The sequence below is a fragment of the Candidatus Bathyarchaeota archaeon A05DMB-5 genome, assembly GCA_019685655.1.
Classification (GTDB): Archaea; Thermoproteota; Bathyarchaeia; order Bathyarchaeales; family Bathycorpusculaceae; genus DSLH01.
This window is the reverse complement of the sequence record JABFQP010000002.1, coordinates 169,364-225,698: the sequence shown is the minus strand read 5'-3', so window position 1 is coordinate 225,698 and position 56,335 is coordinate 169,364. Positions and strand designations below refer to the sequence as shown.

Genomic DNA, 56,335 nt, shown 5'->3' with positions numbered 1-56,335 from the left:
GCAAATAAAGGAAGAAAGGTTAAGGATTTTGATGTTGGCGACAGAGTTTTTGTTCACCATCATGTTGCTTGCTTATCTTGTCATTACTGCAAACATGGCGATTACACGTTATGCGAACAATTCCACAACACGAACATTAAACCAGGCGGATTAGCAGAATACTTCAAAGTTCCAGCGCCTAACTTGCAGATAGACACATTAAAAATTCCAGAAAAAATGTCGTTTGAAGAAGCAACATTAATCGAACCAGTAGGCTGCTGCATAAGAGCTCTCAAAAAATGTAATCTTCAAAAAGGCGATTCGGTAGCGGTAATAGGCGTCGGAGCAACCGGAATAATTCACACAGCATTAGCGAAAATTTTTGGAGCTAAAAAAACGATTGCAAGCGATTTAATTGATTACCGCTTGAAAATAGCGAAAAAATTTGGAGCAGATGTCGTTGTTAATTCGGAAAAGGAAAATCTGACGGACATAGTTAAGGTTGAAACTGAAGGAAGAGGTGTAGATGTGGCGGTGGTTACTGCACCAAGCTTGGAAGCCTATAAAACTGGTTTAAGCGTCATTCGAAAAGGTGGAAAACTCTGCATTTTTGCTCCCACTGACCCGGGAAAACACTTGCAGATAAGCCCGAAAGAACTGTTTTTCTCCGAAATCCAAATAATTCCATCCTATTCAACTTCGCATTTGGAAACAAGAGAGGCTTTTGGGCTAATAGAATCTAGAAAAATAAAGGTGGAAGAGTTGATAACTCATCGTTTTTCGCTTGGCGATACTGCAAAAGCCTTTGAAACAGCTTTGAAGAATAAAGAGAGCTTAAAGGTTGTTGTATTGAATGGGTGATTCTGAATGAAAGCAGCCATGCTTTATGGAGTAAAAGACCTAAGGATTGAGGAAGTTGAAAAACCGAAGGTTAATACCGGTGAGGTTCTTGTCAAGGTGAAAGCTGCAACAACTTGCGGTACGGATTTGAAGATATTTCAGCGCGGTTACGTTGGAAAGGTAATAAAGCTTCCAACAATTTTTGGGCATGAATGGGCTGGAGAAGTTGTTGAGGTAGGAGAGAATTTGGAATGGCCCACGAAAGGAATGCGTGTTCGTGCTGGTAACAGTGCGCCTTGTTTGCATTGCACAATGTGTCAAAAGGGCAAGTATAATCTTTGCGAGAATATGATTTGGCTTTGGGGCGCTTATGCAGAATACATTAAAGTTCCGGCGCGGATGGTTTTGGTGAACATGCAAGAAATTCCACAGCATGTTTCTTTTGAAGAAGCAGCCGTCACCGAGCCTTTGGCCTGTGTTTTGCATGGCGTTGAAGAAGCGGATGTTAAGTTGGGCGATTCTGTGGCTATAATTGGTGCTGGACCAATTGGGCTTCTGCACATGTTGACGGTTAAGAAAATGGGCGTGGAAAAGGCAATAATGATTGACCTTGTAGAGGAAAGACTGAATTTTGCAGAAAAACTCGGCGCTGACGAAACAGTTAACGCTGGAAAAACAGATGTTATTGAAACCGTTCGCAAACTTACTCGTGATTATGGCGCGGATGTAGTAATAGAAGCAATAGGGTTGCCAGCTACATGGGAGCAAGCCCTCAGACTTGTTAGGAAAGGCGGAACAGTCTTGGAATTTGGTGGCTGTCCTCCGGGAACGGAAGTGAAAGTTAACGCGGAAATGCTGCATTATGGTGAAGTAACAGTTATGGGCGCTTTTCACACGACACCGTTGCATTTCAGAAAGGCCCTCAATTTGATTGCGTCTAGAACAATTGATGTAAGACCCTTGATAACAAAGAAAATGAAATTAACCAATATTACGGAAGCATTTAACATACTGTCCACATCAAAGACCGAAATTAAAATAGCTATAAACCCGTAAAAAAGTAACAATGGAATCTCAGATGGTTGAAGCTGAAGGTTACATTTTAAGAATCGCTACCAAACAGTGGGTAGAGCAAGTCTTTAACATGGCAATATACTATACTAGCGCCCGTAGAAAATGGAAACCGGGGCAAACTATACTTTTCGTGCACAAGACTAGCAAGGGTGATGCTGTTGTAGGTTATGGTGAAATAGGGAACTTATACTCGATTGATGAGCTTTCCGAAGAAGAAAAACTTGAATGTAAAAAACACGGTTGGAAGAAGGCAATAGAATTCACTTATGTCAAAGAATTTGAAAATCCATTGTTGATAAAGGAGACATTTCTTAAAGATTTAAAAATTCGAGGGAAATACTTTCATGGCTTGCCTCTTAAAAGAGAACAAATAACATCAATTATAGAGCAAGCAGAAAACCGTTAAGAGATAAGGTTCACCAGAAACCCGGAATGTATTCTCTTGCTCGAAATTTCACACCTATCTGTTGAGCAATCTTGGCAACTTTTGAAAGGTCAACTTCCGAAATGGTCACTGCTGTAATCTCGACATCAAATTTTCCTTTTGCTTTTTCAATAAACGTTAATACGTTTTCAAATGCGTCTTCAAATTTTGGTTTGCAAACTTGATTATATGTTTCCTTGTCGTGAGCGTTTAGGCTGACGCTTAACTTATTCACACCTTCGGCTTTTAATTCTGTGGTAATGTCTCTGCTCTTGTTGAGCAAAAAACCTTGACCGTTCGTGTCCACACGAATGCTTACTGGCTTTCCATAATGCTTCCTTATCCAACGTGTAACTTCTAAAAGGCAATCCAGTCTTTCCAAAGGCTCACCAAAACCACAGAACACAATTTCACGCCAATTTTTTCGGTTCAGAACTTTTAGAAGGTCGTCTAGAATTTCTTCGGTGGATGGTTCTTTTGAAAGTTTTAGGTTGAAGTTGCCAACTCCACTTTTGAAATTTCTTATGCAGAAATAACAGTTGTTAGAACATTTGTTAGTAATGTTTAGGTAGAGATTACTTCCAAGCCAATAGACTACACTTGGGCTTTTTTTCAAACTGTTCTCTTCCTTAAACAAACTCTAATAAGAGATACTCAAAAATATACCGTTTCAGACATTAGAGGTATATCAAGAGGGGAATCAAACCATTTGAGTAAAAAATTTTGTTCGGTAAAAATCTTAAAATCAAAGCCCATTTACAATAAACATGGTATAACAATCTTAGAAGACAGTGTGAAATTTGCTGATGGAACAACTTATGAATATGTTTACTTCAGAAGCAAGGGAACTGTCGTAATAGCGGCTTTCACAGAAGATAAAAAGATGATTTTGACAAAGCAATACCGTCATCCTCTCAGAAGAATTGTTTACGATGTTCCAGGAGGTGCCATAGAGAATGGTGAAACACCTCTGGAAGCTGCTCTGAGAGAACTTGAGGAAGAAACTGGTTTTACCGCTGAAAAACTTGAGTGGATTGGTAGATTCAGTCGTGGTCCAAGCAGTCAAGCAGTTGTAGAAGTATTCTTTGCAAAGATAAAACGTAAAAATGAACATTTTGATACAACCGAAATAGTTGAAATCGAAATGGTTGATTTTGATTCACTGTTTAAGAGAATTTTAAAAGGTGAATGCTTTGATGCCGCGGTGGTCATAAGTGTTCTGCTTGTTTCGGCAAAAAGGCTTCTGGAATAAATTTAAATGTAGATTCGGGTGTATGCTTTTGTTATTGCAGAGGCAGAATTATGGTTAAGTACATTTTTATTACAGGCGGCGTGCTGAGTTCGGTTGGGAAGGGTATTGTAACTTCTTCTATTGGAAAAATGTTGCAAGCACGAGGCTTAAAGGTAACTGTCATAAAGATTGACCCTTACGTGAATGTTGACGCTGGAACAATGAATCCTTACATGCACGGTGAAGTTTACGTGACTGACGATGGCGGCGAAACAGACTTGGATTTGGGCTGGTATGAACGCTTTCTTGATTTAAACTTGAGGAAAGAAAATAATCTTACCACGGGTTTGGTGTATAGGGCGGTTATTGAAAAAGAGCGACGTGGTGATTTTCTAGGAAGATGTGTTCAAATTGTGCCGCATGTGACAAACGAAATTAAACATCGTATTCGAGCGGTTGCCAAAGCTTCAGATGTGGATGTTGTCTTAACGGAAGTGGGTGGAACGGTGGGCGACATTGAAGGATTACCCTTTTTGGAAGCCATTCGTCAAATGCGTTTGGAAGAGGGCTACGAAAACACTTTGTACGTGCATGTTGCGCTGGTTCCAGTTTTAGATGTTACGAAGGAAATGAAAACAAAGCCTTTGCAGCACAGTGTCAACGAGTTACGGCGTATCGGTATTCAACCAGACACCATAGTTGCAAGAAGTCGGGAAATGATAGACTCTGAATCTTTAAGGAAAATAGCTCTTTTCGGAACAATACCAGAAAATGCGGTTTTCTGCTCTTACAATGTCGAATCAGTTTACCAAGTTCCACTTATTTTGGACGAGCAGGGAATGGGCGAGTTTATCTGTAAACGGCTAGGTTTTTCGGGGCGATTGCAAGATTTTAAGGAATGGAAAAAGTTTGTTGATGCCATATTAAACCCTCAACACGAAGTCAAAATTGCATTAGTGGGCAAGTATGCCGGCTTAACAGATAGTTATGTAAGTATGAACGAGGCATTGCGGCATGGAGGTGCTGCTTGCAAGACAAAGGTCTGCATCAGTTACATAGAAGCCGAAAAATTTGAACAAAATCCAAATGAATTTGAGATTTTGAAGAATTTTGATGGAATATTCGTGCCTTACGGTTTCGGTCCTAGAGGAACTGAAGGAAAAATAATGGCAATCAAATACGCAAGAGAAAACGACATGCCTTTTCTTGGAATATGTTATGGTTTCCAATTAGCTGTGATAGAATTTGCACGCAACGTGTGCGGCTTAAAAGACGCAAACAGCACAGAAATCAACCCGCAATCACCTAACCCAGTAATTGACCTCATGCCAGAACAACGCGGAATAGAAATTAAAGGAGCAACAATGCGGTTGGGCGCTCACAAAATAGTCATAAAACCTAACACGCTAGCTTATAGCCTTTACAAAAATGAGGAAATCTACGAACGCCACAGACATAGATTCGAAGTCAACTTGGGCTATCTGGATAAGCTTGAGAAAAATGGATTAGTTTTTTCTGGAAAAAGCGCAGATGGAAGAAGAATGGAGATTCTGGAGTTGCCAAATCATTTCTTCTTTTTTGCGTCACAATTTCATGGAGAATTCAAAAGTCGCCCAGTGAAGCCAGAACCAGAATATTATGGTTTCGTAAAGGCGTGTTTATGCAAAAAATTGGGGAAAGCCAAACCTGAGTTTTAAAAGTGGGTGGGTTAGAAACGCTATGTTTTATGTTTCAAAACGTCTAAGAACAGTTGCCAAGAAAGTTATAGATAATGCGCTTCCGATAAAAAGGGGTGAGATTGCGGTCTTTTGCGCTGGTGTCGAGAATTTAGACCTTGCTTACGCGTTTGCTGCTGAATGCGAAGCTAGAGGAATTGAAACATTAGTTCAAAGTGAAGGGGATTACATCTCAAACACTAAGCTTCTAGAAGCTCCAACAGATGCTTTTGAAAGAACGCCTAAAATTCCAGAAGCTATTGTTGATGTTGCAGATTGGCTTATTTTGATGAGAGGAAGCAGATTTGATACTTCAATTTATCAAAAGTCAGAGACGCAAAAGCGGCTACTGGAAATCCAGAAAATTTCGAAATGGACTTTTGATAGCATTCTCCAACTATGCCTAAAAAAGAAGACCCATCTTGTGGCGTTTTTGGACCCGAACTTGCAACAAGCGCAGGCTTTGGGGAAAACCTATGAAGAAACGCGTGAAATGTTCCTTGCTTCTTTAGACATAGACTATGATGCTTTAACCGATTTGGGACAGCGACTGATTAATTTTATGAAAAGAGGGGGCGAAATTCACTTGACTTGTCCGAGAGGAACGGATTTGAAATTTCATGCTGAGAATCGCTATTGGATTAATGATGACGGGAAATCTTCTCCGCCGTCAATTCCTATAGTTCAGTATGTTCATAATTTGCCGGTTGGGGAAGTTTTTGTGGCGCCTATTGAAGAAAGTGCTTATGGTGTTTTGTGTCCTAAAGATTTGCCTGGAAGCGTTGCAACTGACATTCGTATAGAGTTTAGAGGAAAGAAAAAGGCTGCTGTTTCTGCTGAGAAGGGATTTGAGTTTTTGAAAGCGCGGCTTGAGAAGGCGACTGGAAATCCGTATTGTATGGCGGAGTTTGCTTTTGGCACGAATCCGTGTGGTGATATGCTTCTTGCAACGGAGAAAGCGTATGGCACGTGTCATGTGGCGATTGGTCAGAATACGTGGTTGGGCGGTAAGAATGAGAGTAGTATTCATTGGGATTTCTTGGTTGAGTGTCCCACTGTGACTGTTGATGGGAGATTGGTTGTGAAAGAAGGGAAATTTGTTCGGGAACTTTTTAGAAGGTAGAAAGAAGGATTATTATTTTTGGTTTAGTATGTGCGGCGGTGTGGTCTGACAAGTTCTTCTAGGATTGAAAGTAGTGTTGGCACTTTGGTTACTATGTCTGTGAAGGTTACGATGCCGACGAGTTTATTGTTGTTTGTGACTGGGAGTCGTTTGATTCTTTTTTTAGCCATGAGTTTTGCGGCTTCTTCTATTGTTGTGTTTTCGTTTATTGTTGTGACTGGGCTTGTCATGATTTGTCTTGCGGTTAGGGTTTCTGGTGCTAGGCATTGTTCTACTAGTCTTCTGAGGATGTCGCGTTCTGTTATGATGCCTACTGGTCTGTCTGCTTGGGTGACTATTATTGAGCCTATGTTGAATTTGTTCATTGTGGCGACGACTTCTTTGACGGTTGTGTCTGGTCGGACGACGCGGACGTCTTTGGACATGACGTCTCTGACGAGTATTATGCTTGCCATTTTGTTTTGCTCCTTTTGGTAACTAATTGTTTTGGGTTGGGGGTTTTATTTGTTTTGGTTAGTGTTTCAAAAATGGGTTAGGGACGTGAATTCTCTATATGCATATAAATAAGATTGTGAGGAATTTTGGAAGTGTTGTGAAGGGTTGTTGGTATGGGTGATGGTGAATCTTCAGTTGTTGACAGGTTTCGGAGTCGTTTGGAGAATGCAAAGAGTTATGGGGAGGTTTGGGATGTTGTTAGGGATTGTGTGGAGTTTTCTCTGCATAAGCGTAGGGGTGGGATGATGCTTTTTCTTGATGATTTGCCTTTGCAGTTGGGTGCTTATCATTCTGTTGGGACAAACAATATTGTTTTGAATAGGGCTTTGGTGGAGATTGTTGAGGCTGCTGTTAAGTCGAAGCGCATTGTGAATGCTTTGGTTTTTAATTTGCTTTTACATGAGTATTTGCATGCGTTGGGCGAGTATTCGGAAGTTGAGGTTAGGCGTTTAGTGTACAAGGTTGCGAGAGAATGTTTTGGTGAGGATTATGTTGCAACTTTTGTTGCGAGGAAAAGCCCTTGGGTTTTGCTTAAGGATATACCTTTAGAAGGTGTTAATGTTCGAAAGCGAGTTATGGAGATTGTTAGGGATTTTGAGAAGGCAGATAAGTATATCGTTTAGGTTATCGGCAAGGTTTTATGCTGGTTTAAGTTGTTATCGTTTTCTTTAAGGCTGGTGTGTTTGGTTGGTTGATGAGAGAGTTGTCAAGTTGGCTAAGCTTTGTGTCCATTATAGTGTTGATGTGAAGCCTAAGGAGAAAGTTCTGATTAATGGGAGTGATTTGGCTTTTCCGTTGATGCATGAAATTTACCGAGAATGTTTGTTAAGTGACGCTTATCCACTGATTATGGCGAATCTGGATACTGTTTACACATTTTTTAAATACGCCAAAGAACATCAGTTGACTTTTGTTTCGCCTTTTGACCGTTTTGCTGCTGAGCATTTTGATGTTATGATCGGAATTTTCTGCGAGCCAAATCCGAAGAAATTGACGGGTATTGATCCTGCTAGGATTAGAATGCGGAGTGTTGCTAGAAGGGAGATTGCGGAGATTTTGTTTAGGCGCGAAGCTGAAGGGAAGTATAGGTGGACTGGTTTGCCGTTTCCTGTTACTACGCAGGCGCAGGAGGCTGAGATGGCTTTGCCGGAGTATGAGGATTTTGTTTATAGTGCTTGTTTGGTGGATAGGGATGACCCGATTGCTGAGTGGAAGAAGATTAAGGTGGAGCAGGAGAAGATTTGCGGTTTTCTAAATGGAAAGAGCGAGATTAGGGTTGTTGGTGAGGATACTGATTTACGGTTTAGCGTGAAAGGACGCAAGTGGATTAATTGTTGTGGTGAGAAGAACATGCCGGATGGGGAGGTTTTCACGGCTCCTGTGGAGGATTCGGTTGAAGGGGAGATTAGGTTTACGTTCCCTGGGATTTTTATGGGGCGTGAGGTTGAAGATGTTAGGCTTGTTTTTGAGAAGGGTAGGGTTGTGAAGGCTTCTGCGGGTAAGGGTGAGGAGTTGTTGCGGCAGTTGTTGAAGATTGAAGGTGCTGAGCGGGTTGGAGAGTTTGCGATTGGGACGAATTATGGAATTAGCCGATTTACAAAGAATATGTTGTTTGATGAGAAGATGGGTGGGACGTTGCATATGGCGTTGGGATTTAATCCTGTTCCTGCCACTGGTGGTTTGAATAAGTCTGCTTTGCATTGGGATATTTTGAAGGATATGCGCAAGAGTGGAGAAATTTACGCGAATGGAAAATTGTTTTACAAGGATGGTAAATTGTTAGAGTTTTAGAAATATTAGGCTTGGAGAAGCTATAGCCCCCCTTATTTATAGGTTGAAACTATAGTTAGGGTCTGGGTTAGATGCGAATTTGGTTTGTGTGTTGTGAGAGCCGTCTGGGTTATACAGCCATGGGTGAAATGTCTCTTTCAAGTTCATACAACAGTTAATGGAAGATTAAGCTCTTTTCCTTGTGCTCACAATGGATATGACGTCTCCATCTTTGAGCGGATAGTCTTCTCCAATTCGTTTTCTTTGCCTAGCTTCAACTGCGTAGAGGAAACCTTCCCCAAGTTCCGTATGTATCAAGTAAGCCATTTGACGCGCTGTAATCCCATAAGGCACAAGGTAAGCGTCAGGCAAAACTCGCCCATTATGGTCCGCTAAATGCTCCAAATCCTCTACAGGATAAACGGTAATCATGTTCAAAAGTTTGAAAAAAGCCATGTTTATCGCGTCTTGAACGCCAGTTGAACCATATTTGAGAAGAATCTTCTCTCTAATCGTCTCCAACGCTTTGGTTTGGCTTTCAGTTAATTTTTCTGGAGTAAGTATCTTAAAGTTGCAGTCTCCAGGTCGGTAATCTATTAACTTTTTTTCAGCTCCTCTTCTTAACGCAAGTTCAGCCTCTGCACAGCAAGGAACAACAAGATAATCCAATTTTTTGAGCCTTTCCAAGTTTTCCTCTGCAGGAGGCACATCTATTTTGTTTGCTGCAATTAACATGGGCTTGGCAACTCGCCTTAGCATGTCCACAAACTTCAGGAAGTCTTCTTCACTCCAAGCCGTTGCCTTTTCTGCATTTAACCCAGTCCTTCTAACTGCCTCAATCACGTGGCTTCGTCGGATTGCCAAACCACTTAACCGTTCCTCAAGCATCGAAAAAAGGTCTCTTGTTTCAGATTCTGCGGTTCTAGCGATTTTGGGCCAATCGCGTTTTAGTATATTTGCCATCCACATGGTTATTTCGCGTTCTAAAAAGCGAACATCCTCCACTGGGTCATGTTCTCCAGCTTTGCATAGTCTTCCTTCGCAGTCTGTTCCGCCGGAAGCATCAACGATGTGAATTAAAGCGTCTGCCTTTCTAATTTCATCCAAAAACTGATTGCCCAGTCCTCTTCCTTTCCAAGCATCTGGAACAAGACCCGCACAGTCAATGAACTCTACGGGAATAAGCCTTACGCCGTCCAAGCATAGAGAGTTAACCGGATTATCTTTAACATTAAATTCCTCATGCACACACGGGGTCCTTACATAACCGACGCCCCTGTTCGGTTTTATCGTCGTGAACGGGTAGTTTGCAATCTCAGCAGGCGCCAAAGTTGCAGCACAAAAGAAAGTGGACTTGCCAGTGTTTGGTTTTCCAACTATGCCAAGCAAGCGTGAATAAGACTTCTGCATAGAGGATTCCTTTACAGAATACTACAATAACTGATTCTATATGGTTTGTGCTTCCATCATCAAATAATATAAAAGTATGAAAAAGTATAACTCACCAAATGCGCTGAGGGAAAAAATGCATGTTAAATCTGCCAAAAGACAAGCTCGCCGAGATGCTTAGAAAAATGTTTGAAATTCGTCTTTTCGAAGAGAAAGTTTTCGAACTTTACGCTCAAAATCTTGTTCCAGGCACAATTCATCTTTATGCTGGAGAGGAAGCGGTGGCAGTTGGCGTTTGCAGTAACCTTCGCAAGGACGACTATATTACAAGCACGCATAGAGGACACGGACATTGCATAGCAAAAGGCGCTGATTTAAAACGGACAATGGCTGAGATTCTAGGCAAAAAAACAGGCTACTGCAAAGGCAAAGGCGGTTCAATGCACATAGCAGATTTCAGAATAGGCATGTTAGGCGCAACCGCAGTCGTCGGAGCAGGAATACCCATTGCAGTCGGCGCAGGCTTATCAATAAAACTTAGACGGACAAACCAAGTCGTGGCATGTTTCTTCGGGGAAGGCGCTTCAAATCAAGGCACATTTCACGAAGGCATAAACATGGCGTCAATATGGAAACTGCCAGTAATCTTCGTCTGCGAAAACAACCTCTATGCTATGGGGACACGCCAATCAATAGTCATGAACATAGAAAACATAGCTGACAGAGCAATAGCTTATTGCATTCCAGGCGTTTTTGTAGACGGCAATGATGTCTTAGCAGTTTACGAAGCCACAGAGAAGGCAGTTGAAAGAGCCAGAAAAGGCGAAGGACCAACACTAATTGAATGCAAAACTTACAGACACAGGGGGCATTCGCGCGTTGACCCGGCAAGGTATAGACCTAAGGAAGAAGTAGCAGAATGGCTGGCAAAAGACCCGATTAAACGTTTCAAAGAAAAACTCATACATACAAAGGCGTTGAGCGAAACTGAAATTCAGCACATTGAAAAGGAAGTTTCGGTTGAAATTGAAGAAGCAGTCAAGTTTGCCATAGAAAGCCCGTTTCCCGAGCCAGAAGAAGCGTTGGAGGATGTTTACGCCTAATTGTGGAGGAGCATAGTATGCGAAAAATAACATATAAAGAAGCTTTAAGAGAAGCCTTGAAAGAGGAGATGCGCCGAGACCCAACAGTTTTTCTGCTTGGAGAAGATATCGGCAGATATTGGGGAGGCGCTTTCAAAGTAACCGAGGGCTTGGCGGAAGAATTCGGAGATGAAAGAGTCCGCGACACACCTATATCCGAAAATGCCATAATCGGCACGGCTGTAGGCGCTGCAATAACGGGCATGCGCCCAGTCGCGGAAATAATGTTTGGAGACTTAACCGCCTTAGCAATGGACCAAATTGCAAATCAAGCAGCAAAAATACGATACATGTTCGGCGGTCAAATAAACTGCCCTCTTGTTATCAGAACACCATTCGGAGCTGGCGTAAACATTGCATCCCATCACTCGCAAAGTTTGGAAGCTTGGTTTATGCACGTTCCAGGTTTGTATGTGGCTGCGCCGTCAACGCCTTATGACGCAAAAGGACTTTTGAAATCAGCCATACGTGGCAACAATCCCGTTTTCTTCTGTGAACACAAACTTTTGTATCCAATCCAAGGAGAAGTTCCAGAAGAAGAATACACTGTTCCTTTTGGAGTGGCAGACGTGAAGAAGGAAGGAGCTGACGTAACTGTAGTGGCTACCTTATACATGGTCCACAAAGCCTTAAAAGCGGCAGAAATGCTTGAGGCAGAAGGCATAAGCGTAGAAGTTGTTGACCCAAGAACACTAACACCACTCGACAAACAAACAATAATAAAATCAATCAAAAAGACGGGAAGAATAATCATAGTAAGCGAAGACTGCAAGACCGCCGGCGTAAGCGCCGAGATTGCGGCAGTAGTAGCCGAAGAAGCCTTGGATTATTTAGATGCTCCAATAAAAAGGGTGGCAGAGCCAGACACGCCAATCCCCTTCAGTCCACCCTTAGAAAAATATGTGATTTCCGATGAAAAAGCAATAATTAAAGCGGTTAAAACAGTCATTTAAATAGCTAAAGAAATAACACACCATGTGACAGTATTTTCCGCATATATTTTTTCTTTCTAGTATCAACCGATATTAACGGTTCTGCTTTAGCGCCGGGGAATAGGTTTACATTTCGATTTAATTTCTCGGCAGATCTAAAATCGTAGAACACAAGTCAAAATAATGCCTATAAGTGTTAGAATAGTAGGAGATTGTGAAGGCAAGGTTTGATGGAAAATGATTCTGAGCAAGGCAGAGAAGGTCTTAAGGGAAATTGAAGGTGTAGCGAGAAGGAGGAGGTTTCTTCCTATTGTGGGACCAAACAGGGGTCAAATACTGGTGAAAGTTGTTCGTGAAATCAAACCTAAACGCGTTTTGGAGATTGGGACTCTAATTGGATACTCGGCAATCCTTATGGGAAAAGAGCTTGGGAGCGACGCCCACTTAATCACTATTGAAATTGATGCCAACAACGCAGAGATAGCGAAAGAGAACATAAGAAAGGCGGAGATACCGCCAACCGTGGAAGTGTTAGTCGGCGATGCAATTGAAATTATACCAACGTTGGAAGGCATGTTTGACTTGGTCTTTATCGACGCGGATAAAGCGCAGTACCTAGACTATCTGCGACTGGTTGAGGAGAAACTCCATAAAGGAAGCGTCATAGTCGCCGACAATGTAGAGCATGCGCCATCCTACTTAGATTACGTAAAGTCTTCAGGAAAATATAGTAGCAGATTCGAATCCATAGGTCCTGCCGCAGTAGGACACCATCGCGAAGATGGACTTGAAATAAGCGTAAAGCTGTAAATACCAACATTGCATGCTCAACTAAAGATTTAAATATGATTCGTGTAATTTGGCGCCGGGAATGGGATTCGAACCCATGCGGACCCAAAGGGTCCACAGGCTCTCAAGGCCTGCGCGTTATCCACTCCGCCATCCCGGCATCAATATATGCTCATTTAATCCTTTTACATCTTAAAATGTTTGCTTGCAGACTGGCCTCCATGTGAACCGAAAACCTATTTTAAAAGAAACCTAATCAAATAGGAATACCGTGGTGGGCCGGTAGTCTAGCTCGGTTAGGACATCCGCTTGACGTGCGGAAGGTCACCGGTTCAAATCCGGTCCGGCCCATTACAACTTTCTTAGACGCGTTGTTAAGCGTAATTTTTCAGAAAATCTTTGATTTCTTTTCTCTCTTCCTTCTTCAGTGGTAACGCTGGCATTCGTGGATAGCCTGCTGGTAATCCTAAAATGTTTAGTGCTTCTTTTATGGATGATAGCTGGTTGTATTTTTTAACGAGTATTTCGTTTATGTGGGATATTTGCCGCTGTAGTTTGCCCGCTTTTTCATAGTTTCCTCTTTTAAAACTTTCATAAAGTTCGTTGCATAGTTTTGGGAACACATTTGCAACGGCTATCACTGCGCCGCTTCCACCCGCGATTAGCGTTGGAAGAGTTACCTCGGCTGTTCCAGCCAAAACCGAGATTTTATTGCCAACCAACCTTATAGTTTCAGTTATAGCGCCGAAGTTTCCACTGCTATCTTTAACTCCGATAACATTTTCGTGTTCTGATGCGAGTTGTTGTATTAAGTTTGGTTCGAGAGTATAGCCCGTGAATTTTGGGACGCTGTAGAGAATGATTGGAAGGTCAACAGCATTCAGCAAAGCTTCATAGTGCTTTAACACTTCTTTGTTTGAAAGTTTGAAATAAAACGGCGTGACCACCAGCGCTGCATCAACTCCAGCATCTTTTGCGTCCTTTGTGAACAGAATAGTCTCCCTAGTGCTTATGCTACCCGTCCCAGCAATAACGATTGTTTTTTCGCTAACTTCGTCCATCACTGTTTTTATGACTTTTTTCCTTTCTTCCCTAGATAGATAAGGTGCCTCTCCATTACTTCCGCATGACACAAGTCCAGAAATTCCACTTTCCAGCCAAAACCTTACGCATGTTCTTAACGCTTTTTCATCAAAACCGCCGTCACGTTTGAAAGGCGTTACATGTGGAACAAAAATTCCCTCAAGCTTTCTTTTTGCCATTCTCCCTCTTCCTTTGTGTTCTTCTTTGTTGGAAATTGCAGATATCATTTGCTCTTAACGTTGAGGGTTATGCTTAACCAAAACAGATAAAAATGCGGCGTCACTCAAGAAGTGTCTAACGTGGGATGATTCATGCCCTCTGAAATCTTTGACGAAGAAAAATTCATCAGCATAAGCGAGCGTGCAGATTACTGTGCAGTGAAAAGGTTGAAGGATGTTGTAAAATTGAAACTGCGCACGCCTAAGAAGCTTTACACTTTAAAAGTCGAACCGGCAAAGGCTGAAGAAATCATAAAGAAACTTCAATGCGAAATTCGTGAAATATAATTAACTTCACTTTACTTCCATTGCGATTTTCGCCAAGCGAATGGAATCTTCCAGAGTTCTCATTACTGTATCGGTAACAGTCACTTTTACGTCTAACTCTTCTATCCGTCTCTTATAGCCTTCATCAACCTTATCTATTATGAAATGGTCAAGAAAGTCTGCATAAAATTTAGCCACGCCATATGCTGAGGCTTCTAATCCCATACTAGCCATAATTTTATCTGCTGGTCCTTTGAGTGCTTTTCCGCCAACAATTGGACTGATGCCAACAATATACGCGTTAGTTTTTTGTAATTCCTTTCTGATTGGCGAAACGGAGAGTATAGGCGATATGCTCAAAACAGGGTTGCTTGGACATATGACAACACGCTCTGCTTCGCTTATTGCCTTGATTATGCCCGGTGTGGGCTTAGCTTTGTCTGCTCCCTCAAACAATACGCCCGTTACTGTATCTTTGGTTTGTCTTTTTACAAAGTATTCTTGAAACTCAAGGCGAAGCATGCCCGACAACACTTTGGTTCTCACAGGGTCATTGCTCATGGGCACGAGTTTGGCTTCGACTCCAAGCATCTTGCAGAGTTCTGTTGTGACCCTTGAAAGTGTCATGCCTTCTTTCAACATTTTCGTTCTTAAAATGTGGACTGCCAAATCTCGGTCGCCAAGCTTAAACCATGTTTCAAGTCCAAGCTTACCCAGCATATCGAGGCAGTTGAATGTGTCACCGGAAACGCCCCATCCTTTCGTTTCATCAATAATCCCAGCTAACGTGTACATGATTATGTCCAAGTCTGGGCTTATGTGGAGCCCATAAAGCTCTGTATCGTCACCGGTGTTGCCAATAATCACTAAATCCTGCGGGGGAATTATCTGAATAAGACCGCGTAACAGTTTGGCTGCGCCCACTCCGCCAGCAAGAGCTGTCACGAATCCCATAAACGTTCACAAGGATAGAGCTTTCATCTAACTTCATAAAGCTGACTATAAACCACGATTTTAAAAACCTCCGATTCAAATAAAGAGCGTGGAAAGAGGAATACGCTTGGATATAACTGAACTGGTAAAGTCGAGAAGAAGTATTAGAAGATTCAAATCCACTAAAGTTTCACGTGAACTCGTAACTGCCATTTTAGATTTAGCACGATGGTCTCCTTCTGCTCACAATGCTCAGCCATGGCGTATAATAGTAATAGACGATGACAAGGTAAAGAAAAAATTAGCCGCTAAAATGGGCAAAGCATGGCTTTTTAACATGCTTAAAGATGGCGTTCCAAAAGAAGAAGCTGAAAAAATTGTGAAAGTTGAGAGTTTGGACAGAATCACAAAAAGCCCAATTGTTATGATTGCCTGTGTAACACTGGCGGACATGCACAAATATCCAGACCCGCGAAGACGAAAGGCTGAATATTTAATGGCAACTCAAAGCGTAGCAGCATACATCCAAACACTGCTCCTATTAGCCCATCACCATGGACTTGGCGCATGTTGGATTTGCGCACCACTTTTCTGTCAAGACACTGTGAAAGAAGTTCTGCGACTGCCTAAAGAATTTGAGCCGCAAGCTATGGTCATCATGGGACATGCGAATGAAAAACCACGGCTTCCTCAACGAAAACCATTGAATGAAATATGTGCTTTCAACGGTTGGGCTAGCTCTTAGGCTGAGTCGTTTCTTCGCTTGCGGTTTTTCGTTTTTTCTCTGAAAGTTTCAAGAGTAAGCTAAGTGCAAACTCGCCTTTTTCTACTGGTCGGGTTTCAATAGTTCCAGCTTTTTCTGCTGCTTCAAAGAGTTCTTCTCCCTCTTTTGTGCGTATTACCATGAAAGTCCAGCCGTCTAGTCCCAGACCGCCAATGGACATGTCTGCCAATTCAGAGCTGAAATCATCGCAGAATCTGCAGCTTTTTCTGACGTATTGTTTAATATCAGCTAAGGGAATGGCTTTTACTTCCGACTCTGTTGTGACGAGCATTTTTCCTTTAATATTCATCTTTTTTATTGAGTTCAAGTTTACGCCTAATGTTTGGTGGATGTATTTTTCCATTAGTCCTTCGTAAGTGAAGCATTCTGAACACATGAGTCCAACCAAAAATTTTAGAGGCGCACTGTATTTCTTTAAGCCTGACATTTGTATTTTTCTTATTGCACGAATCTGGCATGGCGTTCCAACAAATGCTAAGCTTTTCTTTTTCTGTTTGATTCCTTCAGTCAATGCGAGAATGTTGGGCGAATAGGAGTATTTTGTTCCGGCACATTCCAGAATTTCCTTTTGTGTTGTGGCTAACTTTGGAATCGGATAAAACGGTTTTTCGTTACTGATTCCAGAGACCACAGCGCCATCAATAATCCCTTTTTCTAGAGCAAAAAGCAACAGTGCCGTGGCGACGCCGCCATCTTGACAAACCTTCAGTATTTCATTATTCTTCGCTTTAGCTACCGCGAGCCTGCGATAGACGCCAAATTCTTCTTCAGCCTTCCGTTCTCTGCCAAGCACAAAATTTTCCGCTTTCAACCATGACCATTCATATGTTGGACAGGTTTGTGCGCAGATGCCGCAGACTTTGCATTCTTTAACTATTCGAGGCTCGCCTTCAAAGTATTCTAAACAACCAAAAGGACAAACGACAACGCATGTGCCACAGCCAACACAGTTCCCTGTAGCGACAACATTTTTTTCTAAGGATTCTTCGAAGCTTATTTTGTTAAAGCTCATGGTGAATAGCCCACTTTATGAGAGAATAACATGCATGTTTAAGTTTAAAAGTTTTGGAAAAGCCTTTTTCATTAAGGGTATAGAATATTCTGTGTAAAACTAAAAATAAAAAGGTAAAAGGTTTATGGGTTAAACGTTATTTTATTTTCTGAATTTCTGAAGCTTTCCTAGCAGTTCTTTGTCGCCTTCGTGGTCTCCTGCGCATGTCGCGATTACGCCGTCTACGATGCCTTCCAATTTTGCCACATAATCTTCAACGTGGTCTATGCTTGTGGTGCTTGTCCAACCAATCATTTTCATAGTTTCCACGTTGTTGGGTGTTTCCACCAGCAAGTATGTGTATATCGGCTTGTCTAGGCGTTTGCATTCTTTGGCTATTTGCTCCAGTGCTGGGAAGGTTTTATCTTCCAGCCTCATGAAGAAAACAAAGTCCCAAGGTTCTCTCACTCTGGCAATGCTGTCTTCTATGGAACGGCGTGCTGTAAGCAGAGAACCCAGCTTCAGGTTTTTTAAGCGTACCGTTGTGCGGAGGAAATCTCGGGCTTCTTCTGAAGATTTGAGCATTTTTATTGGTTCTCCATATTTTGGAACATCGCCCATTGTGAGCACGAGGCCGTCTAGGCCTACGGCGTCTGCTGCTAAAGCTAAACCTCCCACTTCCACTGGACCTTTATAGTGCAATATGAAGATTGGTATCACTATCTTGTCGGGATACTTAGCCTTGAGTACGCAGCTTACGGCTGTGCCGCTTGGCGCTGGGAGTCCCGCTGCGCTGTCGGTGACGTTCCATCCGTCAACTAAATCTTTTACTTCTTCTGCGATTTTTAGGAATTTGCGTGTTGGAACAAACTCATGTAATATTTTCATTGAAACATCATCTTGACTAAAGAGAAAATGGTGTTGAGATTAAAAATCTTTCGTAGACGTGTTGCAAAATGTGTGAAGATTGTGTTTAAACAATCCAGTTTAGCCAAAAGTGTTGTGGAGCAGTTTTCTGGTTGTGATTGGCGGGGCTCAGCGAAATTGTAAAGAACCCACCTGTCTTATATTAATGCCGATGTGGCGCTGCTATGAGCATAATTCAAATAATTGGAATTAATGGATTGCCAATAATTAAGGAAGGCGACAACTTAGCCAAACTTATTTGTGAAGCAGCGGAAAAGCAAGGAACCCCAATCCGCGACGGAGACATACTCGTGGTTACGCATGTTATTGCTTCGCGTGCTGAAGGCAAAATTGTGAATCTTGATGATGTTGTGCCGTCGGAGTTTGCGAAAAGTATAGCCGCGCAATATGAGAAGGACCCTGCAATGGTTGAAGTTGTCCTTCGAGAATCTAAGAGCATCAAGCGCATGGGCGACGGGAAGCTTATCACAGAAACTAAGCATGGGTTTGTCTGCGCGAATTCTGGTGTTGACAAATCTAACGTGCCTGGCGAAAGAATTGTTGCTTTGTTGCCTGACGACGCGGATGCTTCTGCGGAAAGAATTAGGCAAGAGGTTAAGCGGTTGACTGGTTATGATGTTGCGGTGATTATTTCTGATACGCATGGGCGTCCATTAAGAGAGGGTGAAATAAACGTGGCTATTGGGGTGGCTGGGATAAAACCGATTAGAGATAGACGGGGCGAGAAGGATTTGTTTGGTTATGTTTTGAGGGTGAAGCAAACGGCCGTGGCTGATGAGCTTTGTTCTGCTGCTGAGCTGGTCATAGGGCAAGCAGACGAGGCTGTTCCAGTAGCGATAATCCGCGGCTACAAATATCAAAAATTAGAAAACGCGAAAGCAACAGAACTGATAAGACCACCAGAAAAGGACTTGTTTCTCTAACAGTTGCAAAGCTGCAGCGTAGAAAAGTGTAAATAATTTTGCGAGAGTTAATCAGCAAGAGGCATGTTGAGTGAAGATTGCGGTTTCTGGAAAGGGCGGGGTTGGCAAAACCTTAATCGCTGGAGCTCTCGCCAACTTTTTTGCAAAGAAAGGACTAAAAACGATAGCTATTGATGCTGACCCTTCGCCAAATCTGGCCTTAACCTTAGGCTTGTCGCCTGAAGAGGCTCGAACAATAGTGCCCATATCAGAAAATAAAGAGTTGGTGGAGTCTAAAACTGGCACAGGTTATTCGGGCGTTTTTCGCTTATCCTTCACTGTTGACGATATTGCCCGCGACTATTCGGTTGAAACTCCTTTTGGTGTGAACTTAATTGTTATGGGGACTGTGCGGTCGATGGGTTCTGGCTGCACTTGTCCGGCGAACGCTGTTGTGCGTGCTTTGCTTCGTCATTTGGTTGTGGAGCGAAATGAGGCGGTGGTTTTGGATTTGGAGGCTGGTGTTGAGCATATTGGTCGTGGAACAGCACGACACGTTGACACGATGCTTGTTGTGGTAAATGCGAATGTGAAGTCTCTTGAAACTGCAAAGAGCATTCATGATTTAGCCGCAAAGGCAGGTATGAAGAAGGTTTTTCTTGTTGGAAACAAAATCGAAAACGATACGCAAAAGGAAAACGTCAAAAAATATGCGTTGGAAAACGGTTTGGAAGTTGTGGGTTTCGTTCCTTTCGACCCAACAGTTGTAGAAGCAGAAATGTTGGGGAAAACTCCACTTTTACTTGAGAAATCTGAAGCATTATTTGCCATAAAGCGTTTGTGTGAAAAGTTAATGGTTAACAACATCTAAATACGTTTGAAACAACATCTAGTAGATAATAGGAGAAAAAGAACGTGAAAATACTTGTCACAATAGGACGTGGAGGCACGGGGAAAACAAGTTTTGTGGCTTTGATGGCAAAATATTTCATGGAAATCGGCGAATCGCCTTTGTTGCTTGTCGATGCCGACCCAGACCAAAACTTGGGCGAAATGATAGGCGTAGACCTGAAAGATGCGGGTAAAAAGACAATTTCAGAATTGCTAGTTGAAACTTTTTTGGAGCAAGGCGGAACAACGATTGGTGTTGCGCCTACTGAAAGGATTGAAAACAGGATTTGGTCTTATGGCATGTTCGAGAGTGACTATTTCGATTTTATAGCGCTTGGGACGAAGTGGGTTGAAGGATGCTATTGTCTGCCCAACGCAGCTCTGAAGGGAGCATTAGAATCGCTAACAAAAAACTACAAGTATATTCTGATTGATTCACCAGCGGGTTTAGAACACTTAAACCGAAGAATCACGTCTAAGGTGGATGACATCTTCGACGTTTTGGACCCTTCTAAAAAATCCTTCAACCATGTTGAACGTGCGCATCGCATAGCCAAAGAGGTCAAAATTGACTTCAGAAACTTTTACGTTGTTGGCGGTTTCCGATTTCCAGAAGGCTTAGCGGATAGTGCTGAAAAGATGTTGAAGCATAAATTTTTGGGCAAAATAGCTTTTGATGAAGCTGTGGAGGAGCATGTTCTAGCTGGAAAATCTTTGCTGGCTTTGTCTTCGAATTCTCCTGCGTATGTTTCCGTGAAGAAGATAATGGAAAATGCTGGATACCTAAAATCGTAAGATAGCATCCTAATTTTGCTTTAGGTTTAATGGAAAAAGGTTCTAGAAAAACTTAAAATAACGCAGCGATAAGGATACATCTTCTAAACTCTTTAGGTTGTGTCTTTGAGTGAGTAAAAAAGGCGTTAACATAAAAATTGACGAGTTAAACACTGATGTTGGATTTATAAAGAATCTTCAACTTTCCTTCTGCAAACTTATCGCAGAAACGTGGACTGAACCGATGGGACCAACACCCTTTCCTTCGCTTACTGCACTAAGAGAATGGGACTTGAAGCTTCTCCAACGCTACAAACCCTTCTATCTGCCCTACTGTGACGTTTGCTGCCTCTGCACTTTTGGAAAATGCGACTTAACCGGCGACAAACGCGGAGCATGCGGAATAAACATGTCAGCCCAGCAATCCCGCATCGTGCTTTTGGCATGCTGCATCGGTGCTGCAACACACATTGGTCACGCACGCCACTTACTTGAACATTTAATCGAAAAATTCGGGCACAATTATCCTCTTGACGTAGGTGGCTTAAATATTAAGGTTGAGGCTCCAGTAACCCGTCTCGTGTGTGGAGTAAAACCTGAAACGCTTGGTGATTTAGAAGAAGTTTTGGATTACGTTGAAACTCAAGTTACGCATCTTTTGTCTGTTGCGCACACGGGACAAGAAGGGAGCAATCTTGACTTTGAGTCGAAAGTTTTGCATGCTGGCATGGTTGACCATGTTGGAATGGAAGTTGCAGACATAGCGCAAATAGCTGCTTATGGTTTTCCCAAGGCTGACCCTGAAGCGCTGCTTGTAGACCTGGGATATGGAACAATAAACGTGGAGAAGCCAGTGATTCTCTGCATCGGACACAATGTTGTTCCTTCTATTGGCATAATCGATTATATGAAAGACAATGGGCATGACGGAGAAATCGAAGTTTGCGGATTATGCTGCACAGCCCACGACATAACACGGTATTATAAGCGTGGCAAGATTATTGGCCCAATATCTTGGCAACTGCGTTTCATACGAAGCGGCGTTCCCGACGTTGTTGTGCTGGATGAACAATGCGTTAGAGCAGACTCCTTCTTTGAGGCTCAACGGATTAAGGCACCTGTGATTGTGGCTTCCGAAAAGAATTGTATGGGTTTGCCGAACCGCACCAACGACCCAGCTGACATTATAGTCGAGGACTTGCTAAATGGAAAGGCGCCTGGAGCCTTAATTCTCGACCCCGAGAAAGTTGGAGAAGTCGCCGTAAAATTAGCATTAAAGGTTGCTCCGTTACGCAAAAAGTTTAAGGTAATTCCCGAAGTCGACGAGGTCATCCAACGTGCAAAGGAATGTAGACAATGCAACGACTGTAGAAGGGCGTGTCCGCAAGACTTGCACATTCCAGAGGCAATGAAAGCCGCAGCCACGGGCAACTTAGCAAAGCTTGCTGACCTGTACGAATTATGTGTGGGCTGCGGACGATGCGAACATGCTTGCCCGGTAGGCTTGACGGTTCACAGTTTCATTGTCAAGGCTGGAGAGAAAAAGCTGAAGGAAGAGACTTACAAGGTGAGAGTCGGAAGAGGCGCAATACAGGACGTTGAAATAAGAAACGTTGGCAGCCCAATTGTGCTCGGTGAAATTCCAGGCGTGGTTGCTGTTGTGGGTTGCTCTAACTATCCGAAGGGCGGGCAGGAAGTTGCGGAAATCTGCACGGAATTCGCTAATAGGCGTTTCATAGTTGTGACTTCTGGTTGCTCAGCGATGTCGGCTGCTATGTACAAAAACGAAGAGGGAAAAACACCCTACGAGTACTTCACAGGAGAGTTCACGTCAGGCTGTCTTGTTAACGTGGGTTCTTGCGTTTCAAACTCGCACATCGCTGGAGCTGCAATAAAAATCGCGAACATTTTTGCGAAGAGAAATTTGAGAGCCAACTATGAAGAAATAGCCGATTACATACTGAACCGTGTTGGCGCAGTTGGCGTTGCATGGGGCGCTTACTCTCAAAAGGCAGCGTCAATTGCAAGCGGGTTCTGGCGGCTTGGCGTGCCAGTCATTGTTGGTCCGCATGGCATTAAATACCGGCGTATGCTTCTTGGAAGGGCTGACCGAGAGGAGGACTGGTACGTTTATGACGCACGGACTGGCGAGAAAGTGTATGTTGGACCCACGCCGGAACATCTGTTCTACACTGCAGAAACAAAGGAAGAAGCCATGGTTATGATTGCTAAGCTTTGCATGCGTCCAAACGACACAATGAAAGGACGAGCCATTAAACTTACGCATTACGTTGATTTACACAAGAGATTGTATGGAACGATGCCTGAAGATATTCATTTGTTTGTGCGCACAATTGCTGATGTGCCTGTGACGATGAAGGATGAAATAGTTAAGATTCTTGAGGAGAAGGGGTGGAAGGAAACGGTGATTCCTGACCCGACGCTTCTTCCTAGGATGATTAGGAAGAAAAAGGAGTGAGAAGGCATGGTTGCTGCTGAACCTTGGCAAACTGCTGAAGTTCCCGGACCAAAAAAGGCTCTGGTAGTGACAAAGCCGGAAATTGTTACTGCAATGATTAAGAAGGCTAAGCATCCGATTCTCGTTGTTGGTCATAAGGCGGTTGAAACCGAACTGAATAAGAAAAAACTGATTGACCTTATGATTGAGCTTGCAAAGAAAGCGAAAATTCCAGTCGTTGCCACAGCTCACATTGTCAGCGAGTTTCACAAGCGAAAATACAAGCCGGCTGGTTTCATGCCTGCAGTAGACATTGGCAACCGTCTCGTAGACGCGGAATGGTCTGGAATCGACGGCAAGGGACCGCATGATTTGGCGTTGTTTGTTGGGCTTCCTTACTACATGGAGTGGACAATTCTTTCTGGATTGAAGCATTTCGCCCCAAATCTTAAAACGATAACGTTGGATAACGTTTATCACCCGCATGCAAGTTGGTCTTTCCCAAACACTTCAGTGAAAGACTGGGTGGAAAATCTTAGAGTAATAATTGAAAAGTTTGAGGAAGGAGGCAAATAGCAAATGTCAATGTTTAAGGACATACCAGTAGATGTGGGCGTAATCTACGAAGGCGAAAGAATCCGTAGAAAAGACATGTACGTGGAACTCGGCGGACCAGACATTAAAGAAAAATTTGAACTTGCAAGAGTTAAAAAGCCAGAAGAAGTTGAAGATGGAAAAGTAACAGTCATCGGACCAGACATAAAGGACATGGAAGAAGGCAAAACCTACCCTCTAGGCATCGTCATAGAAGTTGCTGGCGCCAAACTCGAACCCGAACTTGAAGGCGTAATCGAAAGACGCATTCACGCCTACTGCAACTTCATCGAAGGCTTCATGCACCTCAACCAACGCTACGACATTTGGCTGAGACTAAGCAAGAAATCTTTTGAAAAGGGCTTAAACTCCTTTGATTTCGTAGGCAAAGTTTTGCATAGACTCTTCAAAAGCGAACTGCCAATAATCGAGAAAATGCAGGTTACTTTCATAACTGATGCAGAAAAAGTGAAAGAACTTTACGATGAAGCATTGCAAATCTACGATGCAAGAGACGCCAGGGCTCGTGGCTTGAAGGATGAGGAAGTTGACAAGTTTTACGGGTGCATTTTATGTCAGTCTTTTGCTCCAACCCACTGTTGCGTAATCACGCCTCAGCGATATTCAAACTGTGGAGCTATAAGCTGGTTTGACGGCAGAGCCGCCGCAAGCATAGACCCTAAGGGACCAGTGTTCACAATTGAGAGAGGCGAACTGTTAGACCCTGTTAAGGGTGAGTATTCTGGCGTGGACGAAGCGGTGAAGAAGAGGACTCTTGGCGAAATAACGAAAGTGTGGCTTTACACGGCTTTTGGTTATCCGCACACTTCTTGCGGTTGCTTTGAAGGTGTGGCTTTCTACATTCCTGAAGTGGATGGCTTCGGCATAGTTCACAGAGGCTACAAGGATGTGACTGTGAATGGGTTGCCCTTCTCCACTTTAGCGGATTCCACGGCTGGCGGTCGCCAGGTTGACGGTTTCCACGGAATATCCATTGAGTACATGCGTTCGCAGAAGTTTCTGCAAGCAGACGGTGGATGGAAACGTGTGGTTTGGATGCCGAAAGAAGTTAAGGAAAGAGTTAAGGATTTCATTCCTGCTGAGATTGTCGACAAAGTTGCTACGGAAGAGCAAGCTAAAACAATTGATGAATTGAAGGCTTTTCTTAAGGAGCATAATCATCCAGTTGTGGAAAGTTGGAAGAAAGAAACTGTGACTGTTGAAGAAGCGGTGCCAGCTGAAGCGAAAGAAGAAGCGCCGATGTTTCCTGTTGCTACCGCAGCTACTTTGCCGATAACTGCTGGAGGTTTCAAAATCATATTGAAAGACGCCAAAATCTACGCCAAGAAGGTCATAATTCGTTCAATGAAAAGCGAAAAGTCTGAGAAAAGGTGAAGAAAACTTGCCAGAGAAGAAGAAAGAAGAGGAAACATTTGGGCTTAAGCTTAGCCCGCGCTTGCTAGAGCTTCTTGCGAAACTTCAAGAGATTGAGCTTGAAGATTTTGAAATGAACGTAGGCGACTTGGAAATTTGGCTTCAACCGGGCGCTGTTGCTGCTCCCACAATGGCTTTGCCAAAGATTGCAGCTCCAGCAAAAGCTAAACCCGCCACAATAATTGAGACCGATTTTATTCCGCCAATTGAAACTTATCCGGGCAAGGTTGTTGAGGTGAAACTTGGCGCCACAAAAAGCGAAGGGGGAACGCGCGGAAAATCTCTTGTTATCGGAGGCGAAACTACTCCTGCCTTTTACACTTTTGAGCGTCCGACTTTGCATCCTCCTGTTGTGACGTTGGATGTTTTTGACATGGAAGTGCCGCTTGCGAAAGCGGTGAAGATGCATGTGAAGGAGGTTTTAGGCGACCCTGCGGCTTGGGCTAAGCTTGCTGTTGAAAAGTTTGGGGCTGACATGGTGACGATTCATTTGATTACTATTGACCCGTTGGTTAAGGATGTGTCGCCTAAGGATGCGGTTAAAACGGTTGAGGCTGTCGCGCAGGCTGTGGATGTGCCGCTTGTGATTGGCGGTTGCGGTGACCCTGTTAAAGATGCGGATGTTTTTGCGGAGATTACTGAAACTTTTGCTGGTGAACGTTTTCTGATTAGTTCATTAACGCGGGACATGGATGTTGAACGTTGCGCGAAATTTGTTAAGAAGAATGGGCATGTAGCCTTGTCCTTTACTCCTATGGATTTGAATTTAGCCCGAGAGCTTAATCGCAGATTGTATGATTTTCTACCGAAAGAAGACATTGTCATGGATTTGACGACTGCTGCTTTGGGTTACGGTCTTGACTACGCTTTTACCAATATGGAAAGAGCTAGGCTGGCAGCTTTGATGGGCGACCCAGAACTTGCGCATCCAATGTCTTCTGGAACAACAAACGCTTGGGCGGCGAGAGAAGCGTGGTTGAAGATGGCGCCAGAGTGGGAGCCCCGTGAGCTGCGTGGACCTTTGTGGGAAGTGACTACTGCGTTGACTTTGCTGCTTGCTGGTGTGGACTTGTTTATGATGATGCATCCAGCTGCTGTGAAAACTCTCAAGGACGTAACGAAACAGTTGACAAATGCCAGGTCTGGCAATGCGGACAGGCTTGTTGAATGGGTTTCCGCTAAAGTTTAGAAACGGAGCGTGTGTTTATGGATGAGAAGGAAGGAAAGGGAAAAGTTGGCGTAAAAGAACTAAGCCCCATTGATGTTTACAAGCTTCTTCCCAAAACTAACTGTAAGGAATGTGGCGAAGAGAACTGTATGGCTTTTGCGACGAAAGTTGTTAACCGTGAAGTCGCAATTGAGAAGTGTCCTCCCTTATTGACTAAGGAGCATGAGAAAGCTTACAAGCAATTGAAGGAAATGCTGAAGCCAGCCATAAAAGAGATTGTTATTGGCGTTGGCGATAAAGCAGTGAAGATTGGCGGGAAACTCGTAATGTACCGCCACGAGTTCGCATATTTCAACCCCACTGCCATTGCGATTGACGTCACTGACGAAATGTCTGACGAAGAAATAATGAACCGGATAAAGCGGACTGAACAGTTCAATTTCGAATACATTGGACAAACGTTAAAGCTTGACATGATTGCCATTCGCTCCACATCAAATGACCCAGAAAAATTCAAGGTAACAGTTAAGAAAGTTGTTGAAAACACTCGTTTGCCACTGATTCTATGCTCTTTGAACCCGAATGTTCTGGAAGCTGGATTAATGGCAGCGCCAAAGGCGCGTCCGCTTTTGTATGCGGCAACGAAGGAAAACTGGAAGGACATGGCTGAGCTTGCATTAATGTATAATTGTTCGTTGACGGTTTTTGCGCCTAACAATTTGAAGCTACTGCGGTCTTTGGCGAAGACTTTACTCGAGTATGGTGCCGAAGACATAGTATTGGACCCAGGCACTTTCCCAAGCGATGGACTGGCTGACACGCTTAACAATTTTACAATGATTCGCAGAGCTGCTTGCAAGCGGGGCGATGAACTTTTTGGTTTTCCTTTGATAGGCGTACCTATGACTGCTTGGGTTGACCGTGGTGAAGCACCAGAAGAAATTGCGAAGTGGCGAGAAGCGTATTTGGCTGGGTTGCTTATTACTCGCTTTGCTGACGTTGTGATAATGCATAGTGTTGATGGCTGGTCGCTTCTTCCACCAGTCGTGTTGCGGCAGAACATTTACACAGACCCACGCAAGCCAGTTGCTGTTGAACCCGGCTTGAAGATTTTCGGGACTCCAGATGAGAATTCGCCTGTGATGTTTACTACTAACTTTGCTTTGACATATTACACAGTAGCTTCCGACATTGAAAATGCGAAAGTAAACGCGTACCTGCTGGTTGTTGACACTGAGGGCATAGCCGTAGACAGCGCAGTAGCTGGGAGAAAACTTACAGCAGAGAAAGTTGCTGATGCCATTAAGGCGTCTGGAGTAGAAAGCAAAGTTAAACACAGAAAACTCATAATCCCTGGAAAAGCGGCACGTCTCAGCGGCGAAATTGAAGAACTCAGCGGATGGCAAGTTCTAGTCGGACCACGGGATTCATCAGACATACCAAAATTCCTACAAGAAAAATGGCAAACGCAAGCCTAATTTTTTAATGTTTACAATTGAACCAAAAATTCAAAGTATATTCCTTCCTTCCTTAAACCAAAACCCTTAAAAAATGAGCGAGAAAACAGTGGTTTAGGAAGTGATGGGTATGTATGCTTTCGGTAGAAAAGCAAGCTTGAAAAGTCTTATCTTCGGATTAATATTGTTGTTTTTTGATGTTGGAGTAATTATTTTTGTGTATGGTTATATTTCTGGAATTTCTTTGGGTGGAGAACAGTTCATTATAACGTCTGAAGGTTTAAAAGGTTTGATTATCGCTATGCTAGGAATTATGGCTTTTGGTTTTGTTAGTGGATATGAGATTGGAAAATATGTAGAAGAAGTATATGTTAAAAGAAACGAAAAGCAAGCTTGAACAAAAATAATGGTCTTATGAAAAGTTTTTTATGGTTTATAGTTAATTGAATCTAGGTAAAGAGTTAAGAAACAAGTAAGGAATCAAACAAAATAGTTTCTAGTTTATTGGGAAATTCAATGGGAAACACGTGTAATTTTTTTGTTCAATAGTAAATCAAGTTAACTTAGAAGCCTTTGAACGCATTGTAAACTTCTAAATAGTCGTTAATTAACTTGTCAGTCTTTCCAACTTTCAATAGTATTCTAGGCTTGTTCTTTCCATTCTTTCGACTTATCCGTAAGGTTAAATATCCGCTTTGCATTTGGAAAACAGCCCACCTCAAAGCTTCATACTGATTGAACAATATTTTCGTTATTGTCTTCCATGTTAAATAACGATTGAAAACTACATGGTAATTTTTGTGACTTGACTTAATTAACAAGTATCCCTCTAACCTATATTGTTTACAAAGTTTCCGAGCAAGCCATCGAGCCTTCTTAAACTTCATGTTATCCAAATCCAGAATTAAACCTCTGTTAGTCATAAACCCAATAACGTAGCCTTCGGAAACCCATTCATGCTCAGTTCTCTGTTCAGCTTTCAGCTTCAAAATCAATCCACTTCCACTCCCTAACAGCTTCCCTCACCTTCTCTAAAGCTTCCTTTCCCGTTTCATAATCAACAATCAAAGGCTGAAGCTCAGTAAACACTTCTTTACCAATAGGCTTCTTAGGATTCCACCGCTTAACCGAAACAAACCTTCCCTTAGAATCCCTCCGCACTTCCCTATAGCAACCTTTACCCTTAACAACCCAACGTTCACGATGACCTCTACGTCTAGTACCATAAATCTTCAATTTCTTCACCATGAAAAACCACCACTTTCAAACCTTCTTCTTTAGGCAATCCGAACTCGTCAACATCACGTTCGCTTCTGAACAGCCTATCAAATTTCTTAGAAACTTCTTTACCAGCAATTTTACGCAGAACAATATGGATGCTTTCATGATTAAGAAAAACCACAGCTTTCTCAACACTGTCTATTCCATGATTCAAATGCATATGAAGGTCTCTATGACAGAAATAGCCGTAGGGATTAACCCAAAACTTGAAACATGAACAATCATTAACCGTAACTTGAGCGTAAAGATTCCTTCGCCTATACTGTTCTTCATTGTCTAACTCTCTCTGCAACAGAACATTTTCGCCAATAGTTCTGATGCTCATTAAAAACACCTTCTATAACGGATTAAAGTCAAAGTTCATCCATCTTCCAAGATAGAGAACCTTTTCAACATCTTCCTTTGAAACATAGCTTCTATCGTTCAGCAAAGCGTTAGCATAACATAATTTCTGAAGGTTCTTCTGCACTCTTATTCCATAAGAGTCCGAATAACGACTTAGCCTTTCACTTATTGGTCTTAATCTGTGAAAATACTCAATAGCTGGTTGATACTGTCTTTCTCGTTTGAACATTCGAATTTTTGGGATAACAACATTTTTGCCTTCACTGTTTCCAGACATGATATAACTGAAGATTTTGTCAAGCTTGTCTATGGGATACTCGTAGCTGAAAGGAATCATTCTGCTTAGAAATCCGTATCTTTTCAAATCTTCATAGAGACTATATCTTCCTTGACTTGCATATAGTTCTGAACGTGTTATTGCAGTTATTAAACCAGCTTTACATTTAGTTTTAGTGATGTATTCTTTATGCAAGGTTTCAATTCTAGATACTCCCTCGTCTGTTAAGCTTTTGAAGGTTTGAATGAGAGGCTCTCTAGTGTATGTTTGTTTTTTGATTGAGTTCAGAATGTCTGGAATCAGAATGAACCTCATTTCTTTTGACTCTATTCTTTTGAGAATTCTATCAACTAAGATTTTAACGGTTATCTCATCTGTGTAATAGACAAAGGGTAAAGGTTGAAATTTCTCTATGGTTGTGGTTTTTCCAGATTCGGGTTTAGCTATTAAGAGCAAACTTGCTGGTCTGTATCCGTCTATGGTGTCGCTTACGAAAGCGGTTTGTAAGGTTAATGATACAATGTCTATTAGAGGTTAAATGTCAACAAGAGAACTCTCTATATACGAACCTTTAGGTTTAACACTATAGCTGGGGTTTACTATGGTTTTACCTAGAGGTTCGTGTATAGATGTTTTCGGTTTGTTCATGAGGGAAGGGTTGTTCATTTTTGTTCACCATAAAAAAAGGGAAAATGGGTTAGTCTTCAGTTTCTTCTGTTTCTTCTTCAGCGGTTGAAAGCCATGTTTTCTGTTCTTCTGAAGGCTCTAAAACTTCGAATTTTTCAGCAAACTCTTCTAGGCTTGGCGGACTGAAATAGCCTTTATAACCAATCTCAAGTTTTTCTTTGACTTTTTCCCATTGTTCAGGCGTTGAGTCTTTAAGTTTGAAGCCTTTAGCCTTCATTTGCTCTATGAAGCCGTCTTCTCCGTCTATTTCAAATCCTTCATTATCATCCTTAGTGCATTCTTTGATGATTCTGTTAAGTTGTCTATCTGGAATTTTCGGATTCTGCTCTTCGGGTTTCTCCAGCTTTTCCATGTATTGTAGGATTGCTTCACGCACTAGAGAGGCTCTTGATGTTTCACGGTTTAAGGCTATTTCTCCAAGCCTTTTCCATGTAGCTTTGCTCATTAGAAAGATGACTTTTATTTGGGTATCATCAAGTGTGTCTATATCGATTGCGGATTGTTCAGCTTGTGATTCTATTGGTTTAATCATTTTTTATCACTCAAGCTATAATTATAGTTATACTATTTTATAAACTTTTTGGTGAATCTTTTTATTAGAATTTTTAGAGGTCTTCTAAAGTAATCTCTTAACCGTTAACTTATGGAATAAACAGACATCTGAAAACGGTCATCAGTAAACTATTTAAACTACTACCACTACTACTTATTCGGGGAATCTAACCATGAGAGAAGTAAAATGTGAAAAGTGCGGATACAAATGGCGTTACAAAGGAAAGCTGAAGCAGGCTACCTGTCCGAACTGCAGTTACAAAACCAAAATAACCGATTGAAAGGTGAGGGTTATGGTTCGAGCTAAGGTCTTCAGTATTGTTCTTGATGACTACGGTGATTATCTAGGTATGACTAAGGGATGTTTTCATGTTAAGCGTAGGAACGGCAAAACTGAAAAATATCCGCTTATTGAAAACGACATTGGCGAAGTTATCCTTAAAAGCGGTAGTCTTGTCAGTGTTGGTGCTTTGGCTAGTCTTGGCTTTTTTGAAGTTGATGTTCTTGTTATGACCAGAAACAACAAGCCCATAGCTGTTCTTAAACCTCTCAATTACGACAGTCATGTTAAAACTCGCATTATGCAGTATGAAGCTTATCGTGATGTTGAACGTAGAGTTAAAATTGCCAAAACCATTATTAAAGCTAAGTTTGAAGGACAGAATCAAGTCTTAGAGAAATTAAACCTTAAACCTCATGATGACCTAGACAAAATCGAAGGCTTAGACAGTCTCACAAACGTCATGCATTTTGAAGCCATGCACAGTAAGGCTTACTTTCAACGACTGTTCAGTTTGTTACCTAAGAAGATTAAGCCTAAATCAAGACAAACCTATAATGCTTATGATGGAGTCAACAACCTCTTTAATTTAGCTTATGAAGTGTTGTCGTGGAAGGTTTATCAAGCTGTGATTAAAGCTAAGCTTGAGCCTTATCTTGGTTTCATGCATAGTGTTCAACCTCAAAAGCCTAGTTTTGTCTGTGATTTCATGGAGATTTACCGTTATCTCATTGACTACTTCGTTATTGAATACTGCATTAAGAATAAAGACTTGATGTTTACTCTGAACTATCAGAATAAAGGTTCTAGGCTTTTTCTAGGCAAAGCTGAAACCAAAAAATTTGTTAAGGCTTTACATGAGTTTCTGCATCAACATGTCAGAATAGAACGTTTCCGTCATGGTTTACGTCAACAAATTGAAACTCTAATTTCAGAAGAAGCCTTCTTATTTGCTCAGTATATCCGCAATGAAAAATCAGCATGGCAACCACGAATCGTAAACCTCAACACCTTCACTATCAACCCTTTTCTCTTAAAACCACTAACCACTCAACAACCCTAACCTTTTTCTATTTTTAAAGTTTAAGGAAGGAAGGAAGGAAATTCAAAGTATATATAAGGGGGGTACCTCTCAAAAGAAGGCATCAAAATCACGTGCTTCTAAAATTATTTTTATTTCTTGTACCTTTCAAGGCAGGTTTCTGGTTTTGAAAAAACATCATTAATTCTTTCAAAACGTTTTCTTGCACAGATGCCATGTTGAAGCGTTACGAAATCTTTCGGTTTACTGAAACGTTCAGTTTGTCCATTCTGCCTTCTTCTCACAATTTTTATGCAATCATCCACAATACAGTTTAAGACACATGAGCCACAGTAAATGCACAAGTCTTCAGTTATCCCAACTTCGCCACTTTTCCAAAACAAAGCATTAGTTGGACAAGCCTTTATGCAGAGTTTGCACTCGACACCCTTACACGTTCGCTTGTCAATCGATATTTTTCCTTCAACAAAAAACTCTTTTATGCCCAACGGAGCCAAAAGTTCCTCTCTGCGCTTCTTTTTCTCTTTTTCAGCCGTTTCCGTAAGAATTTGAAATATGTTAACATCCGAAGACTTGTCAGATTCCTTTTTCTTGGGCATTACTTTCATCTTTTAATCTACAAGAATTAAAACCTATAATACTCGTGGATTATAACTACTTATCCAAAATACACAAACAAAGGAGACATTTATAACTAAGCACATTTTATTTGTTGTCGGTTGTGGTGTGAATGTGCGAATTCACCGTAATACTCGATGGAAAAACAGTTTTCAAAGACGTTGTTTACGCGAAAATGGAAAATAACCGCATTCTTATCAAAAACGTGCTTGGAGAATCTAAAGAATTCAAAAACTGCAAGATAGTGGAAGTTGACGTAAACTCCACGCGATTGGTGCTTTCAAGTAACTAAAACAAAAAAACATTACGCTTTTACTTTGAACAACGAACTAACCGTAGCCATCTCTTGCGCTGGCATGCGAACACGAAAAACCATCATGTCAGTCGCATTCACGTTTCCCGCAAAATCAAAAAAGTAAATTCTCCACGCTATCGCATCTGAAGCAATCGTCTTATTGCACCAAACAAACCTTACAGTAACCCAAACATTAAAGAAACTAACACAATTCTTAGGCTCCGTCAACGGATACCGCACATAATCCACGCCATATTCCGAAACACTCTGATGCAACTCGTCGCCACAAAACATTCGCCAATCACCAACACCAGGTCCTATCCTAAAAGCGTAAAGCGCAAAATCATTCGTAATAAAAACGCACCCATCACCAACACTTGGACTTCCAAAACCATATCCTCCTAAATCATAAGACCAAAGAACACCTCCATCCGCCTCGTCTATCACATAGAATGTTCCATTTAAAGCCTGATAATAAATCGCTCCACCAGATGCAGCTGGACTGCAATAACTGTGGTTCTGAAGAGTTCCGTTGTGAAGTTGAACGCTGTGCCACAATTCGCTTCCAGTCGTTAAATCAAAAGCCCAAATGCGCCAATCCTCGCTTGGAATAAATATTTTGCCATCATGCACCAAAGGCGTGCTGCAGCTTCCCTTTCCCTCAAATTTCCGTATAACTGCCCCATTTGTTCCATTCAATACATGAGCAGACCACACTCCAGCCGTGTTTCTCGTAACCTGAATAATCATTCCCTCGTAGATTATTGGTGAAGAATCCCAGGATGCTCCATAATTTTTTTGCCATATTATTTCTCCAGTTGTCGCATTGAAAGCGTATTGTCCAGATGGTTCATGCGTCGAAACAAAAACCATTCCATTATGATATGCAACAGAACAAACTATCTTTCCAATGTCACACTGCCAGATAGGCGCGCCATTAGTTTTGTTTAAAGCGTAAACTCCAGAACCATACGTTGTAAAATACACGTAATCACCATAGACAACAGGCGAACCCACCCAAGTAGAATCATTTGGCTCAACAAACTCCCAAACTACTTCACCATTAGTCTTGTTTAATGCCATTGCCTTTGGAAACGGTACAGGTTCATGGTTAGGACCCATGCATTCACCCACATAAACAACATCCTCATCTATGTATGGAGAAGCATCACATTGCCTAACCGTAGTGCTCCAGATAACATTACCATTGGAAGCGTTTACCGCGTAAACTTTGTTGTCTCCTTTCGAAGGCGCATACAACACTCCATCTTCATACGTCGCAGTGCCAAAATTGTCAAAGCCGAAAACAACTTCTTGCCTCCACATAAAAGCGTATTTAGTCTCGTTTCTCCAAACTCCACTTTCATTTGTCGCAAGAACAGCCTTACAAAGCACAAAATTATCCCTACCATCTGCTTGAAGAAAAATGCGTTCGCCCTGCAAAATCCACGAATCACTTTGATTTTGATTCTTCCATTGCGGGGCAACATTATCAGTAATGGAGCTGTAGCGAATAACATAAAAGTATAAAGCCACAGACGCCACAATCACAACGCACAAGATAACCAGCAATTTTTTAATGAAATCCCTCAACACACTTTCCCTTCTCACTCAAACCAAGTTAATTGTCCTTTCCAATCTTATATTTTCAACTTTTCTTAAATAAAAAACGACATAACCAATGGTATTAAACCTAATGCTATTGGAAAAGGCAGTCCTGGAAACATCCCCTTTTTCTCCAACATCTTAAAAGCAAAAAACACACCAACCAAAACACCCATCATAGAAACAAAACAAAAAACAGGACCAAAATCAAAAAACACTCGACTCGTCAACATGGAATAAAAAGTCAAATCACCCAACCCCATCTGCACATTCTTAAAAGAAAAACTCAAACCGCGCAATTGTTCAAGTCCACTACGAGCTATTTTTCCAACAGGTCCATAATAAACGGCAAAAGCATCATAAACCGCCAGAAAACCCAAAATCAACAGCGCACTCAAAGTTGGAATCGAAAAACCCAAAAAAGTCCCCAAAGCACCACCCAAACAAAGAACTGTAAAATCATAAACACTACTTCTAGCCCGAAAAATTGCAAAATACGCAGAAACTGTCACAACCAAGGATAACGCCAAAGTCAAAACATCGATATATGCGACCGCAAAAAAAGAAAATATAGCCGAAAAGTAAACAACCGAAAGCATAAAAACCGCAACTGTCAAAGCAAAACCAGTAACCAAACTAATCAATCTACGACTTTTCCTCTTAACAAGCAAATACAGCAACAACGCGCCAACTCCAACTAAGACAACAAAATAAAACGCGTTACCAAACGACCCAACACCTTCCGGAAATGGCGTAACCACATAAATTTCCATGGAAAACGTCAAAAGCAGAAAAGCACACAACAGCCCAAATAGGAGACTTACTAAAATAGGCGCCAAATGTATAGGCTTAACTTTAAACTTATCGTTCAATGTGCTTACCTATGTCTTTGATGGTTTTCTCAGCTTTCTGATAACATTTACTGCAGAATAAGCTTTGTTTTCTGTCAGTTTCGAAAATGGAATTTGAAAAATACATAACACAAAACGGATTAGAGCAATGCCGCAAACCCAGCGTATGTCCAAGCTCGTGCACTGCTTCCTTTGTGCTTCTCTCCACAAAAAGCTCCACATTTGCGGGTTTACCATAAAATTCCGGTCTTAATCTCCACAGTGATATCAACGCTGCTTTTCCGGGGAATTCTGCTTCTCCGAAAACGAAGTTCAGTTGTGGAACAAAGGTGTCTACATCCACGATTCCCAATATTCTATTCAAAGTTTCTTCTTTTTCAGCGTAAGCGTGAATTCTGTTCAGGATGATGTCTGAGCGGTATTGGTTTCTCGTCTTGTCTAAGGCTTCTTTAGGAATTGCAATCTTCTCATCTACAACTACGCATGTTGCTTCTGGAAAAATCATTTTCAAATTCTCTTGAATTCTATCTGCTATGTAAGAATCCACTTGACCAATCCGTAGAATCCCAATTTTCATAGTTCCACTTGTTAAAGCTTAACTACGTCGCCAGTTTTCGGAGCAGAAGCGTCCAATCCTAACTCGTTCTTTATCCATTTTGCAAAAAGTTCACAGTTTCCCTCTGCGCCGTGAACTACAAAAACCTTCGGGTTTCCTCCAAGTTCTTTAACTGCTTCTTTAAGCTGAGTTGCTCCGCAATGAGAGGAAAAGTCGAAATGTTGAACTCGAGCCTTCACCTTTCTCATTTTTCCATCAATCAAACACACTCCTTTCTCCAACAATTCTTTTCCGGGAGTGCCAGGAATTTGATAACTAACTAAGAAAATGGCGTTGTGTGCTTTTTTCCCTATTTTTGACGTGTAAAACACTGCTGGTCCACCTTTGAGCATGCCAGCTGGAGAAATTATTACGCATGGTGTTTTTGTTGCTTTTCTGCGGTCTCTCCAGCCTTCTATCCATTCAACCGTGTGCATTGTGTCGTTGAAGAGTTTTGGGTCTCTGAGAAACTCTCTGTAGTTAAGTATTATGCGGCTTGCTTCTCGTGCCATTCCATCCATGTAAATTGGATATTCAAAATGGTGCGCTGTTAGCACGCATGCGATTTCTTGTGATCTGCCAACGCCGAAGGCTGGGACGAGGACTGTTCCGCCTTTTTCGATGACGTCTGTGGTTTCGTCTACGAAGCGTTTTTCGAGTTCTAAGCGTTCTGTGTGGTCTTCGTTTGCGTAGGTGCTTTCGATTATTACGGCGTCTAAATTGTTGTATTGCATTTTTGCGCCTTCTAGAAGTCTTGTGTCTGTGGTGTTGAAGTCGCTTGTGTAGAGTATTCGTTTTCCTTCTGCCTCGAGTAGTATTGATGCGCTTCCTGGTGTGTGTCCAGCATTTACGAGTTGGAAGTTTATGTCTTTGATTTGTTCTTTTTTGTCGTAGTCTATGTGTTTGTTGCTGCGTGTCATGGTTTTTAGTTCTAGGTATTCGAATGGTAGGTAGTAGCTTGATAGGTGGATGAAGTCTGCGATTAGTATTTGGGTTAGTTCTAGGTTGAGTTTGTTTGTGTAGAGTGGTTTTCTTTCGTGGATGTAGAATATTGGGACGGCGCCTGAGTGGTCAAGGTGGCTATGCGTTAGGATTACTGCGTCGACGTCTTTTGGTGGTACGTGCATTGGGAATCCTGGTTTGTGGTTTAGCATTACTCCGTAGTCTAGTAAGACTTGTGTTTTTTCTGTTTTAACGGCTATGGCGATTCTGCCTACTTCTCGTGTTCCGCCTAGGAATCCTATTTGTAATGGTGTCATTTATTTTTCATCTGTTAATTCAGTATTGATGTTGTTTGGTGTTTTAAAAATGTATTGACTTTGGGGCGTATGCAGTTTTGACTTTTCCTTTTTTTATGGCTTTTAGGATTTCGTTTATGTCTGGTGGTGCTTGGATTTCTGTGTAGACTGTCCATAGTTCGTCTGTGTTGTGTGCGTCGCTTCCTGCAACGCCTGGTAGGTTTAGTGTTTTGGCGAGGTTTTCTGCCATTTTGTTTATGTGTGTGGGTGATGTGCCATTTAGGGTTTCTATTGCGTCTATTTGGTAGTTCTTTGCGTTTTCGCCTAATCCGTATGTGCGGTATGGGTGGGCCGCGATTGTTATGGCGTTGTTTTGTTTTGCGTGGTTTGTGATGTTTTGTGGTGTCCATGGTTTTGGTGGGAGTTCTACTGTGCCTAGGATTATTATGTCGCCTTGTGTTGTGGTTATTTCTGCTGCTGGGATTATGAGTGTGTCCGTGTATGCGGATGCGAGTTGTTTTGCGTGATAGTAGCCTTCTGTTGTGTTGTGGTCTGTTATGGCTATGGCTTTGATTGTTGGGTGTGCGTTTAGTTGGTCTATGAGGGTTTTGGGGTTGATTGTGGAGTCTGCCGAATAGTTAGTGTGGATGTGTAGGTCTGCGCGTATCAAGGGTTTCATGCTCTTTGTGGTTTGTTTTTTTGTTGTGTGTTTGAGTTATAGCCCCCCTTATAAATAGGTTGAATGCTTTATTAGTTTGGGGTGTTGAAGGGTGCGTAGGGCTTGGTATTGGCTGTTTTGGTGGTGGCTTCTTTTGTTTTTGTTTTTTGTTGGGGTTGTTTTGTTTCTTTTGGGTTTGTATTTTACTTATGGTGTTGGTGAGCGTAGGTTGGGTTATGATTTTTCTGTTGTTGGTGCGGTTTTGTTGGGTGTGTTGTTGGCTGTTGGGATGTTGTATGTTGCGCGTGTGAGGGTTAAGATTTTGCGTGGAAGTAGAGATTTCAGCATGCGTTATTGTTGGTTTCTGTTGCGCTAAAAGAAAATGGAAGGTGAGCGGCGCAATTTAGGTTGTTTTTATTGAGAAGAAGCCTATTGCGAGGAATATTAGGGCTATCCACATTATGAGGAAGCCTACTGCGATTATTGTTAGTATTGCGCCAAGGAAGATTAGGAATCCAGCGGTTTTGAATGCGTGTATGCCTGTTTTTTCGCCGAGAAGACTGAATGACTTCTTGAGGAACATTGATGCAACTACGAATAGTATGAAGAGCATCACTAGGCTGAGGGCTATGACGATAATGTACGGCGCGAAAGTTTCCCAATTGAAGAGTTCTCGCCATTTAATTCTTTGGAATATTGTTGGGTCTGTCCAGCTGACGTCGAGTCCAAGTGTTCTTATCAGGTCGAATGCGGCTATGACTATGATGCCGAGGAATATTGCTGCTCCTGCTATTGCGGTGATTATTCCGTAGATGGCGTTGTTGAATATGCTTGGTTCTTTGTAGTGGTATGCGAGTTTGCTTAGGGCTATTAAAACGAGGATTACGCCTGCTATGCCTACTATGCCCGTGTGCATGCCTATGGGTGAGACGAGCATTAGCACTGCGCCTATTCCGCCTAAGATTTTGGTTGTTTCTAACGCCATGTTTTAAACTCCTCGCTGAACATCCATGAGGCGCTTGGATAAAAAGTTTTGTTTGGTAATTACGTGTGTGTTTGCTTGTTGTTTTCGGCTATAGCTAAGAAGGTTTCGATTACTGTTTTTATTAGTGGCGTGCAGAGGTTTTCTTTTGCGTCTTCTTCGCGGACTTTGCCTTCCAGCTTATCGTGTTGGGACTGTTTTAGTTTGGCGCAGCTTAAGGAGCCGTATTGGTCAAGAATTTTATTGAGGAACTGGAAGACTGGGCGTTGCGTGCGAATAAAAGGCTGTTTTGGGCTGGTTCTGCCGTATTTTTGGCTTATGCCCATTATAGCAACGTTTACTGCTCCGCAGATGCTGCCTGTTCGGGCGATGCCGCCGCCGAAGGCGGTGACGGTTTTTGGTGTGACGTCTATTTTGTAGTATTCTTGGAAGATTGCCATGTAAACGGATTCTGCGCAGTTCCAGCCTTCTACGTTGAAGTAGTGTAGGGCTTTGTTTATGATGGCGTTTTTTGTTGACATAGGAGAGTAAGTGAGTGTGTTAAGAGATTTAAAGGATATGCCTATTGTTGTTCTGCGGTTGCTATAGCCCCCTTATAAATAGGTTCAATCGTAGATTTGTCGCAAGTGCGAAAATTTTTGTCAGTCAATTGCGATGGGTTTTTGAGTGTTTGCTTGGCTGAGGAATTTGTTTATGAATGTTTTTTGTCCTTTTATTATTGTGCCATTTTTTAGTATGTTAATTTGGAGGGTTGGGTTTAGGTCTGTTAATTCTACAAGGTCGACTGGCATGCCCAGGTCGAGTTCTATTTGGGCGTTGAGGTTTAGGAGTTCTTGGAATTTCAGTTTTGGGTTTGCGTGTATGCAGATGTCTATGTCTCTTATGTTGTTTCTTGTTGTTAGGCTTCCGAAGATTATGGCGAGTTGGATTCTTTTTTCGTTGACTAATGATTTTTTGAGTTTTTTGATTATTTCGTTTTTTTCTTTTGGGCTGATTTTGTAGAATTGTATTTTGTCATAGGCTGATTGCATATTTTTCTTTCACACTCCTTAGGAATTTGTCGATGGCTTTGAAGTTGTTTTTGATGGAGCCATAGATTTGGGCGTCATCTATTGTCCAGTAACGGTGTGTTAGTAGGTTTCGGAGGCGCATTATTGCGGTTAAGTCTTTGGCGCAGTCACATATGCCTTTTTCTTCCATTAGTTTAAAGCATTCTGAATAGGATTGTGGGATATGTTTGAACTCTTCCGTTGCTATTTGAACACATATGCTTCCTAATGATTCAGCTAATACTATGATGTGGTATCTGATTGCGTATTTTTCTTCGCGACTTAATTGAGCATACGATTTTGAGGTTAGTCGGTTTAGTTCGCCTTTTGATTCGAGAATTTCGTTTATTCTCTGTTTGAGATGGTCAACGTTTACGGACATTCTAACCAGCACTGAATAGTAATCTAGCTTGTAATATAATGTTATTGTCCACTTAGATTTTAACTCGCCAAAGGGACTTAGGCATTGATTGCGTGTAGTAGTTCTTGTGTTTGTCATTTTATTTGCGAGGCTGTGAAATTTTTGGTTAAGAAAGAGTTTATCTTTCTGAATATCTATCTGAAGGCAAAAGTTTTATGATGTTGAGTGTTTAACTCTTCTCAAAAATGGAGTTTGACATACTTTGGATATTATTGTTTGTGTTAAACATGTTCCGGAAACAGCAGAGGCGGAACTGAAAATTGACATTAGCGGCAAGACAATAGACAAGGCTGGTTTAGTCTTTGACATTAACGAGTGGGACGACTACGCATTAGAAGAAGCCGTACGCATTAAAGAAAAACTCGGTGGAACCGTAACCGCCATAACCATCGGTCCGCAAGAAAGCGAATCCACACTGAGAAAATGCTTAGCCCGCGGTGCCGATAAAGCCATACGCTTAACAGACCCAAAATTTGAAGGCTCAGACGCCTACGCCACAGCCAAAATATTATACAGCGTAATCAAAACCTTACACTACGACCTAATCCTTCTGGGCGCGCAAGCAGGCGACACAGGCAACGCTGCAACTGGACCAATACTTGCAGAAATGCTGAACATTCCACACGCTGCAATGGTTAAAAAAATCGAGTTAGGCTCTGGCACGGCGAAAGTAAACCGTGAACTCGAAGGAGGCTTTGAAGAACAGTTAGAAATCCGCTTACCAGCACTGTTCGCTGTATCCACGGGCATAAACGAACCACGCTACGTCAGCATAATGGGCATCCGCAAAGCCATGCAAAAAGAAATCAAAGTTCTAAGCCTAGCAGACACTGGACTAGCCGAAACAGACGTTGGCATCGCAGGCTCATGGCTAAACATTGAAAGACTTTACGTGCCACCAGTTGAAAAACAAGCAGAATTCCTCAAAGGCACCCCAGACGAAATCGCAACCAAACTTGTAGAAATAATCAAATCAAAGGGGCTGATTTAAAATGGCAAAAATTTTCGTTTTAGCCGAACACCGCCAAGGACAAATAAGAGACATAACATTCGAACTGCTCACCAAAGCCCGCGAACTCGCAGAAAAAACAAACGCCGAATTATGCGCGGTCATACTTGGCAAAAACGTTCAAGAACACGCTAAGGCGCTTGCGGAGTACGCAAAAATAGTCATGGCAGTCGAAGACCCAAAACTTGAAAACTTCAACTCCGAAGCCTACAAGCGAATCTTATCGAAACTTATCGCTGAAAATAAGCCTTCACTCGTCATTTTGGGACACACAAGCTACGGCGTAGAACTCGCACCACGATTAGCCGCAGCACTGAACACGCCACTCGCGACAGACTGCATAGACTTAACGTTCGAAGGCGACACACTAGCGGTAACACGCCAAATGTACGGCGGCAAAGTTAACGCCAAAGCAGTACTGCGCAAAGCAGACACGTACATGGTCACCGTTCGCCAAGCAACCTTCACACCAAAAAAACCAGAACCACCAGCAAACGGACAAATAACCACCATACCATCACCATTAACGGAAGAAATTGTTGAAAAACGCTTCCTACAATACGTTTTGCCACCGCCAGGCGGAGTAGACATAACCACAGCCGAAAAACTAGTGGGCATAGGACGTGGAATAAAAGACCAAGCAAACATGCCCCTCATGGAAGACCTAGCAAAAACATTAGGCGCAGTCCTCGCATGTTCACGCCCAATCGTTGACAAAGGCTGGCTTCCAAACGACCGGCAAGTGGGCAGTTCAGGCAAAACAGTCAAACCAAAACTTTACCTAGCCCTCGGCATCAGCGGCGCCTTCCAACACGTGCTCGGCATGAAAAGCAGCGACCTTATAATCGCAGTGAACAAAGACCCCAAAGCGCCCATCTTCAGCTTCGCAGACTACGGCGTAGTCGAAGACCTATTCAAGATTGTGCCTTCTTTAAAAAACAAGATTAATGAGACTAAAGCACAGAAGACATAAGCTCTGAAAAGGGAGAAGCACAAAATGGAATTCAAACTAAACGAGGAACAATTAGAAATAAAACGTGCAGCCCGCGAATTCGCAGAAAAAGAACTCACGCCAGAGCTTGCCCTTGAATTTGACCAGAAAGAAGAGTTTCCAATGGCTCTTTACAAAAAAGCCGCACAACTAGGCTTCACAAGCATGCGTATACCGACGCAGTATGATGGTCAAGGCTACGGCGTACTCGAAGACTGCATTGTAGTCGAGGAACTGTGCCGTGTTGACCCAGGCTTAGGCGTTGCAATATCATTAGGCAACTTGATGATTCCCGACGTGTTGCTAAAGCATGGTAGCGAAGAGCAAAAAGCAAAGGTTATTCCGCCTTTGGCGAGAGGCGACAAAATTGCTGCGGCAGCGTTCACTGAGCCAGAACACGGAAGCGACATCACACGCATGAACTCGACAGCCGTCAAAGCTGGAAGCGAATGGGTAATCAACGGCGCAAAAGAATTCATAACTAACGCTCCAATCGCTGACTACTTCATACTCTTATGCCAAACCGACCCAAACGCGCAACCTTCACATCGTGGACAAAGCCTTTTCCTAGCCGAAAAAGGCATGCCCGGCTTGGAAGCCACTAAACTGCATGGAAAAATGGGCATAAAACCCGCAGTGACCGGCTCGTTGTCTATGAGTGACTTGCGAGTTCCAGAGGCGAATCTTGTTGGCGAATTAAACAAGGGCTTCTATTACACGCTGGAGCTTTTCGACGGAACCCGCATAACAGTTGCGGCTCAAGCGGTTGGCATGGCGCAAGGCGCATTCGAAAAGGCGTTGGCTTACGCGAAAACGCGGAAACAGTTCGGACAGCCAATATTCAACTTTCAAGGAGTTTCGTTCAAACTAGCCGAGATGGCAATCAAAATTGAAGCGGCAAGGCTTATGACGTATAAGGCGGCGTGGCTTTACGACAAGGAAAAGCCTAATCCAGTCGCGACAAGCATGGCAAAAGCCTATGCAAGCCGCGTGGCAATGGAAGTCACAGATGACGCCATACAAATCTTCGGCGGATACGGCTACTTAGCAGATTACCATGTGGAACGTTTCCACCGCTGCGCAAAAATCACGGAAATCTATGAGGGAACAAGCGAAATTCAAAAACTGACAATAACCAACTACCTACAAAAACAACCCTAACTCTTTTTTCCTTTTTTAGGCAGACCAAAATAAAGACTGCATATTCAAAACTTTTATTACCATTTCCTACTTCTTTCATTATTCTTGTAAGATGGAAGTGAATATTTTGGTTGCTGAAAAATTGAGAAAAGCGGCGGTTGTCGGTTCTGGAACGATGGGTCACGGAATAGCCGAGCTTCTAGCCATGGCTGGCTACGAAGTCACCATGATAGACATCAGCGACGAATTCCTAACGAAAGCAATGGAAAAAATCAAGTGGAGCCTCGACAAGTTCGTTGAGAAAAAACGAATCAGACGCGAAGATGCCGACGCCACATTAGCGAGGTTGCATACGACAACCAGTTACGAGCAAGCCGCAAGAGACATAGACTTAGCCATAGAAGCCGTACCCGAAAACATGGAACTAAAAAAGAAAGTGTTCAAAACCCTTGATTCTCTTGCTCCACCACACGCTATACTCGCCTCTAACACTTCGACCCTAAGCATCACAGAAATGGGCAAAGCCACACACCGCCCAGACAAAGTCGCCGGAATGCACTTCTTCAACCCGCCACACTCAATGGCGCTTGTGGAAGTCATCAAAGGCGAAAACACAAACCAAGAAACAATCAACACACTTGCGGAACTTGCCAAAAAACTTGGAAAAACACCCGTAATCGTCCGCAAAGACGTAAGAGGCTTCATAGTAAACCGTGTATTAGGCGCAGTCTTCAACGAAGCCTTCTGGGCGTTCAAACGAGGCGAAGCAACAAAAGAAGGTATAGACGCTTCGGTAAAGTACACGGGCGGCTTTCCAATGGGCTGGTTTGAACTGGCAGATTTCGTGGGGCTGGATATTGCCTATGAGGTTGGAAAAATATTGCATGAGGCTTATGGAGAACGGATGAAACCATGCGCTGAAGTAATTGACCCGCTTATTAATGAGAAAAAGTTTGGACAAAAAACGGGTGTTGGCTTTTACGATTGGACGAAAGGCAGACCGCGAATCCCGTTCAATCTGCTTGACGAGTACGATGTTGAAAGGTCATGGGCTGTAGCCGTAAACGAAGCCGCATGGCTAATACAGGACGACGCAGCAAACCCACAAGACATTGACACTGGAATGAAACTTGGCACTTACTGGCCTTCTGGACCATGCGAATACGCGGATAGAACGGGCTTGGATGTGGTGCTTAACAAGCTTAAGGAGCTCTACGCTAAGTATAACATGGAAATGTATAAGCCGTGCCCACTGCTTGAAGATTATGTGAGCAGTGGAAGATTAGGAAAGAAAACTGGAAGGGGGTTCTACTAAATGAATTTTGAACTAACACCCGAACAGTGTGCAATCCTAAATGCGGTTAGAGAATTCTGCCAAAAAGAGTTCAAACCAGAACTCGCCCTTGAACTTGACAAAAAAGAAGAATACCCAATGGAACTTTACAAGAAAGCCGCCAAACTCGGCTTCACAAGCATGTTCTTTCCGCAAGAGTATGGCGGACAAGGATGCGGACTGCTTGAGACATGCCTTGTCATCGAAGAAATGTGCCGAGCGGACTCTTCTTTAGGCGTAGCCATATCTAGCGCAAACTTCGGCAGCGAATTCATCCTCGTCCATGGCACAAAAGAACAGAAAGAAAAATACTTGCCGTCAATCTGCAAAGGCGACTTCATTTCCGCCGCGTGCTTCACAGAACCAAACGTGAGTGGAAGCGACATAACAAAAATGGAAACTACCGCCACAAAATACGGCAATGAATGGTGGATAAACGGCACAAAAACCTTCATAACCAATGCCACGTTAGCCGATTTCATGGTTGTTTTAACACAAACTGACACGAAAGTTAGACCAACATACAGAGGCGAAACCCTATTTGTGGTTGACAAGGGCACGCCTGGACTGGAAACAACTAAACTGCACAACAAAATGGGAATTCGCTGTTCAGTGACAGGCGAAGTCAAATTCGACAACGTAAAAGTCACAGATTGGAACATAATCGGCGAACTCAACAAAGGATTCTACTACTCAATGGAATTCTTCGACAAAACACGCGTAGGCGTCGCAGCCCAAGCCCTAGGCATGGCGCAAGGAGCATGGGAAATCGCCTTCAAATACTCCAAACAACGCGAAGCCTTTGGACAACCAATACTGCAGCACGAACTAATCGGCTGTGGACTAGCAGAGACTATGACAAAAATTGAAGCTGCAAGAGGCTTAACCTACCGTGCCGCATGGCTTGTTGACGTTGGAAAAATGGACCCGATGGCTACGGCGATGGCAAAACAGTATGCGAGCAGAGTAGCCATGGAAGTCACAGACTTCGCAATACAAGTTTTAGGCGGATACGGTTACTTAGGCGATTACCGCGTTGAGAGGTATCACCGAGACGCTAAAATCACGGAAATCTACGAGGGCACAAGCGAAATCCAAAAACTAACGGTGCTTAAGTATCTCCTCAGAAAATTCTAGAGTACGCCATGAAAAGTGATATAGGCACATAAATGGTAAACATAGTCAAATGGTGATGTTTGATGAGTAAGGCGTATGAAACTGTGAAAATAGAAAGAGAACAAAGCGTGCTGTGGATTATACTCAACAGACCGCACAGACTAAACGCCTTCAACGATGTCCTCTTAGAAGAATTGGCAGACGCCTTAGACACAGCCGAAAAAGACCCTTCAATAAGATGCCTCGTAGTAACTGGCGAAGGCGACAGAGCCTTCAGCGCAGGCGCAGACGTGACAATGTTTCCTAAAGCGACACCAGCAAAAGCCGAAGAATTCTCAAGATTCGGACAGAAAGTGTTCGGCAAAATCGAAGAAATGTCCAAACCAGTCATAGCCGCAATAAACGGCTTCGCACTCGGCGGCGGACTAGAACTCGCCCTAGCGTGCGACTTCAGAATAGCCGCAGAACACGCAGAGCTCGGAAGCCCAGAAATACTGTTAGGCTTAATTCCAGGCTGGGGTGGAACCCAACGCTTAGTGAGAATTGTTGGTTTGGCAAAAGCAAAGGAAATGATAATGCTTGGCGTCAGATTGAAGGCTGATGAGGCGTTAAAGGCGGGTTTGGTTCACAAGATAGTTCACTACGAAAAACTAAAAGACGAAGTGCGCGCAATAGTGCAGAAACTCGCTGAAGGACCACCAGTAGCGATGAAATACGCAAAACACGCGTTGAATTTCGGAACACAAGTGCCATTGGACGTAGGATTACGACTTGAATCCGGACTTATGGGGCTGTCGTTCTCCACAGAAGACCTAAAAGAAGGCGTAGAAGCTTTCATGTCCCGAAGAAAGGCAGAGTTCAAAGGCAAATAACACAGTAGCCTTTTCTTTTCCTCCTCTTTTCTATACTTAACACACAAAAAAGTGTGAGTGCCATGAGAAAAGTTGCAGTAATAGGTGTTGGCAACTCTAAATTTGGAGTAAGAAACGACGTAAACATTGCAGAATTGGCTTTCGAAGCCGTTAAGCCCTCACTTGAAGATGCGGGCATAACAGCAAAAGACATAGAATTCGTCGCTTTAGGCTCCACAGGCGCAGGAGCATGGTATGAAGAGCTTCTTCCAGCGGTCGTTTCCGCCGAATATTGTGGGTTAACAAAGGCTGGCTTAACCCGTTGCGAAGCAGCATGCGCAAGTGGCAGCGCCGCGTTTTTCACCGCTTATGCAGCGGTAGCAAGTGGACAAGCTGAAATTGCCATGGCTCTTGGAGTTGAGAAAATGAGGGAGATTGATTCTCCGACGGCTATGGAGTGGATTGGGAGGGCTGGCTATTACCTTTGGGAGTTTCACAATTTTGGGTTGACATTTCCAGCGTATTATGCGTTGTATGCAAATGCGCACATGGCTAAGTATGGCACAACCGAGGAAGATTTGGCGTTAGTAGCTGTCAAGAACCATAAATACGCGACGATGAACCCGATTGCGCACCTGCAAAACAAAATAGCAGTTGATGATGTGCTCTCTTCTATGGTTATAGCGTCGCCTTTGAAACTTTTTGATTGTTGTCCCATGACGGACGGTTCTGCTTCTGTTATTGTTGCGTCTGAAGAAAAAGTTAAGGAGCTGAAAGTTGACACGCCAGTTTGGGTTGCCGGCATAGGATACGCTTCTGGAACGGCGAACATGAGCAAAAGGAGAGATTACGTGGGACTCGAAGCCAGCGTTTTAGCGTCGCAAATGGCATACAAAATCGCAAAAGTAACGCCAAACCAAATTGACGTAGCGGAAGTTCACGACTGCTTCACAATAGCTGAAATACTCGCCTACGAGGACATTGGATTATGCGCTAAAGGCGAAGGCGCCAAGCTAATCCGTGAAGGACAAACAGAGATAGGCGGAAAAATCCCAGTGAACGTTGACGGAGGCTTAAAAGCCAAGGGACACCCAATCGGCACGACCGGCTGCTCAATGATTTACGAGATAACAAAACAGCTTAGAGAAGAAGCCACTGAAAAGTCAAGACAAGTGCCATTGAAGAATTATGTTGCTTTGGCCCACAATGTAGGCGGAACGGGACATTATTGTTATGTGACAATTTTGAGGAGATGAATCGTATGGCGTCTATGCCTTCGATAAAATCGAGAGAAATTAAAATTGTGCAAGACATACCCATAAGTAAGACTTTGAAGTTTTGGGAAGGCTTGAAAGAAGGAAAAATCTACGCAACCAAATGCCACAAGTGTGGACGGTTATATTTTCCGCCTTCTGCCGATTGTTCAGAGTGCTTATGTTCTGAGATGGACTGGATTGAGCTGAGTAGCGAAGCTGAAATCGAAACGTTCACGCATGTAGTTTTTAGACCCACTTCTTTCTGCGAATACAAGCCTTACACTGTGGCTATTGGAAAGTTGAAAGAAGGCGTCCAAGTGCTTGCGTGGCTCACTGGGTTTAAGCTGTCGCAAATCAAGGTTGGAATGAAAGTCAAACTTGTCGCGAAAACTTCGCAGGAAAGAAACCCAACATACGAGTTTGTCCCACCTGAAACACAATAAATCCCTTTTTTACTGCCCAACTTTTTTTATCCAATCAACGGTTTTAGCAATTAGCTCTTGTTCTTTTCCTTTGTAAATGTGGTCTGCACCGTTTATTGTCAGTAGGCTTTTTGGTTCGTTGGCTGAGCGGTAGATTTCTTCTGCTTCATCCACGCCTACAATGTTGTCTTTTTCGCCTATTACCACGAGCAACGGAATATTACGAAGTTTTGAGGCGGCTTCGCACTCATTCAATTTCATAAGTTTTTCTCGAACATCCCGTGGACGCAGCTTAACTCCATAAACTTCCAAATTAAGCAATCTTGAAATGTCTAAAACCTTATCTATTCGCGAAAATGCCAAAAAAGCGTACAAACCCAGTGTTCCTCTTGTTCGCCTTATGAATTTTCTAACGTTGTAGTTGTGATTTTTCGGCGTTGACCACAACACGAGTCCCTTAACTCGGGTCTCATTTTGCAAGGCACAAAGTGAAACGGCACCGCCTAAACTGTGTCCAACAACAAAAATCTTGTTCGGAGCGACTTCTGGTCTCGAAGCCAAATAGTTTAATGCGCATTTAACGTCTTGTTGTTCGCCGATGCCGTAATCAAATTTTCCAGTGCTCTTTCCAACTCCGCGAAAATCAAAAAGTAAAGCCACGAACCCTTCTTTGCAGGCATTTTCAGCCAATCGGGCATAAAGTCTTAGACCATTCGAGCCTTGAGCGTTGAGTCCGTGGCAGATAAGCACGGCTGGTGCGGGCACAGCGTTTGGAATGTAAAGTTTGCCGTAAAGCTTCGCATCAGCGCATTCTATCCAAACTGTTTCGGTTTTCACTGCAAGGTCATCCGTGAAAAATGTTATTACTTCCTTATTTCGTTTATATTAAAAAATAGGGTTATTTATGCCTAGAAAAAAAGTTAAGAAGGTAGAAGAGCCGGAAAAATTGGAAAAACCATGGTTCAAATTCTGGCCGGAAAAAGTCCGCAAACACATAGATTATCCCGAGATTCCGCTTTTCGAGTTTTTGCGAAAAACCGCAGAAAAGTATCCTTTCAAAACTGCGCTGGTTTATTTTCATAGAGAAATTACCTACAAAGAATTGGACTTGTTGACCGACAAGTTTGCGACAGCCCTTGACAGTTTAGGCGTGAAAAAAAGTGACAAAGTGGCTATTTTCTTGCCGAATGTTCCTCAGTTCATAATTGCCTATTATGGTGCGATTAAGATTGGTGCAATTGCGACTGCGATAAGCCCGCTGTATAAAGAGCGTGAAGTGGAGCATCAACTGAACGATTCAGAAGCCGAAACCATAGTTGTTTTGGACTTGCTTTATCCGATTATAGAAAAGGTTTGGAGCAAAACCAAACTGAAGCATGTTATTGTGACGGGTTTAAAGGATTACATGCCTAAGGCTACAGCAGTGTTAGGCAGTTTGCTCAAGAAGATTCCGCAGCAAAAAGTTGAGCGCAAACCCAACGTTTACTTCTTCACAGAACTAATAAACAAGTATGAAGCGAAACCGCCGAGTGTGGAGATTAACCCGAAAGAGGATTTGGTGGCGCTTCAATACACTGGCGGCACAACGGGCACTTCGAAAGGCGCGATGTTGACACATATGAATTTGGTTTCGAACGCTCTCATGTGTGCCGAGTGGCTTCAAGGCGACGAGGCTGAAGAAACTTTTCTTGCCGTATTGCCGCTCTTTCACATTTACGGCATGACAACTGGCATGAACGCGCCAATTCACTTGGCTGGAAGAATCGTTTTGCTTCCGCGATTCGACCCAGTAAGCACTTTCAAGGCTATTCAAAATTACCGAGTTACAGTGTTCTGTGGTGCGCCAACAATGTACGCTATGCTTTTGGCTCATCCGGACCTGAAGAAATATGACTGCACTTCTGTGCGTTTCTGCATTTCTGGTTCGGCTCCGCTTCCGCCTGAAGTTCAAAAGAAGTTTATGGAAGTGACTGGCGGCGTCTTGGTTGAAGGCTATGGCTTGACTGAATCGTCACCAGTCACACACTGTAACCCGCTTGACAAGTCGATGAAAACCGTGAAGATAGGCTCTATTGGCATTCCTTGGCCTGACACGGACGCGAAGATTATGGATTTGGAAACTGGAGAGAAAGAGCTTGCGCCTGGCGAGATTGGCGAGTTGGTGGTTAAGGGTCCGCAGGTGATGAAGGGCTACTGGAAAATGCCCGAAGAAACCGCTGAAGTTCTTCGCAACGGGTGGCTTTACACTGGTGACATTGGTAAGATAGATGAGGATGGCTACTTCTACATTACTGACAGAAAAAAGGACCTTATCAAATACAAGGGATACAGCGTTTATCCAAGAGAGCTTGAAGATGTGCTTTATGAGCATCCAGCCGTGAAACTGTGCGGAGTGATAGGTAAACCAGACCCCGTTGCAGGCGAAATTCCAAAAGCTTTCATTGTGCTAAAAGAGGGAAAAACAGCGACGGAAAAGGAGATTATGGATTTTGTGAACGAAAAAGTGGCGCCTTACAAGGCGATAAGAGAAGTGGAGTTTCGAACAGAACTGCCGATGACGTTAGTGGGCAAGGTTCTCAGAAGAGTGCTACAAGAAGAAGAAAAACAAAAACTAGCAAAAACCTAGCGTTCTTTCTTTTTTATGCTGATTCGTTGATTTTTTTGCCTGTTTTCTTTGTCCATTCGCTGATTGGTATTGCGAATTGTTTTTCCACGTTGGGTCTATGTATGCTGTTGTAGGTGCAGAATGAGCGTATCTTGCCGTCTGGCGTGGCATAATGAATTGCGCATTTCTGAACACGGTCTAAATCAAAATTCCAAACGTCTTGGAAGTGCATTATTCCTATCATAACTATTCTGCGCATGAAATCGCCTAAAGCCTCGTAGCTTCCCTTTGTTATCACGTCTCTGATTAATCTGCCAACGAGACTTGATTTGGCCATGGGCAAAAGCTTCAGCATCTTCATCTTTGCAATTGTCTTTTTGCCTTTAACACCAGAATAGTAAACGCTCCAGAACACGTCAGCGAACTTGTCAACATCCACGTAATCCATTACAGGTTTGAAAGAACCATCCTTTTCAACAACAAGAAAAGTCGCCGCACCGCACATGGGATGCATCGTAAACTCCGGATAAACCTTACCTTTTATTGCACCCATGCCTTTGGAGACTGGAACAGGCCAGTTAACTGGTCGCCAATCCCAGCGCGAAACAACGCCGTTAGTCTGCTCCTCAATCAGTTTCATGGTGTCCGGTATTGTGATGCGCATCTTTCTAAGCTCGTCTTTTCTGGCTCTGCCAGCCATTGAAATCGGCTGAATGTTAATGCACCGTACAACATCATGGTTTTTAATTGTGTAATCTACTATAGCGCCTAAATCCTTGTCGTTAACGCCCTTTGCCAAGGTGACAACCAAAACAACCGAATCCAACCCAAGCGTTCTCGCGTTCTCTATAACTTTCTGTTTGACTGGAACAAGGTCTGCTCTTGCACGTGTCTTCTTGTAAATTTCTTCTCTTAAGCCGTCAAACTGCAAGTAAAGCGTGCTTAACCCAGCGTCTAACAACTTCTTGAAGTAATCAACATCTGCGGCAATGCGCAACCCGTTAGTGTTAACCTCAACATGGCTTATTCCCGCCTTTTTTGCTTCCCTAATCAAATCTGGCAAATCGTTCCTAACTGTTGGTTCACCACCGCTAAACTGCAGCGCGTTGCAAGCCCATGGGCGATTAGCCCTTAAAAGCTTCATCATGTCAACAATCTGCTCGTAAGAAGGTTCATAAACATAATTTGCGGCTCCAGCGTAAGCAAAACAGACTGGACAAGCCAGATTGCACCTGTTTGTAATGTCGATTATGCCTAAAATTGTGGCTGTTCTGTGTTTTGGGCAGATTCCGCAGTCGAATGGACACTCGTTAACTGTTTTGGTGTGTGGGTTCTCTAAACCAGTGCCCACATACTTTTCGTTGTACCATTTGTCGTAGAACCATTTGTAAAGTTCAGCGTCGCCCCAGTAAATGTCGTCAAACTTTCCATGTTCAGGGCAGGTTTTTTCTAAGTAGATTATGTTGTTTTCCTCGTAGATTCTCATTGGAATCCTTTTGAGGCATTCTGGACATATGCTTGTTGAATGGGTTTCAAATTTTTCTGCTTCTTGCTTGGTTGACATTTAACTGTCACGCTCTAAATGAAGCGTTCATTATTTTTATACACCAGATTTAAAAATTAAACCATATAAATCTTGTAGTAAACTTTCACACACTAGGTGTACGCGCATGAACCGTAAGGTAGTCTTAAGCGACGAACTCCGCAACTTCGTAGAATCCCGCCTAAAAGTAAACCTCGAAGGCATAGAAGAAACTCTTCGCCAAATATTCCAAAAGCAAGAGCTAAGCATTGAAGACTTAAAAGAAACAATGCAAAGCCTCGAAGAAAGCTTCACTCTTTTATCGCAGAAGTGGAATCTTCAAATCCTCTACATACTCTTCCTCAAAAACGCCGCAAACTTCGGAGAACTGAAAAGAATCTTAGGCGTCAACTCACGCACCTTATCAGATAAACTGAAAATTCTGGTGCAAACCAGATGCGTCCAAAGAACAGTTGAGGAAGGACCGCCATTAAAAGTGAAATATTCGCTTACGAAATTGGGCTATAACACAATTTTGCTTGCTCTTCCATTCCTTTACTACGCCAGCGGACATCTCACCTAAAAACTACATATCAAGCATGCTTTAAGCAGCTTAACACTTATGTAAATCACTCACATCGTTTCTAAATTTAGGAGTCCTACTGCAGTGCGCTTAAAAATCAAAATAGTCGGCATAATTCAAGGAGTAGGCTTCAGACCCTTCATTTACCGTATTGCAGTGAAAAACAACCTTAAAGGCTACGTAAAAAACAGAGGCGATGCCGGAGTAGAAATACTCTTAGAAGGCAAAGAAAGCGACATCCAAAACTTCATAAGAGACTTGAAAGAAAAGAAGCCGCCGCTTGCTCAAATCCACGAAATCCTAACCATGGAACTCAAAGGCAAAAACGAGTATGCCACCTTCTCAATTCATAAAAGCTCAAAAGAAACAGAGCTTTCCGGCTCAGTTATTCCACCTGACATAGCCATATGCGGCGACTGCCTAAAGGAGCTTAGAGACCCTAAAGACCCAAGATACGAATATTTCTTCATCACGTGCACGAACTGCGGTCCAAGATTCACAATAATCGAGAAGCTCCCATACGACCGCGAAAACACCACTATGCGAGACTTTCCAATGTGCAGTTTCTGCCTAAAAGAATACAAAGACCCTCTGAACAGGCGTTTTCACGCTCAGACTGTGGCTTGCCCAAAATGTGGACCAAAAGTGTATTTGACAACCCACAAAGGCGAATTAGTTGAGCATAAAGACCCTGTTCGAGAGGCTGGCAAGCTTCTTGCTGAAGGTTTTATAGTGGCAATCAAAGGTTATGGCGGCTTTCACGTGGCAACTTCAACGCTCAAGGATAAACCGTTGATTAAGTTGAGAAGGGTCAAGCATCGCAGCCAGAAGCCCTTCGCTATTATGGCGCCAAGCTTGGAAGCCATCAAAACTTTCGCGGAAGTAAGGAAACAGGAAGCGGCACTTCTAACCGCTTACACTCGTCCAATCGTCTTGCTGAATAAAAGCCACACCTATTACCTTTCCGATTTGGTCGCTCCCAGATTGCATAACGTCGGCGTTATGCTGCCTTACACGGGCTTGCATTACATGTTATTTGACAAGGTAAACGAGCCAGCCTTCGTAATGACAAGCGCCAACCCCCCAAACCAACCCATAATAAAAGACAACGAAGAAGCCTTGCAAGCCTTAGGCGGCACGGCTGATTATTTCCTCTTTCATAACCGCCAAATAGCCCACAGATGCGATGATTCAGTAGTTCGAATGCATGGCAAAAACATTGTTTTTTTGAGGCGTTCAAGAGGATATGCCCCTGCACCGATAATGTTGAAGGAAAAGGCGAAACGTTGCGTTGTAGGTTTAGGCGGAGAACTCAACAACACCGCATGCGTTTTGCTTGGAAACAAAGCCTTCATTTCCCAGCACATAGGCGACGTAGAAAACATCGAAACCCGAGAGTTTCTGGAAAACGCAACAAAACACTTAATCCGCTTAACAAACAGTAAAGTAGACGCGGTTGCTTGCGATTTACATCCTAAATTTACAACAACAAAGCTTGCCCATGACTTGGCGGAAGAAAATAGTTGGCAACTGTTTCAAGTGCAGCATCATTATGCGCACATTGCCGCCTTAATGATTGAGCATGACATAGAAGAAATTGTTGGCGTCTGCTGCGACGGATATGGGTATGGCACGGACGGCGAAGCATGGGGCGGCGAAATTCTACTTTGCACACGTGAATTTTCTAATTTTAAACGAGTAGCCCACCTCGAAAAGCAGCCCTTGGTCGGTGGCGACTTAGCCACACGGTTTCCGTTAAGAATGGCAGCAGGAATACTCCACAAAAAAGTGAACGTGGAAAACTGGCTTTTACAAAACAAACAGCATTTCCCGCATGGCGAAAACGAAATACGCCTAATCCTAAACCAGCTTGAGAAAAACAACAATATTATCGAGACAACAAGCTGCGGACGAGTTCTCGACGCCACAGCGGCGGTTTTAGATATTTGTTATGCGCGCACGTATGAAGGCGAGCCAGCGATGAAACTCGAATCTATAGCATTGAAAGGTAAAGACGCAATTAGGCTTAAACCCGTAATAAAGAGCAGCACCTTGGACACGACACAAATGCTGCTGGAGATTTTCCAAAACAGAAACAAACATTCCCAAGCAGATTTAGCCTATTCCATGCACTCCTACCTAGCCAGAGGATTAGCAGAACTAGCCATAGAAAACGCCAAAGATAACAGCATCAGAACTGTCGGATTTTCCGGCGGAGCAGCGTGCAACGAAATACTAGCGTCAATAATGCAGAAAACAGTGGAAGCTGCTGGTTTACGGTTTCTAGTTCACGAGGCTGTTCCACCTGGCGACGGTGGTATATCTTTTGGTCAAGCAGTTGTAGGTGGATTTTTCCAAGTTTAAACCATAACCATTTTATTACGGTCTATTTGTGGTTTAATATTGATAACTAATGTGTTTGGCGATTCCAGCAAAAGTCATAAGCGTTCAAGAGGACAAAGCCAAAGTGGATTTCGGCGAAGGCGTTTTGAGAGAAGTTAATGTGACGCTTGTAAATGCGAAAGTGGGCGATTACGTGTTGGTGCACGCTGGCTACGCAATCCAAGTTTTAGACGAAAAAGAAGCAAAAGAAACAATACAACTATGGAACGAAATTCTCCAAGCAGAAACGCCGAAAAACTAGACAGTTGAGTTGAAATGACTGAAAAATTAAGGTTCCGCGACCCAGAGCTTGCGAAACGTGTAACAGAAAAAATTCATGATGTCGCACCAAAAGAGGAAACAGTCAAAATCTGCCATGTCTGCGGCACGCACGAGTGGACAATTACACATTTTGGCATACGCAGCTTATTACCGGCAAATGTTGAAGTTATTGCTGGTCCAGGCTGTCCAGTATGCATAGTGCCAGCGTCTGAAATTGACGAAGCCGTGCAGCTAGCTCTGAAAGGCGTGACGGTCACGTGTTTTGGTGATGTCTTGCGTGTGC

At 42.9% G+C, this 56,335-nt stretch carries 62 protein-coding genes and 2 tRNA genes (2 of these 64 cut by a window edge); 39 read left to right on the top strand and 25 right to left on the bottom strand.

Features of this window, described 5'->3' with window-relative positions:
- The 3 genes in view from HM003_04085 to HM003_04075 are tightly spaced (at most 22 nt apart) and all read left to right on the top strand, a layout consistent with a single transcriptional unit that may run on beyond the window.
- A protein-coding gene (locus tag HM003_04085; protein MBX5328517.1) for an alcohol dehydrogenase catalytic domain-containing protein crosses the window boundary here: on the top strand, positions 1-840 show its 3' portion. It extends 186 nt beyond the left edge of the window; only the last 840 of its 1,026 coding nucleotides appear in the window; the start codon falls outside the window, past its left edge; it ends in the stop codon at positions 838-840.
- 6 nt (positions 841-846) lie between these two features.
- Positions 847-1,875 (top strand): zinc-binding dehydrogenase, encoded by a 1,029-nt coding sequence (locus tag HM003_04080; protein ID MBX5328516.1) that lies wholly within the window; start codon positions 847-849, stop codon positions 1,873-1,875.
- A gap of 22 nt (positions 1,876-1,897) precedes the next feature.
- Positions 1,898-2,299 (top strand): hypothetical protein, encoded by a 402-nt coding sequence (locus tag HM003_04075; GenBank protein ID MBX5328515.1) that lies wholly within the window; start codon positions 1,898-1,900, stop codon positions 2,297-2,299.
- Between the two features lie 10 nt (positions 2,300-2,309).
- On the opposite strand, the gene HM003_04070 is transcribed toward HM003_04075, so the two are convergent.
- Positions 2,310-2,933, bottom strand: coding sequence for a radical SAM protein (locus tag HM003_04070; GenBank protein ID MBX5328514.1), 624 nt, complete (start codon positions 2,931-2,933; stop codon positions 2,310-2,312).
- Positions 2,934-3,026: 93 nt separating this feature from the next.
- On the opposite strand from HM003_04070, the gene HM003_04065 reads away from it, so the two are divergent.
- Genes HM003_04065 through HM003_04055 form a run of 3 tightly spaced genes read left to right on the top strand, consistent with a single transcriptional unit; the run spans position 3,027 to position 6,386 of the window.
- Complete coding sequence (locus tag HM003_04065; GenBank protein ID MBX5328513.1) at positions 3,027-3,569, top strand: NUDIX hydrolase; 543 nt, start codon at positions 3,027-3,029, stop codon at positions 3,567-3,569.
- 50 nt (positions 3,570-3,619) lie between these two features.
- On the top strand, positions 3,620-5,245 hold the full coding sequence (locus HM003_04060) for a CTP synthase (protein ID MBX5328512.1): 1,626 nt from the start codon (positions 3,620-3,622) through the stop codon (positions 5,243-5,245).
- A gap of 22 nt (positions 5,246-5,267) precedes the next feature.
- The gene (locus HM003_04055) at positions 5,268-6,386 is read left to right on the top strand and encodes an aminopeptidase (protein ID MBX5328511.1); all 1,119 of its coding nucleotides are present in this window, start codon (positions 5,268-5,270) and stop codon (positions 6,384-6,386) included.
- 23 nt (positions 6,387-6,409) lie between these two features.
- On the opposite strand, the gene HM003_04050 is transcribed toward HM003_04055, so the two are convergent.
- On the bottom strand, positions 6,410-6,841 hold the full coding sequence (locus HM003_04050; GenBank protein MBX5328510.1) for a CBS domain-containing protein: 432 nt from the start codon (positions 6,839-6,841) through the stop codon (positions 6,410-6,412).
- Between the two features lie 153 nt (positions 6,842-6,994).
- On the opposite strand from HM003_04050, the gene HM003_04045 reads away from it, so the two are divergent.
- Both HM003_04045 and HM003_04040 read left to right on the top strand, forming a co-directional pair.
- Positions 6,995-7,504 (top strand): hypothetical protein, encoded by a 510-nt coding sequence (locus HM003_04045; GenBank protein MBX5328509.1) that lies wholly within the window; start codon positions 6,995-6,997, stop codon positions 7,502-7,504.
- Positions 7,505-7,568: 64 nt separating this feature from the next.
- Positions 7,569-8,672 (top strand): aminopeptidase, encoded by a 1,104-nt coding sequence (locus HM003_04040; protein MBX5328508.1) that lies wholly within the window; start codon positions 7,569-7,571, stop codon positions 8,670-8,672.
- A gap of 165 nt (positions 8,673-8,837) precedes the next feature.
- Here the strand turns inward: HM003_04040 and HM003_04035 are convergent, their stop codons facing one another.
- Positions 8,838-10,061, bottom strand: a complete 1,224-nt coding sequence (locus HM003_04035) for a redox-regulated ATPase YchF (GenBank protein ID MBX5328507.1) — start codon at positions 10,059-10,061, stop codon at positions 8,838-8,840.
- Between the two features lie 119 nt (positions 10,062-10,180).
- On the opposite strand from HM003_04035, the gene pdhA reads away from it, so the two are divergent.
- From pdhA to HM003_04020, 3 genes are all read left to right on the top strand, one after another.
- Complete coding sequence (pdhA, locus tag HM003_04030; protein ID MBX5328506.1) at positions 10,181-11,143, top strand: pyruvate dehydrogenase (acetyl-transferring) E1 component subunit alpha; 963 nt, start codon at positions 10,181-10,183, stop codon at positions 11,141-11,143.
- A 17-nt stretch (positions 11,144-11,160) separates the two neighbouring features.
- On the top strand, positions 11,161-12,135 hold the full coding sequence (locus tag HM003_04025) for an alpha-ketoacid dehydrogenase subunit beta (protein ID MBX5328505.1): 975 nt from the start codon (positions 11,161-11,163) through the stop codon (positions 12,133-12,135).
- Between the two features lie 216 nt (positions 12,136-12,351).
- Entirely contained in the window at positions 12,352-12,924 is a 573-nt protein-coding gene (locus tag HM003_04020; GenBank protein MBX5328504.1) for an O-methyltransferase, read from the top strand.
- Positions 12,925-12,974: 50 nt separating this feature from the next.
- Here HM003_04020 and HM003_04015 read toward each other — a convergent pair.
- Positions 12,975-13,063, bottom strand: a tRNA-Ser gene (locus HM003_04015).
- A gap of 116 nt (positions 13,064-13,179) precedes the next feature.
- On the opposite strand from HM003_04015, the gene HM003_04010 reads away from it, so the two are divergent.
- Positions 13,180-13,254, top strand: a tRNA-Val gene (locus HM003_04010).
- A 23-nt stretch (positions 13,255-13,277) separates the two neighbouring features.
- On the opposite strand, the gene dapA is transcribed toward HM003_04010, so the two are convergent.
- Positions 13,278-14,165: a 4-hydroxy-tetrahydrodipicolinate synthase gene (gene dapA / locus HM003_04005; GenBank protein ID MBX5328503.1), complete on the bottom strand. Its 888-nt coding sequence runs from the start codon at positions 14,163-14,165 to the stop codon at positions 13,278-13,280.
- Between the two features lie 132 nt (positions 14,166-14,297).
- Here dapA and HM003_04000 point away from each other — a divergent pair, with 132 nt between their 5' ends.
- Positions 14,298-14,492 carry a 50S ribosomal protein L38e gene (locus HM003_04000; GenBank protein MBX5328502.1) on the top strand — a complete coding sequence of 65 codons (195 nt, stop codon included), beginning with the start codon at positions 14,298-14,300 and terminating at the stop codon, positions 14,490-14,492.
- Positions 14,493-14,498: 6 nt separating this feature from the next.
- Here HM003_04000 and HM003_03995 read toward each other — a convergent pair whose 3' ends face one another.
- A complete protein-coding gene (locus tag HM003_03995; protein MBX5328501.1) occupies positions 14,499-15,425 on the bottom strand; it encodes a 2-phospho-L-lactate transferase in 927 nt (308 codons plus the stop codon).
- A 106-nt stretch (positions 15,426-15,531) separates the two neighbouring features.
- Between HM003_03995 and HM003_03990 the strand changes: the two genes are divergently transcribed.
- Positions 15,532-16,149: a nitroreductase family protein gene (locus tag HM003_03990; protein ID MBX5328500.1), complete on the top strand. Its 618-nt coding sequence runs from the start codon at positions 15,532-15,534 to the stop codon at positions 16,147-16,149.
- Here the strand turns inward: HM003_03990 and HM003_03985 are convergent.
- A complete protein-coding gene (locus tag HM003_03985; protein MBX5328499.1) occupies positions 16,139-17,200 on the bottom strand; it encodes a 4Fe-4S binding protein in 1,062 nt (353 codons plus the stop codon). The two genes, HM003_03990 and HM003_03985, sit on opposite strands and share 11 nt — an antisense overlap.
- Positions 17,201-17,341: 141 nt before the next feature.
- On the bottom strand, positions 17,342-18,067 hold the full coding sequence (locus HM003_03980; GenBank protein ID MBX5328498.1) for a hypothetical protein: 726 nt from the start codon (positions 18,065-18,067) through the stop codon (positions 17,342-17,344).
- 203 nt (positions 18,068-18,270) lie between these two features.
- Here HM003_03980 and cofE point away from each other — a divergent pair, with 203 nt between their 5' ends.
- The 9 genes from cofE (at position 18,271) to HM003_03935 (ending at position 28,181) form a co-directional block, all read left to right on the top strand.
- A complete protein-coding gene (gene cofE / locus HM003_03975) occupies positions 18,271-19,029 on the top strand; it encodes a coenzyme F420-0:L-glutamate ligase (protein MBX5328497.1) in 759 nt (252 codons plus the stop codon).
- A gap of 70 nt (positions 19,030-19,099) precedes the next feature.
- A complete protein-coding gene (locus tag HM003_03970) occupies positions 19,100-19,879 on the top strand; it encodes an AAA family ATPase (protein ID MBX5328496.1) in 780 nt (259 codons plus the stop codon).
- Positions 19,880-19,923: 44 nt separating this feature from the next.
- Complete coding sequence (locus HM003_03965) at positions 19,924-20,694, top strand: AAA family ATPase (protein MBX5328495.1); 771 nt, start codon at positions 19,924-19,926, stop codon at positions 20,692-20,694.
- Between the two features lie 109 nt (positions 20,695-20,803).
- The gene (gene cdhA / locus HM003_03960; protein MBX5328494.1) at positions 20,804-23,152 is read left to right on the top strand and encodes a CO dehydrogenase/acetyl-CoA synthase complex subunit epsilon; all 2,349 of its coding nucleotides are present in this window, start codon (positions 20,804-20,806) and stop codon (positions 23,150-23,152) included.
- A gap of 6 nt (positions 23,153-23,158) precedes the next feature.
- Positions 23,159-23,707 carry a CO dehydrogenase/acetyl-CoA synthase complex subunit epsilon gene (gene cdhB / locus HM003_03955; GenBank protein ID MBX5328493.1) on the top strand — a complete coding sequence of 183 codons (549 nt, stop codon included), beginning with the start codon at positions 23,159-23,161 and terminating at the stop codon, positions 23,705-23,707.
- Positions 23,708-23,716: 9 nt separating this feature from the next.
- Positions 23,717-25,120: a CO dehydrogenase/CO-methylating acetyl-CoA synthase complex subunit beta gene (gene cdhC / locus HM003_03950; GenBank protein MBX5328492.1), complete on the top strand. Its 1,404-nt coding sequence runs from the start codon at positions 23,717-23,719 to the stop codon at positions 25,118-25,120.
- 7 nt (positions 25,121-25,127) lie between these two features.
- Positions 25,128-26,348 carry a CO dehydrogenase/acetyl-CoA synthase subunit delta gene (gene cdhD, locus HM003_03945; GenBank protein ID MBX5328491.1) on the top strand — a complete coding sequence of 407 codons (1,221 nt, stop codon included), beginning with the start codon at positions 25,128-25,130 and terminating at the stop codon, positions 26,346-26,348.
- A gap of 17 nt (positions 26,349-26,365) precedes the next feature.
- The gene (locus HM003_03940; protein MBX5328490.1) at positions 26,366-27,805 is read left to right on the top strand and encodes an acetyl-CoA decarbonylase/synthase complex subunit gamma; all 1,440 of its coding nucleotides are present in this window, start codon (positions 26,366-26,368) and stop codon (positions 27,803-27,805) included.
- Between the two features lie 103 nt (positions 27,806-27,908).
- Positions 27,909-28,181 (top strand): hypothetical protein, encoded by a 273-nt coding sequence (locus tag HM003_03935; GenBank protein MBX5328489.1) that lies wholly within the window; start codon positions 27,909-27,911, stop codon positions 28,179-28,181.
- 166 nt (positions 28,182-28,347) lie between these two features.
- On the opposite strand, the gene HM003_03930 is transcribed toward HM003_03935, so the two are convergent.
- The 5 genes from HM003_03930 to HM003_03910 all read right to left on the bottom strand — a co-directional run bounded on the left by HM003_03930 (position 28,348) and on the right by HM003_03910 (position 30,906).
- Positions 28,348-28,773 carry a hypothetical protein gene (locus HM003_03930; protein MBX5328488.1) on the bottom strand — a complete coding sequence of 142 codons (426 nt, stop codon included), beginning with the start codon at positions 28,771-28,773 and terminating at the stop codon, positions 28,348-28,350.
- Positions 28,757-29,032, bottom strand: coding sequence for a hypothetical protein (locus HM003_03925; protein ID MBX5328487.1), 276 nt, complete (start codon positions 29,030-29,032; stop codon positions 28,757-28,759). The genes HM003_03930 and HM003_03925 overlap by 17 nt, the downstream gene beginning before the upstream one ends.
- A complete protein-coding gene (locus HM003_03920; protein MBX5328486.1) occupies positions 29,001-29,390 on the bottom strand; it encodes a hypothetical protein in 390 nt (129 codons plus the stop codon). Before HM003_03920 ends, HM003_03925 begins: the two co-directional genes overlap by 32 nt.
- A 12-nt stretch (positions 29,391-29,402) precedes the next feature.
- Complete coding sequence (locus tag HM003_03915) at positions 29,403-30,143, bottom strand: hypothetical protein (GenBank protein ID MBX5328485.1); 741 nt, start codon at positions 30,141-30,143, stop codon at positions 29,403-29,405.
- Between the two features lie 241 nt (positions 30,144-30,384).
- The gene (locus tag HM003_03910; GenBank protein ID MBX5328484.1) at positions 30,385-30,906 is read right to left on the bottom strand and encodes a hypothetical protein; all 522 of its coding nucleotides are present in this window, start codon (positions 30,904-30,906) and stop codon (positions 30,385-30,387) included.
- A 313-nt stretch (positions 30,907-31,219) separates the two neighbouring features.
- Between HM003_03910 and cas1 the strand changes: the two genes are divergently transcribed.
- A complete protein-coding gene (cas1, locus tag HM003_03905) occupies positions 31,220-32,269 on the top strand; it encodes a CRISPR-associated endonuclease Cas1 (protein MBX5328483.1) in 1,050 nt (349 codons plus the stop codon).
- 110 nt (positions 32,270-32,379) lie between these two features.
- Here cas1 and HM003_03900 read toward each other — a convergent pair whose 3' ends face one another.
- Positions 32,380-32,847 (bottom strand): hypothetical protein, encoded by a 468-nt coding sequence (locus tag HM003_03900; protein MBX5328482.1) that lies wholly within the window; start codon positions 32,845-32,847, stop codon positions 32,380-32,382.
- Positions 32,848-32,978: 131 nt separating this feature from the next.
- Between HM003_03900 and HM003_03895 the strand changes: the two genes are divergently transcribed.
- Positions 32,979-33,158, top strand: coding sequence for a CooT family nickel-binding protein (locus HM003_03895; protein MBX5328481.1), 180 nt, complete (start codon positions 32,979-32,981; stop codon positions 33,156-33,158).
- A 12-nt stretch (positions 33,159-33,170) separates the two neighbouring features.
- Here the strand turns inward: HM003_03895 and HM003_03890 are convergent, their stop codons facing one another.
- From HM003_03890 to HM003_03870, 5 genes are all read right to left on the bottom strand, one after another.
- Positions 33,171-34,754, bottom strand: a complete 1,584-nt coding sequence (locus HM003_03890) for a PQQ-binding-like beta-propeller repeat protein (GenBank protein MBX5328480.1) — start codon at positions 34,752-34,754, stop codon at positions 33,171-33,173.
- Positions 34,755-34,819: 65 nt separating this feature from the next.
- The gene (locus HM003_03885) at positions 34,820-35,638 is read right to left on the bottom strand and encodes a hypothetical protein (protein MBX5328479.1); all 819 of its coding nucleotides are present in this window, start codon (positions 35,636-35,638) and stop codon (positions 34,820-34,822) included.
- Positions 35,628-36,194 (bottom strand): archaemetzincin family Zn-dependent metalloprotease, encoded by a 567-nt coding sequence (locus HM003_03880; GenBank protein MBX5328478.1) that lies wholly within the window; start codon positions 36,192-36,194, stop codon positions 35,628-35,630. Before HM003_03880 ends, HM003_03885 begins: the two co-directional genes overlap by 11 nt.
- A gap of 11 nt (positions 36,195-36,205) precedes the next feature.
- Positions 36,206-37,471: an MBL fold metallo-hydrolase gene (locus tag HM003_03875; GenBank protein MBX5328477.1), complete on the bottom strand. Its 1,266-nt coding sequence runs from the start codon at positions 37,469-37,471 to the stop codon at positions 36,206-36,208.
- A 43-nt stretch (positions 37,472-37,514) separates the two neighbouring features.
- Entirely contained in the window at positions 37,515-38,129 is a 615-nt protein-coding gene (locus tag HM003_03870) for a PHP domain-containing protein (protein MBX5328476.1), read from the bottom strand.
- 91 nt (positions 38,130-38,220) lie between these two features.
- On the opposite strand from HM003_03870, the gene HM003_03865 reads away from it, so the two are divergent.
- Positions 38,221-38,484, top strand: a complete 264-nt coding sequence (locus tag HM003_03865; GenBank protein ID MBX5328475.1) for a hypothetical protein — start codon at positions 38,221-38,223, stop codon at positions 38,482-38,484.
- 27 nt (positions 38,485-38,511) lie between these two features.
- Here HM003_03865 and HM003_03860 read toward each other — a convergent pair whose 3' ends face one another.
- From HM003_03860 to HM003_03845, 4 genes are all read right to left on the bottom strand, one after another.
- The gene (locus tag HM003_03860) at positions 38,512-39,093 is read right to left on the bottom strand and encodes a DUF996 domain-containing protein (protein MBX5328474.1); all 582 of its coding nucleotides are present in this window, start codon (positions 39,091-39,093) and stop codon (positions 38,512-38,514) included.
- A gap of 59 nt (positions 39,094-39,152) precedes the next feature.
- Positions 39,153-39,611 carry a C_GCAxxG_C_C family protein gene (locus HM003_03855; GenBank protein MBX5328473.1) on the bottom strand — a complete coding sequence of 153 codons (459 nt, stop codon included), beginning with the start codon at positions 39,609-39,611 and terminating at the stop codon, positions 39,153-39,155.
- A gap of 120 nt (positions 39,612-39,731) precedes the next feature.
- On the bottom strand, positions 39,732-40,121 hold the full coding sequence (locus tag HM003_03850; GenBank protein ID MBX5328472.1) for a nucleotidyltransferase domain-containing protein: 390 nt from the start codon (positions 40,119-40,121) through the stop codon (positions 39,732-39,734).
- On the bottom strand, positions 40,105-40,638 hold the full coding sequence (locus HM003_03845) for a DUF86 domain-containing protein (protein MBX5328471.1): 534 nt from the start codon (positions 40,636-40,638) through the stop codon (positions 40,105-40,107). The genes HM003_03850 and HM003_03845 overlap by 17 nt, the downstream gene beginning before the upstream one ends.
- 124 nt (positions 40,639-40,762) lie before the next feature.
- Between HM003_03845 and HM003_03840 the strand changes: the two genes are divergently transcribed.
- The 8 genes from HM003_03840 to HM003_03805 all read left to right on the top strand — a co-directional run bounded on the left by HM003_03840 (position 40,763) and on the right by HM003_03805 (position 48,699).
- Positions 40,763-41,551 carry an electron transfer flavoprotein subunit beta/FixA family protein gene (locus HM003_03840; GenBank protein MBX5328470.1) on the top strand — a complete coding sequence of 263 codons (789 nt, stop codon included), beginning with the start codon at positions 40,763-40,765 and terminating at the stop codon, positions 41,549-41,551.
- A gap of 1 nt (position 41,552) precedes the next feature.
- Positions 41,553-42,542, top strand: coding sequence for an electron transfer flavoprotein subunit alpha/FixB family protein (locus HM003_03835; GenBank protein ID MBX5328469.1), 990 nt, complete (start codon positions 41,553-41,555; stop codon positions 42,540-42,542).
- Between the two features lie 24 nt (positions 42,543-42,566).
- On the top strand, positions 42,567-43,721 hold the full coding sequence (locus tag HM003_03830; GenBank protein MBX5328468.1) for an acyl-CoA dehydrogenase: 1,155 nt from the start codon (positions 42,567-42,569) through the stop codon (positions 43,719-43,721).
- Positions 43,722-43,812: 91 nt separating this feature from the next.
- Entirely contained in the window at positions 43,813-45,015 is a 1,203-nt protein-coding gene (locus HM003_03825; GenBank protein MBX5328467.1) for a 3-hydroxyacyl-CoA dehydrogenase, read from the top strand.
- On the top strand, positions 45,016-46,170 hold the full coding sequence (locus HM003_03820) for an acyl-CoA dehydrogenase (GenBank protein ID MBX5328466.1): 1,155 nt from the start codon (positions 45,016-45,018) through the stop codon (positions 46,168-46,170). It abuts the gene before it with no gap.
- 62 nt (positions 46,171-46,232) lie between these two features.
- Positions 46,233-47,021, top strand: coding sequence for a crotonase (locus HM003_03815; protein ID MBX5328465.1), 789 nt, complete (start codon positions 46,233-46,235; stop codon positions 47,019-47,021).
- 62 nt (positions 47,022-47,083) lie between these two features.
- Positions 47,084-48,256 (top strand): thiolase domain-containing protein, encoded by a 1,173-nt coding sequence (locus HM003_03810; GenBank protein ID MBX5328464.1) that lies wholly within the window; start codon positions 47,084-47,086, stop codon positions 48,254-48,256.
- Positions 48,257-48,261: 5 nt separating this feature from the next.
- Positions 48,262-48,699 (top strand): Zn-ribbon domain-containing OB-fold protein, encoded by a 438-nt coding sequence (locus HM003_03805; GenBank protein MBX5328463.1) that lies wholly within the window; start codon positions 48,262-48,264, stop codon positions 48,697-48,699.
- Between the two features lie 9 nt (positions 48,700-48,708).
- Here HM003_03805 and HM003_03800 read toward each other — a convergent pair whose 3' ends face one another.
- Positions 48,709-49,515, bottom strand: a complete 807-nt coding sequence (locus HM003_03800; protein ID MBX5328462.1) for an alpha/beta fold hydrolase — start codon at positions 49,513-49,515, stop codon at positions 48,709-48,711.
- Positions 49,516-49,624: 109 nt separating this feature from the next.
- Between HM003_03800 and HM003_03795 the strand changes: the two genes are divergently transcribed.
- On the top strand, positions 49,625-51,304 hold the full coding sequence (locus HM003_03795) for a long-chain fatty acid--CoA ligase (protein ID MBX5328461.1): 1,680 nt from the start codon (positions 49,625-49,627) through the stop codon (positions 51,302-51,304).
- A 13-nt stretch (positions 51,305-51,317) separates the two neighbouring features.
- On the opposite strand, the gene HM003_03790 is transcribed toward HM003_03795, so the two are convergent.
- The gene (locus HM003_03790) at positions 51,318-52,847 is read right to left on the bottom strand and encodes a radical SAM protein (GenBank protein ID MBX5328460.1); all 1,530 of its coding nucleotides are present in this window, start codon (positions 52,845-52,847) and stop codon (positions 51,318-51,320) included.
- Positions 52,848-52,953: 106 nt separating this feature from the next.
- On the opposite strand from HM003_03790, the gene HM003_03785 reads away from it, so the two are divergent.
- The 4 genes from HM003_03785 to hypD all read left to right on the top strand — a co-directional run.
- Positions 52,954-53,388: a helix-turn-helix transcriptional regulator gene (locus HM003_03785; GenBank protein MBX5328459.1), complete on the top strand. Its 435-nt coding sequence runs from the start codon at positions 52,954-52,956 to the stop codon at positions 53,386-53,388.
- Between the two features lie 84 nt (positions 53,389-53,472).
- Positions 53,473-55,752: a carbamoyltransferase HypF gene (gene hypF / locus HM003_03780; protein ID MBX5328458.1), complete on the top strand. Its 2,280-nt coding sequence runs from the start codon at positions 53,473-53,475 to the stop codon at positions 55,750-55,752.
- Between the two features lie 49 nt (positions 55,753-55,801).
- Positions 55,802-56,032: a HypC/HybG/HupF family hydrogenase formation chaperone gene (locus HM003_03775; protein MBX5328457.1), complete on the top strand. Its 231-nt coding sequence runs from the start codon at positions 55,802-55,804 to the stop codon at positions 56,030-56,032.
- Between the two features lie 14 nt (positions 56,033-56,046).
- Positions 56,047-56,335, top strand: partial view of a hydrogenase formation protein HypD gene (gene hypD / locus HM003_03770; protein ID MBX5328456.1) — the start only. It continues 806 nt past the right edge of the window; the window shows 289 of its 1,095 coding nt (coding positions 1-289); its start codon is at positions 56,047-56,049; its stop codon lies beyond the right edge, outside the window.

Excerpts from the sequence above, each read along its gene's own strand:
- HM003_04080 (MBX5328516.1), top strand. The coding sequence starts at position 847 with ATGAAAGCAGCCATGCTTTATGGAGTAAAAGACCTAAGGATTGAGGAA.
- HM003_04075 (MBX5328515.1), top strand. The coding sequence starts at position 1,898 with ATGGTTGAAGCTGAAGGTTACATTTTAAGAATCGCTACCAAACAGTGG.
- HM003_04060 (MBX5328512.1), top strand. The coding sequence starts at position 3,620 with ATGGTTAAGTACATTTTTATTACAGGCGGCGTGCTGAGTTCGGTTGGG.
- HM003_04055 (MBX5328511.1), top strand. The coding sequence starts at position 5,268 with ATGTTTTATGTTTCAAAACGTCTAAGAACAGTTGCCAAGAAAGTTATA.
- HM003_04050 (MBX5328510.1), bottom strand. The coding sequence starts at position 6,841 with ATGGCAAGCATAATACTCGTCAGAGACGTCATGTCCAAAGACGTCCGC.
- HM003_04045 (MBX5328509.1), top strand. The coding sequence starts at position 6,995 with ATGGGTGATGGTGAATCTTCAGTTGTTGACAGGTTTCGGAGTCGTTTG.
- HM003_04035 (MBX5328507.1), bottom strand. The coding sequence starts at position 10,061 with ATGCAGAAGTCTTATTCACGCTTGCTTGGCATAGTTGGAAAACCAAAC.
- pdhA (MBX5328506.1), top strand. The coding sequence starts at position 10,181 with ATGTTAAATCTGCCAAAAGACAAGCTCGCCGAGATGCTTAGAAAAATG.
- HM003_04025 (MBX5328505.1), top strand. The coding sequence starts at position 11,161 with ATGCGAAAAATAACATATAAAGAAGCTTTAAGAGAAGCCTTGAAAGAG.
- HM003_04020 (MBX5328504.1), top strand. The coding sequence starts at position 12,352 with ATGATTCTGAGCAAGGCAGAGAAGGTCTTAAGGGAAATTGAAGGTGTA.
- dapA (MBX5328503.1), bottom strand. The coding sequence starts at position 14,165 with ATGGCAAAAAGAAAGCTTGAGGGAATTTTTGTTCCACATGTAACGCCT.
- HM003_04000 (MBX5328502.1), top strand. The coding sequence starts at position 14,298 with ATGCCCTCTGAAATCTTTGACGAAGAAAAATTCATCAGCATAAGCGAG.
- HM003_03995 (MBX5328501.1), bottom strand. The coding sequence starts at position 15,425 with ATGGGATTCGTGACAGCTCTTGCTGGCGGAGTGGGCGCAGCCAAACTG.
- HM003_03985 (MBX5328499.1), bottom strand. The coding sequence starts at position 17,200 with ATGAGCTTTAACAAAATAAGCTTCGAAGAATCCTTAGAAAAAAATGTT.
- HM003_03980 (MBX5328498.1), bottom strand. The coding sequence starts at position 18,067 with ATGAAAATATTACATGAGTTTGTTCCAACACGCAAATTCCTAAAAATC.
- cofE (MBX5328497.1), top strand. The coding sequence starts at position 18,271 with ATGAGCATAATTCAAATAATTGGAATTAATGGATTGCCAATAATTAAG.
- cdhB (MBX5328493.1), top strand. The coding sequence starts at position 23,159 with ATGGTTGCTGCTGAACCTTGGCAAACTGCTGAAGTTCCCGGACCAAAA.
- cdhC (MBX5328492.1), top strand. The coding sequence starts at position 23,717 with ATGTTTAAGGACATACCAGTAGATGTGGGCGTAATCTACGAAGGCGAA.
- HM003_03940 (MBX5328490.1), top strand. The coding sequence starts at position 26,366 with ATGGATGAGAAGGAAGGAAAGGGAAAAGTTGGCGTAAAAGAACTAAGC.
- HM003_03935 (MBX5328489.1), top strand. The coding sequence starts at position 27,909 with ATGGGTATGTATGCTTTCGGTAGAAAAGCAAGCTTGAAAAGTCTTATC.
- HM003_03925 (MBX5328487.1), bottom strand. The coding sequence starts at position 29,032 with ATGGTGAAGAAATTGAAGATTTATGGTACTAGACGTAGAGGTCATCGT.
- HM003_03920 (MBX5328486.1), bottom strand. The coding sequence starts at position 29,390 with ATGAGCATCAGAACTATTGGCGAAAATGTTCTGTTGCAGAGAGAGTTA.
- HM003_03910 (MBX5328484.1), bottom strand. The coding sequence starts at position 30,906 with ATGATTAAACCAATAGAATCACAAGCTGAACAATCCGCAATCGATATA.
- cas1 (MBX5328483.1), top strand. The coding sequence starts at position 31,220 with ATGGTTCGAGCTAAGGTCTTCAGTATTGTTCTTGATGACTACGGTGAT.
- HM003_03900 (MBX5328482.1), bottom strand. The coding sequence starts at position 32,847 with ATGCCCAAGAAAAAGGAATCTGACAAGTCTTCGGATGTTAACATATTT.
- HM003_03895 (MBX5328481.1), top strand. The coding sequence starts at position 32,979 with ATGTGCGAATTCACCGTAATACTCGATGGAAAAACAGTTTTCAAAGAC.
- HM003_03880 (MBX5328478.1), bottom strand. The coding sequence starts at position 36,194 with ATGAAAATTGGGATTCTACGGATTGGTCAAGTGGATTCTTACATAGCA.
- HM003_03875 (MBX5328477.1), bottom strand. The coding sequence starts at position 37,471 with ATGACACCATTACAAATAGGATTCCTAGGCGGAACACGAGAAGTAGGC.
- HM003_03870 (MBX5328476.1), bottom strand. The coding sequence starts at position 38,129 with ATGAAACCCTTGATACGCGCAGACCTACACATCCACACTAACTATTCG.
- HM003_03860 (MBX5328474.1), bottom strand. The coding sequence starts at position 39,093 with ATGGCGTTAGAAACAACCAAAATCTTAGGCGGAATAGGCGCAGTGCTA.
- HM003_03855 (MBX5328473.1), bottom strand. The coding sequence starts at position 39,611 with ATGTCAACAAAAAACGCCATCATAAACAAAGCCCTACACTACTTCAAC.
- HM003_03850 (MBX5328472.1), bottom strand. The coding sequence starts at position 40,121 with ATGCAATCAGCCTATGACAAAATACAATTCTACAAAATCAGCCCAAAA.
- HM003_03845 (MBX5328471.1), bottom strand. The coding sequence starts at position 40,638 with ATGACAAACACAAGAACTACTACACGCAATCAATGCCTAAGTCCCTTT.
- HM003_03835 (MBX5328469.1), top strand. The coding sequence starts at position 41,553 with ATGGCAAAAATTTTCGTTTTAGCCGAACACCGCCAAGGACAAATAAGA.
- HM003_03830 (MBX5328468.1), top strand. The coding sequence starts at position 42,567 with ATGGAATTCAAACTAAACGAGGAACAATTAGAAATAAAACGTGCAGCC.
- HM003_03825 (MBX5328467.1), top strand. The coding sequence starts at position 43,813 with ATGGAAGTGAATATTTTGGTTGCTGAAAAATTGAGAAAAGCGGCGGTT.
- HM003_03820 (MBX5328466.1), top strand. The coding sequence starts at position 45,016 with ATGAATTTTGAACTAACACCCGAACAGTGTGCAATCCTAAATGCGGTT.
- HM003_03815 (MBX5328465.1), top strand. The coding sequence starts at position 46,233 with ATGAGTAAGGCGTATGAAACTGTGAAAATAGAAAGAGAACAAAGCGTG.
- HM003_03810 (MBX5328464.1), top strand. The coding sequence starts at position 47,084 with ATGAGAAAAGTTGCAGTAATAGGTGTTGGCAACTCTAAATTTGGAGTA.
- HM003_03805 (MBX5328463.1), top strand. The coding sequence starts at position 48,262 with ATGGCGTCTATGCCTTCGATAAAATCGAGAGAAATTAAAATTGTGCAA.
- HM003_03790 (MBX5328460.1), bottom strand. The coding sequence starts at position 52,847 with ATGTCAACCAAGCAAGAAGCAGAAAAATTTGAAACCCATTCAACAAGC.
- HM003_03785 (MBX5328459.1), top strand. The coding sequence starts at position 52,954 with ATGAACCGTAAGGTAGTCTTAAGCGACGAACTCCGCAACTTCGTAGAA.
- HM003_03775 (MBX5328457.1), top strand. The coding sequence starts at position 55,802 with ATGTGTTTGGCGATTCCAGCAAAAGTCATAAGCGTTCAAGAGGACAAA.